This window comes from Paraburkholderia tropica (genome assembly GCF_900109265.1).
Lineage (GTDB): Bacteria > Pseudomonadota > Gammaproteobacteria > Burkholderiales > Burkholderiaceae > Paraburkholderia > Paraburkholderia tropica.
Genome location: NZ_FNZM01000023.1, coordinates 57,672 through 113,886, shown reverse-complemented (window position 1 = coordinate 113,886; position 56,215 = coordinate 57,672). Strand labels below are relative to the sequence as shown.

Here is a 56,215-nt window from a genome sequence, read left to right as displayed (position 1 = left end):
TCGGGGCTGGTGAAGTCCGAGCGGCGGCACGTGAAATACGGCACGTTGCGCGGCGCGAGCGCATTCCGGATCCTGCATCGGCGCTCGATCTCCTCGCCGATTCTCTCGAACGACTCGCCGGCGGCCAGCAGGGTGTCGTAGAGCTTGACGGCGGCCTCGTTCTTGCGGGCGGCCGACGTCAGCACCTTGATGCCGGGGCGGATGCGGCCGATCACGGGGGGACGTGGCGCGCGTTCCTCGACGATGCTGCGCACGGCGGTGCCGTGAGCACTGATGACAGCGTTCATGATGGTTTCCTCGCAAGAATGAAGATCGCCGAGGTGCACATCTCGCTGGCCGACTGCGCCAGGTTCGATGCCGCCGCCTCTCCGCGGTGTGTGGCGATATGAGAAAGAACAACGCGGCGCTCGCTGTCGGCGAGCATCGCGATCTGGGCCGTTTCACAACGCGCGCGCCAGGCGGGTGACGTCGTGTCGGCAGTGGTGCGCTCGCCATCGATCGTGCTGCTGATCGCGTCGGCTATGCGCTGGTCAATAGAGTTGGGAAGAAGCATGGGAGCGTCTCCGGGCAGGGAATGGAAAAACACAGGACGAAAAAAACGCGCTCCCCTGGCAAGAGGAACGCGTTCTGGATTCGGATGGAGATGACCCGCGCGTCACGTCCCTTCCGGGGACGTGACGCACAGGGAGCCTCCCGGCTCATAGCAGGGAACGCAAAGTCGTTCCCGGCGCGACATGATCACGTCGCGCAGACAGCCCTTTTCCGAAAACGTTGAGTTTTCGCCGCAGGATCACGGGTCAGTCCACTTCGATCGTTCCGCCCAGACGGGGTCTGGAGAGAGAACACCCGAAAGTCCGGGCTCGAACGATGTCGCGGCGCAAATGAATGCGGCCGGCGACGAGTATTACGACTGACGGAAGGGGAGCGGATGGCGAAGCGCTCAGCACAAGAGAGATTCCACACCAGGGCCAGCTGGTCGGAGCATGCCGCAAGGGCACGGCTTGAGACAGAAGATGGACTCCGGGCTACGGAGTCGAGGTCGATGCGTCAGGAGACGCGAGCAATGAAGTCAGTATCAGGCAATTTGCGCGCCAGTACCCCGGAAATGGTGGCCTATATCGTGCAGCTTTTGCCCGATCTGGTCTGAGGAATCGGACAGACAATGGCAGTCGAGAGAGACCACACCCGAAAAACACCATGGCAGCCGTACTTGAAGCGGGGCCGCTCCCGGACGAACCGACCGGCGACGCGGCAACCAGCGGGACGCCAAGCGCCCCCGCCACGCTCACCCCCGTCCCATCAGGCACCGGGCTCAAGCCCATCGAGCGCCTGACGAGCGACACGCGCTACGCGAAGATCATCCCCGATTCGCAGCAGCTCACCGCGCTGCAATACAGCTCGCTTTTCACGCGCACATTCGTGCGCTCGGACTTTAACTTCTGTGCGACGAAGATCTCGGTCGCGCGCGGTGGCAAGCTGCGCGCACTCGACAAGACGCTGCGCGAGACGTCCGACTGGTTCACCAAGGCGCTCGCGTGGGTGGAGCAGCACCGCGCGCGCAACCTGCCGTGGCCATGCGAGACGATTGAGCTTGAAGTGAAGCGACCGCTTACGGGTCAGCTCGTGCGGTGCCTGTCACAGTACGAGCGTCTTTTCAAACGGGCGATCGAAACCCGCAACGAGCAGAAGCTCGGCGACGAGCGATGCTCGGCAATGATCGCGAATGCCGAAAAGAAGCTCAAGCACATCGTTCAGGTGTGCATCCCCGACAACGACCAGTACGACGCCGACGGCAACCGCCGCGAATCCTGATCGCGCCCACGCATTTGCCGATCCAGCTTGACTTCCTCGCTGGCCGGATACGCTCGTCCGTACACCCTTTATGGAGGACCGCATGGAGATTGACCTTCGAGAAATACAGGCGCTGCACGCACGGTACGCGCGCGAGCCTGTCGTCATCGACCTGGAGGCACAGGTGCGCGCGCGCCCCGCCCCGCTGCTGCTCGCGCACGATCCCGCCGTAAGCACGTCTTCGCTACGCCGCATGTGGAAAGCGCGTGCGAGCGTTGGGCGCGGCGCGCTCATGACGGTGGGCGGCACTTTCATCTGCGCGGCGATCGGCATGGGCGCAGCGAAGCTCTATGGCTCGATCGGCCACCCGACGGGCGCTGCCGCGCAGACACAGACGACGGTGGCAGCGACCGCAACCTCCCCCGCGTCGTATTCGGCCGCCAGCACCAACGGATCTGCCTCTGCGCTCACCGCCAGCGATTTCGACCAGTCAGCGGGCCGCTCCGGCGCACTAACGTCTGTCGATCCGGCCGCCTTGATGCGGCAATCACCGCCCGCGGCGGCAACGAGCCAGATCGCTGCCCCTGCTGCTCCGGACAACTACGCGCAGCGCGCCGCAGCCTCGCCCATCAGGCAGGCACGCGTACAGCAGGCGGACGTGCCGGACCCGCATGCGCCTTCGGATCAGCCCGCTCCGGCAGCCGTGCGCGAGGAGCAACAGCCGGCGAAGCCTCAACCGCCGACCCAGACGGCGGTCACCGTGAACCAGGCGACGTCGCAGCCCGAAGCGTCTGCGCCTATGACAGCCGCAGCGCACGCCTCCCGGCACGCACCGCGTCGTCGCCTCGCGCCGACTCATGAAGCACCGCCCGCGAACGCGGACGCGAAACCTGCCGAAGCGAAACCGGCGGCGCGCGGCGGCGACGTTCAACTTTTTTGAGGCCATCTGTCATGAAGAACCAGCTCAACGTCTCACTGCTCGCGCCCGGGGCCACGATTGAGGGCGATCTCATCCTCGATCACGGGTTGAGCCTGTTTGGCATCGTGGGCGGCAACCTGATCGCAAACGAGGGTCTCCTGCACATCGGTTTGGGCGGCCTGGTGAAAGGCATGGTCGACGGCGAGCACGTGCGCGTCGACGGTACGGTCGAAGGCGATATCCGCGCACGGGGATCGCTGGAGATCAATGGCCGCGTGAAGGGCAATATTTACTATTGCGGCACGATCCGACTGGGTCCCGCCGCCTCGCTTGAAGGGCAGCTCAAGCGCGTGTCGCGCGAACTGGTCATCGAGAATGGTGTGACGGAAGTGTCCGAAGCACCCAACGTGCAGTCTATTCAGCGCACTGCAAATGCGGCTGCGTAACAGAGCTCATCAAATACCCAAAAGTGGAGAAACAACCAGCATGAAAAAGCACCTCGCAACCATCGCCGCCGCCCTGACCCTCTCCGGTGCAGCCCAGGCCGCTACGGGTTCGCCTGACTACGTTCTCACGGTCGGCCTCGCGCATGACGGAACGCCGTTGGCAACTTCGACCTCCATCATTCGCGATAGCCTCGGCGCGGTCTCGCCGTTGCTCTTCGAGTCGGGCCAGAGCATTGGCTACGGTGTGTGCACGAAGCTTGCCAATGGCATCAAACTGGACTCGCACCAGAAGTTCGTCGGACGCCGCCTGCTGGTCGATACGAAGAATTCCGTTGGCGGATCGTTTGATCTGGTCGTCTCGGCGGCCGACACGAGCCTGTCCGGCGTCACGAAGACGGGACCAGCGGATTGCGTGAGCGAGGTGGTCAACACGACTGGCCTCGACGTGCACGATGTTGCTGTGCATCTGAATGCTGGCGAATCGACCACCGTGCGGTTGGGCGATCCGCATTACACGCTCATGCTGAAGCTCGTTGCTGAGTAATAGCAACAGCCGGTAACCGCAAAGGCAAAGGCCGCATCTCTTCGAGAATGCGGCCTTTTTGTTGTTGGATCGACGGGGGTGGGCGGAACGTGCGCCGAACTCAACCGGGTGCGGTGGGCATGTCCTCGAAGTCCAGCAGGCTGATGCAGGAGTCGATATCGCTGAACCAGGCGTCGACGATGGACGCGTCAAACTTGTCCGACGCAAATACCCGGCCGTCGCGGGCGCGCAGCAGAAATATAGCCTCGAATGCGGTCTCGCCAATGAGACACACGCCCTTCTCATGCAGGTCGCGCTCCTCGGTCGCGTCGATGATCGCATCGGCCTTCCACAGCGTTCCGGCATTCGACCAGAGCCCGTTTGGATGCTCCGCGAGATATTGCGCGAAGGCGTCGGGCACGGGTTTGCCAAACTTCGATGAGAACCAGCTCGCAAACCAATCAGGCATTTGCCCTGTCTTTTCTACACTCATCGTGTCTCTCCGCTCTCTTCCTGTGCGGCCCGACCGCTTGCCTTCCGAAACTGCAAATGGGCGTGGACCAGCGGTCCGACGATAGCGAGGACGCCAACAAGAACACCCGCCACTACGCTGAAACGCGAGACAGCGGTGGCCGCGAGCAAGCCAAGGCTCATCGAGAGTGCCGGTCCGCAATGGGAGGTTAGGTGGCCCGTCTGAGCGTCATAGCGCCATATGCTCATGAAAACTCCGCTGTAAATTGGGCGCGCAATCACACCTCTGGAATCTGGGATTCGTGAATGAACCGCGTAGGCGGGTTCTTGCGGATCGACGTGACCGTGAGGGTCTCCCGCGCGCGCGTCATTGCGACGTAAAACAGACGCCGCTCCTCCGACTCTGGGCTTTTCGTATCGGGCACGATGTTCTCTTCGGAACGTGTGATCCACACGTGGTCCCATTCGAGACCCTTTGAACTGTGCATCGTCGTGAGCACCAGCGCGTCTTCGGCGGGCTCGTTGTTCGCCCGCTTCAGGAACTCGATTCGCTCGCTGAACGTCCCGTTCAGGCGAGAGATCACGTCGTAGGTCGCCTGCACAGCGCGCTCAGCCGCTTCCTTGCGCACGTAAGTCATCATCCATTCGCGCACGCCCTCGAGCGCCAGCGAGTAGAACGCACGCTCGCATAGAGACTGCCATTCGGCCAGGCGCTTCATGAAATTGCGATAGGCCGTCGCCGTATCTTCACTCAGCCCCACGGCAACCAGATCTTTCTTCTGCCGTTGAACCAGCGTCGCGCCCATTGCGTTGTGCAGCGCGGTGAGGTCGCGCGTGCTCATGCCTGCGTAGCCCAGCACGGCGTCGAGGCCGTTGAGCTTCACGCGCTGCACGATCTGCAGGAGATTGCACATCAGCGCGCCTTCGGGCTGGTCCAGCACGGAGCGGCCGGAGGCGCGGTAATACTTCACCCCATATGAGCGGCACACTGACTCAATCGCGTCCAGCACGCGGTTGGTGCGCGCGAGGATCGCGCAGGTCTGGCCATTGCGCAGACGCGGCGCCAGCGCTTCGACTGCGGCGGCCGCGTCGTCGTATTCGTCGTCGAAACGGCGCGCCACGATCGTGCCGCCCGCGCCCTTCTCCGCATGCAGTACCTTCGCGATACGGTCGGTGTTGTGCTGGATGAGCCGGTCGGCCGCGGCCAGGATCTCGGAGCGGCAACGGTAGTTGCTGCCGAGCACCACGCGCTGCGCGTCGAACTTCCTCGCGAAGCCCTCCATCCCGCGATAGCCCATCGCGGCCCGAAAGCCGTAGATGCTCTGGTCGTCGTCGCCCACCACGGTCACGCACGCGCCGGCCGCCGCATGCAGTTCCACCCAGCGGTATTGCAGCGGGTCCGTGTCCTGAAACTCGTCAACGAGCAGATGGGTGAACGCGTAGGGCTCGATGTCGCCCGACTCCATGCCCGAGATCGACAGGCGAAGCATGTCCTGGAAGTCGATTTTGTCGTTGCGCGCGAGCGCGTCCTCGTACGCGGCGTAGAGGATCGCCTCGGGCGAGCCGTCGATCGGATGTGTAATGCCGGTCTTGATCTGCTCAATCACTGGCACCGCCTCCTCGACTTTCCAGTTCAACCCGGTTTCCGCAAGCGCGCGGATCAGCAAGCCGATGCGATCGCCGTCCGATGCGATATCACGACGTTTGCCCGGCCCCGTGATCTGCCGGAAACCGAGCGAATGGAACGTCCCCGCGATCAGGCGCTGCTTCGCGCCCGCGCCGGCGAGTTTGAGAATGCGCTCGCGCAGCTCGAGCGCGGCGTCCTTGCTGAAGGTCACCGCGCCCACGCGCGCGCCGCGTTCGACGAGAAGCGCGGCCGCCTTCGACGCAATGGTTTTTGTCTTGCCCGCGCCCGGACAGGCCACCGCAAGACAATGACGCCGCGCCTGGGCGACTTCGAGCTGCTGCGGGTTCAGGCCGTCGAGCATGGCAGTTCCCTCAGAGGCCGCGAACCGCCGTCATCAGGCGCAGATGGGTCATGTACCCGCGCACGCCGACCGGATGGAACTTGCGCAGGAAACGCGACACTTCTTCATCGACGTCGCTCTGGTCGCGAACGCCGTTCCACACGAGGAAGTCGAAATTGTCCATGACCTTGTCGAAGCGGGTGATCACGGACAGCAGACGCATGGAGAAGCGCGAATACGCTTCGACTTCGAGCGTGAGGGACGGCTTGGTGACCGTCGGCTGGAACACGACGTCGCCCCGCGCCATCATCTCGCGCTCGGTGCGGGCGCGGAAGCCCTCCGCGACTTCGAACTGCTCGTTGACGTACGCTTCCAGAGCGTCGAGCTGCTTGTCGAAGAAGCCATTCACCGTGGCCATATCCTGCTCGCCGAACGTGGAGCGGCCAAAACGCTGCATGTTGATGCTCATGCGGTTCAGGTACGGCCACCACTGCTCGAAGAGCGGCTTGAGGCGCGTGTGGTTCAGACGCACAGCGGCTGGCACGATTGCTGCGCCCGAAAGCTGACGGTCGAGCAACTGGCGCCCGATCTCGCGGCGCCGGCGGATGATCGCGGCGCGTTCCGACGGCGGCAGATCGCGAAAGAGCTTGCGCGTGCGCGCGACCTGTTCGCGCTTCTCGTCCGCCTCGCTCTGACTGATCATGCCCTCACGCTGGAGCGTCGCGGCGTCGTTCTCCATGCGCTGGAGTTCGTCTTCGAGCTCGTGGTCGTCTGCCCCGTCGGTGACCGGGCGTGAGTCCGCCGGATCGTTGGTAGCGGCTGCGGCGGCCGTCAGCGCGCCCGGCGTTGCGTTCTCGTCGGTGCCGGCCGCGGCGCCGTCGATCTTCGTCAGTTCTTCGTTGATGGTGCTCATGTCGTCGATCCTGGGAAATTGCACGCGCACCAGCGCGCGGCATCCTCATATTGTTGCGATCGAGGCGATCACCGGAGAGGCGAAACACGTGCAAATGACGCGGCTTTTCGGATCTATCCGCACGGGCCGCCGCTCACAGCCCCGCACCACAATTCCGCACCATAACCCCGCAGGCTGCAGGCGCCTGTCGGCCAAAACGCAGAAAGCCCACAGGAAACTGTGAGCTTTCTGGTTCAACGAGCGGCGAAGTCCGGGTTCAGGTCGACGAGTTTGCTATCCACAGGAGCAGCGGCAGCGCGACCGCCGGTGCCGTCCAGCAGTTGGCGACCAGCGGCACCGGGAGCAGCAACACGACGAATGCACTGCCTGTGGTCATCAGCAGGGCGTGAATCGCAAGGTGGAACTTCAGCGGGCTTGCGAAGCCCGCGGCGGCCGCCCGAATCTTGCGCCGCATCGTCCCGTCCACCGTGGCCGCAAGGCACAGCAAGCTGATTCCGAGCAGCCAGGTTTTCATGACGACGGACCGGTAGACCGCGCGATACACAAGCATCCAGAACTGCTTTGCCCAGTTCTGCGCGAAAGCGTGCATGCCGTCAGCATCGAAATCGTCTTCGCCACCCGCATCAAGCGTCGCCTGCACCGCGCCAGAATCAACAAAGAGGGCCCGGAACAATGCGTTCGTTGTGTCGACGGCTGCCGCCGCGCGATCATCACCGAGGGTGCGCGCGACCGACTGCGACTCCACGTCGGTGACTTCGAAGAGCTGCCGGTTGGGGATCGCAGGCAACACCACCGCGGCGATCAATGGCAGCACAAAGAACCACCACTTCACGTGGCGCACGAACCGACTGCTGCTAGCCATGGAGCCACGCTCCGATTTCGCACAGGAGATAGACCGGAAAGGCGATGAGTCCGCTCATGCCGACCCAGAACCGCACAGGGTTTCGTGACATCACGACAGCAAGCGCCCAGGCGCGGGCCGGGCGGCCGCGGCGGAACTCTGCGGGCGGCGGCGCCTGCAGATCGTCCTGCGCGCGCACGGACAGCAGCACGCGCGCGGCGTACGCCTCGTCAATCCCCGACAGCTTCGCGATCAGCGTAGTCGTGAGCGACATCGTAGTCCTCGAAATAAAGACGGAAGGTTTCGCCGTTAAGCGCGCGTGCCGCCAGCTGGAAGGCCGCTGTCTTCTGCGTGATCCGCTCCGGGCAGGCTTCGTTCACCATCTCGGTGACGCCTGCGGCGAAGCGCGCTTCGAATTCCGTCACCGCTTCGAACATCGGCGACCAGACGTGCTCGCGCTCGCCTTCGCGCGCGACGTAGCGGCGCGCATACAGCAGATGCGCGCGCTGGAAAAGCCCGTGCATGAAGGCAACGTGCGGCTCCCCCGTTTTGCGCACGCGCTTGTACGAAGCGAGTCCGTCCTCGAGCATCTCGCGAACGAGGGGCTCGCACTCGCCGATAAACCGCTCGCCGATGAAATCGGCCAGACGCGAACACGCGAGCTCAAGCTCGGGTGCGATCGTGAAAACGGGCACGAGACGCGAGGAAAGACGGTTCTCGCGGATGATTTTCTTGAACACGGTGGAGTTCATGCGTTGTCTAGTTTTAGCCTTGGAGAATTGGAATACGTCCCTGATGCACTGAGCCGCCGGAAATGCGCAAGAAGTACTGCAGATTGGGCAACTTCTGGATCAGGACCGTCGGTATGAGCGGCACCTTTTCCAGTTGAAGCGAGCGCGTGACACCGCCATTGAATTCGCCGATGTGGCCTTCACTGCCACGGCTCGTGGAACCGGATATCTGCACATTGCGGATCGCGGTCTCCCCGACCTTGTCGGAGAACCATTGGGCCGTGTCGCTGTCTTCCAATCTTAGGACGATCTGGTTGTTCAGATTGCCCAAAACCTGCAGCATCTTCGCGGCATTTCCGAGGCGGGCCTCAAGGTCCGCGCGCGTCTGGAATGCCACGAACGCCTTGAAGCCTGCGCCGCGCCCCTTGTTGAGAATCTGGATCACCTGCTCGTTGATCGCCTCCGCGATTTCGTCGATGATCAGGACGATCTCGGGCCGCGTGGTGTAGAAGTTGTAGATCGCGCCACACACCGCCGCCACGTCAGCGAGCGCGAGCGAGGCGATCGCCTGCTGCACGATGTTGTTCGACAGCGAGTCCAGCTCCATGTAGAGGACCGCTTTCTGTCGGATGACCTTGTCGATATCCCAGATCTCGCGCTCATCCTCGAAGTCGTCGACCTTCGGAGCGAGCAGGAGGCCCGTTTCGCCGGTCGCGAGCATCTGGAGCAACGGCAACGCGGACGCGATGATCTTCATATAGTGCTCGCGATCATGCGTATGCGTCGCGATCAACCCGTCGATGGCCTCGTGTCCACGATCGTGCTTCGCGAAGCGCTCGTTGTAGATCATCACCATCGCGTCGACCTTCAGCGCAGCGGGGCCCCTGGTTATCTGTACCCTCGTTGTCGCAATCAGCTCTTCCCAGTTGTCGAGTTTCGCTTCGCGGAAAAACCGCTCCAGCGCGCGCTCCAGCAGATGCGTCACCCCGGACTGCGCGTACTTGAGGATGGAACGCAGATTGGGCTTGTCGCCGACGTAGAGTTCGCCTTTGACCGAGCGGTCGATGAACAGAAACGCAAACTGGCGAAACTGGCCCTCCTCCATCAACTGCGCGATGCGGCTGGGGATTTCGGACGGCTGGGACCAGCTTTCGAGCGGATTCAGGCGGATGGATTCGGACGGCTTCGCCTGGTTGAAGTAGAGAAATTTGCGGTTCGCGCGCTTGCATTCGCGCTCTACACGGCGCTTCCAGTCTTCATCGCGTTTCGGGTTGACGATGATCAGCACGTCGCCCAGGTGGATGACCTGCGTGGAGATGACCTCGTAGGTTCGGGTTTTGCCCGCGCCTGTCGTGCCGCCGACCAGCGTGTGGCCGCCGAGCGCCTTGTAGTGCAGCGGCACATAGCCCTTTTTCGGCTCCATGCCGTGAATCCACGATGCGCCTTGCGGCATGAGGTCCCGCACGCTGTCGGCGGGTGCGAACACTCTTTCGATCGCTGCCTCGATCTGCCGCCCACGCTTCGTTTTCCCGAGCCATTTCGGCAAGCCCGGAATATCCGTGGTCGGCATGCGAAGAATGTCGTGCGCGATCTGGCAATGCTTCTGTGTCCACTCGAAGCCGAGACCCAGGTACATCGAATCGACTTCGCTCCTCATGCGCTTCTGGATGGTCAGCAGACGCGGCACGTCCAGCGTCGTAAGCCACTTCGTCGAGATGGCCAGACGAAAGCGCAGCGCCTTCCAGATCTGTCGCCCACGGATCAGCACCGCCGCGAGCGCGAGCAGTTCGAACGCCCACCAGTACGGCATGCCGGAGAATGGCAGGGCCAGCAATGCAACCAGCCAGAAGACCCAGGCACGAAATTCGTAGATCGGCCGGAAATGGTCGATGTAGCTTGTGGCGCCGTTCATGCTTCGCGCTCCAGGATGAGTTCGCCCGCCCGCACTGCCAGCACGACCTCTGCCTGCACGTTAGAAACCAGCAGACCGCGGCGGCGCAGGTGTTCTACGAGGGTGTCGCTCGCCACACCGAAGCTGCCGACCAGGCGCTTCGGGATGGCGAGACCCTTGTCGGTCCACGCGACCTTTGCAGTTCCCGCCGCCACGTCCTCGCGCAGCGCGCGGAAGAATTCGCGGATCATGTTCGGCATCCCGTCGAGAACCTGATCGAAGTTGGGCGGCTGCGCGCTCGCATCGGCGCGAGCCGCGGGCGCGCGCATCGCTGAAGGATCGACCGCAACCGGTGCGGGCGTCTCGCCAGCGAACGGAAGGCCCATCTGCTGGTCGGGCTTCGTCGAGACAGCGTGTTTTGGCGAGCTGTCTGCGTTGGTCGCCCCAGTGGGACCGGGCGACGCGGGGGCGGGAGACTGAGTCGGGGCCACAGGCGTGGCAGCCGCCGTTGCATTCGGAGCCGAGGCCGTCGAAGACGGCGCGGTGGGCACGGTGACGGTCGGCGCGGCCTGAGCGTCGGTTGGCGGGGCGCCAGCCGGTGGTATGGCTGCCGTGCCGCTCGCCGCTGCTCCCGCTGCTCCCGCTGCCGCTGGCGTAGATGCGGGCGAAGGAGCAGGGGTGACAGCGGGCTGCACAGCCGCGGCGACGTGGATGGCGGCCGGCACCGGGTATTGGACCGGTTCATACACGCCCTGCTGCGCCTTGCGGTCGAAGTCCGCTGCGACCGCCACAGCCTGCCGGAGTACCTTGTGCACCAGCGATTCGTTAGCGTGCGGCCTGTCGATGGGGTTGATCGCCCCGAATAGCTCCGCGAGTACAGACGCTTCATATCCCGCAAGCAGCGAGTGGCCAATCAGGTTCTGCGCAAGAAGTGCGGTACGCATGCGCTCAACCGGCAGCGCTTGCGCGCGACGGTGCAACGCATATGCACTTCCAGCGAGCCACGGACCGAGCGCGCCGTGACCGGCTGGATTCCATTCCGTCCGGTCGCTCTCGCGCACCACCGTGAAATGGCGATACGGCTCGTCAAGCCCGGAGCAGACTGCGGCCAGGAACACCGCGTGGTTGTATTGCGGCTCGATTCGACGTCGCTGTTCCGACGGGAGGTTGGTGCCAAACTTCTGGCCGCCGGCGAGGCGCATTGCGTAGAACGCAGTCTCGACCGTGCACCGGAACGCACCGCCCGGTTCGCGGTAGAGCATCGGGGAGTACGGCAGGCTCGAGAACCAGTCGGCGCAGCGCGCGAGAACATCCCCCCACCGCGCCTGGTAGTCGGCGTCTCTCGCCTCGTTTGCCGCCTGCCGGATGAGCGCGACGCGACGATCGTGCAGACGCATCAGTTCGTCGCTCGCGCCAGGCTTGTGTGAAGTGGTCATGCTCATAGAAACGCCGCGGCCTTCGCGGCCGTCTGGGCCGCCTGTTTGAACATTCCGCCTGAAGCATTCGCGCCACCACCGAACATGGCCGCCATTTTCGGGATCTCGAATGAGAGAAGGAAAACGAAGAACGCGAGATCGAGGCAATACGTTGCGCCTTCCGACGTTACAAGGCCATTGGCCGCCGCCACGCTGATCGCAGAGCCAAGTGACGCAAATACGAGCTTCGAGAGGATCGCGGAAATCACGCAATACATCCCGGCGTGAATCATGTAATCAAGCCACGCCTTGAAAAACCCCCGCGTGAAACTTGAAAAGCCGAGTGCGAAAGCGATCTGCCCCATCACGATCCCGACAGCGGCCTGGATCAGACCTACGTTATTCATGTAGGCGAACACCAGACACGTAATCAGCAGGATGATGTACGCGACCAGCATCGGTATCATCGAGATGGTGATCGCGATGAAGTTAAGGGGATTCGCTCCCTTGAAGGCGGTCACTACTGCCTCATATGCTGAGCCGCTCGCCGCCGCCATTGAGGCGAATACCCCCTGGCCAGCCCCAGTCTGGATAAGATCGGCCAGCTTCTGGAACCACCCGAAAAAACCGGGCGCGAAGGTCTGATAGCCGATATACAGCGACGCGAAGATCCCCAGTATCGCCAGCTCTTCGAACAGGTCAGTCCACGCCTGGATTGGGTCGCGGGTCGCCGCGAACCGCACGAACGCGAGGATCATCGTGATCAGACCCAGGCCGCCCGCGAACTTGTCGGCCTCGCTCTTGACGCTCTGGCTGACGGTGACGGCGGCGGGAATGATCGCGGAGAAGAAACTTTGTATCTTGGTCAACGCGTCGTTCGCGCCTTTGGCGACCTCGCCTGCCTGTACCGTTACGCCGAACGTATTGTTACCACTCGATGCGGGACTGATTGTGGTGCCGGCCGCGACGGCGGTTGTATCGTCCGCCAGCGCGAGGGGACTGGCGACGCAGACAGCGGCCACAAGCATCGCGCTGAGCGCCCTGAGCAGGATCGGTAGCATCGTGTCGAACCTCATTGCGCCTGGAGCGAGCCGAGATGCGCGCGCTCCGCGTCCTGTCGCGCCGTAAATTCTGCAGCCGCCGCCGCACGATCTTTGGCCGCCTGATTGTCGGATGCCTCCTGTTGCGCCTCGCCTTGCGTCTTCGCGGCGGTCATGTTGAGCAGGTCCGACATCTGGCTCGACACAATGTCGAGGTAATGTGTGGTCAGTTGGGCCGTCGCCTCCTGCGTCGGACTGAGCGACAGTTGCGACTGGAGTTCGGCGCGCCGCTGCGCGAGCGTCTGCGTGTGCGACGACACATCGTTGCCCATCTGGAACAGCTTGGTCGCCGTGGCGTCGCCCTGCTTGTAGAGCTCGTTCATGTCCGACAGCCACTGGGACGGCGATTTGCCCGACGACGAGATCAGGTTCTGAACGTGCGAGATGTACTGGCTACCTTGCTGGAGATTGCCGTACAGATCGGTCAGGTTTGTCACGTATTTGTTGATACTCGTGAGGTCCCCGCTGATCTGGTCGTACTGTGCCTTCATCGCCGTCGGATTCAGGTTTGTCGCCTGGAGGAGCTGGTTCGCCATCATCTGGTACTGGTAGGCGATGTTGGTGTCCTGATAAATCTCGCCCTTCACGGCCTTGGCCGCCGTGATGAAGTTCTGCGCGAAGTTCGTCGGATCGAAGACGACCCATTGGGCCTGTGCAGCCGAGGACATGGCGAGGAGCATTGCCGCTGCAACCGCGGCGCGGAGATTGAGCTTTTTCACGGTTTCACCTGTCATTCGAGAGTGAGCATTTCCTGCATATAGTTTCGCGCCAGTGCTCGGCGCCCGACGTGAAGTGCTTGTCGAGGATGTTCTGGGCACGCCCGTCGGCGCGCATTGCGGCGAGGGTCTCCTTGTCGAAGCTGGTTTGCAGCATGCGCGAGGTCGTGGGCGTCACCCACAGGTAGTCGCGGTTGGGCACCGCATCAGCGATCTGGTCGATCTGGCCGTCCGAAAGGCCAAAAATGTCCGAGTACAGACTCCGGTTGCTGCGTGCGTCCGGATTGGCCAGATAGACGATGTTCTGCAACTGCTCTTTCAGGATCTCGAAGTTCGGCACGCGCTCAAGCTGCTTGAGCGACTGCGTGGCGAGCGCGAGCATGGCGTTCAGACGCCGGATCGTCACTGCCCACAATTCGAGGCGGGCGTAGAAGCGCGGATACATGAAGAAGAAGCCGCACTCTTCGACTTCGATCACCGTGAAGCGCTTTCCGTCGAGCCACTGCGAGATGCGGTAGAACGCGTAGTCCATGAAGAGGATCGCGGCCTCCGGATTGTTCTGGAAGAGGTCGCCACACTCGATAGACAGGTTCTCGGAAAGCGAAAACGCGTCGTCCCTGTGGTCGAAGTACTGCCCGTTCTTTTCTCCGGCCGTCCAGATGCGGAGCCGGTCGCGCAGTTCCGCCGACAGCGTGGCCGTCAGGTACGAGAGCGTCCAGAATTCGGGCTCGTAACCCTCGCCGAGCATCATCACCTTCTCGAAGATCTCGCGCTCCTGCTGCGGCGTGCACCTGAAATCCTCGTCCTCGATCGCCATCTGCACCCACGTGGACACGTATTCGTAGTGACGGCGGTCGAACAGCAACGAGAGCGGATTCACGCTCGTTGCTGCCTGATAGCGGCCGGTCACGTCGATGAAGTGCCCGCCGGAGAGCACAGTGGGAATGCGCGTGGAGCGCTCTTTATCGAAGCGGATGCGGCGTGCGTCGTGCCGCGCCATCTGCGACAGCAGATAGTTCAGGATGATGGTCTTGCCCGCGCCGTTCGGACCGACCACCAGCAGGTGCGCGCGGCCGCTCGGATGGTGCAGCACGACGCGCTGGAGTGTGCGGTGCCGCGTCGGCAGCAGCGTAACCGGCCCGGTCTTGCGGCCGAACTGCTGGGTCAGCCATTCGTTGACCTCTGGGCCTTCATGCACACCACGCAGCGGCGCAACGTCCGACACCGCGGCGGTCTCGACGAACTGGAGACGCTTTTGCTGATCCCATCGGCCGGGCAAGGTCGATGCCCACGCCGCGCCGAGATTGCGCTCCTCGAGCACCACGCCAAAGCCGGCGTTGCTGATCCGCCCGACCACGTCAGCCGTTGCCTGATCGCATTCGTCGACGGTCTCGCCGTAGACGATGATCGAGATGTTCGCGAAGCCAAACTGCTGGCCGTCGGCGGTCAGCCGCGAGAGTGCATCCTCCGCCTCGGTGGCGAGCGTCTCGCGCCCCTTGTCGTTCTTTTCCTGCTCCTTCGTGATGTACTGCTTGATCATCGCCCAGGGATTAATCGCAGCGACCTTGTAGAACTTGCGCATCGCCTTGATGAACGCCTCGGCGCGGCTCGTATTGAGGAAGCGGAACATCACGCAGATGTCGAGTTCCGCGTCGACGTCGCCCAGCACGTCGAGCGCCGCTTCCTGAAACCCGAGCCACTCCTTGACTGCGATGATCTTTGCGAACCGCTTGCCGTGCGCGGACTCGAAAAGCAGATGCTCCGCGCCATAGGTCACGTGTGATTCGGTGAGATGCGTGTCGAGCATCGTCACCGGATAACGGACGCGCCGCGGCGGCACCGACGGGTTCGCCGTCTGATGCAGGTACGCGAGCGCATTCTGCAATTCGAGGCGCTTCATCTTGAGCCGCCCCACCCCGCCGCGCCACGCGTCGAGCACGCCCTCGAACCGTTTGATATCGGCGGTGAGCTGGTCGATGTCGAACGCGAACGCGTTGCGCGTGAGCAGCTGATCCCGGATCGACTCGAAGATCGCCAGCGGCAGCGACTTGCCGCCCACCTTGAGGTGATAGCCGACCTTCTCGAAGAACTTGTTGATGCCGCTCTCGGGCGTGAAGGCAAGCGACACCGAATGGGTATTGAGGAAGTACTGACCGCTCGTCGCCGCTTTCTGGTTGATCTCGTCGATGCGCGCGTCCATCGGCGACGCGAAACCGCCCTCGATCGTGCTCCTGACGCGCCGCTTCGAGCGTCGCCACCACGCGGTAACACGATGGTCGAAGTTCTTGCAGGCGTGATCGAGATTGTTTCGCGCAGCGGCGATATCGCCCACGTTCGGCGTATCGGCGTCGATACCCTCAAACGTGAACGACGTCAGCAGCGAGCCGTCCTTGTCGAGCACAAGCTGGGGCGTCACCATGGTCGCCCACGGCGCGATCTCGTGAACGGGGCTGCGCTTGAGCGACCCGCGCTTTGCGGCTTTCAGCATGGAAGATCCTGATCGAATCCGTAGGGGCGACGAAAGCGCGCCGAGGTCTTGTGCATCGGCGACGCCTCGTGCACGTCCGGGTAGCGGTTGTAGATGATCAGCACGACGCGCCACCACGGGTCCCGCGCACTCATCCAGCGCAGGAAGATGTGCACGCCAATGCCCAGACCAACGAAGGCCGGGATCATGACGAGGTCGAAGCCGCACGAATAACAGAGCAGCACCGTGATCAGACCGTTGCCGAGCGCGAGAACGCGATCAGCGCCGCCAATCTGCCGGGGCAGCGAGAGCGCGCGGCTGACCTTGATGCGCTTACGTGCAGACATAACTGATCTTGAAGTGGTTTTTCAGGATCGGCAGCGCACAGGCGGCGAGACCGATGCCCAGCACGCAGCCCGAGAGGATCTTGGCGATCGTGCCTTCGGACGACGCGATGGCGATGAAGCCGAAAATCAGGAGGACGAGGCCAATACCAAAGAGCCACGGGCCGCTGATCCAGCCGGAGATAAGACAGATGACGTCCGTGGCGGACGACAGATCTGACAGGTCAGTTGCCGACGCGAGGGGCGCAATCGCGCTCAGCGCCGCAGCGATGAGTGTCGTGCGCAGTTCGCGTCGGCCGAACAGCCACGCGCCCGCTGCCCGGGTTTGGCGGGCGGCACGTTTGAGGTTAGACAGCAGTTGCTTCATCATGGATTGGTCCACTCCTGTGGATTAGAAAACGCGTTTGAGGATGTAGTCGCCGTTGTCGGCACCGCGGATTTCGAGAATTTCGGAGACGTGGCGCAGCTCGCCGGTGCGCTTCATGTGCACGACGTAGTGAAAGCAACTGGCGATGTTTTCCCGCAGGTCGGATATGTCCCAGCGCGTGCCGGACGGCACGCCGAGCATCGCGAGACTTTCGAGCCGCCGCAGGCCCCCGCGGGCGTCGCTTGAGTGGACCGACGCCATGCCGCCGTCGTGGCCAGTGCTCAGTGCCTGGATGAGGTCGTACGCTTCGCCTGCACGCACTTCGCCGACGACGATCCGGTCCGGACGAAAGCGCAGGCAGAGCGCGACCAGCATCTGCGTGCTCACGCCAGTGTCGGTGTTCGAGAGCAGTCGCAGCAGGTTCGGCACGGTGAGCTTCAGCTCCGCCGTGTCCTCGATCGTGATGACCCGATCTGTGTCGGGAATTTCTGCGCCGATCGCATTGAGCAGCGTCGTCTTGCCCGAAGATGTCCCGCCCGCGACGAGGATGTTCTTGCGCGCGAGCACGATTTCGCGCAGCGCCTGCTGCAACGCTTCGTTCTCAGCGCCGGGCGGGAAAAAGTCGTGCTCGTGGTCGTCGCGCGCCCGCGCGCGCGAAAACGCGCCCGCTCGCACGTAATCGCCAAGCGACAGGTTCTGGTCGCGATGCTTGCGGATCGCGAACGCGTCGCCGTTGATCGCGGTCGGTCGCATGACGGCAGCGATACGCAGATTGCCGTGGCCGGCGTTCAGAATGCCCTGGCCGGTCCCTGCTCTCGCCGACTTTTCGACGGACGATGCGAGCGCGTGAATCGCGCCGTTCACCATCGCCGGATGGATTTCGAGATCAAGGCGACTGAGCACGCCACGGCGTTCGATCCAGATATCGCTCGGATGGTTGACCATCACCTCGGCAACGTCGGGCGCTGCAAAATATTCCTGTAGCGGACGCAGCGATGCGAAGAACAGTTCGACCGCGCTCTTTTCGAGGCGGTTAAAACGCAGGAGGGGGGTATCGGCAGCTTCGGACATGCTGGTATTTTTCCGGCGCGCCGTCGCCGCGATGGAGCGAAAGGGCCGCTATATTCGGCAGCTTTGTCGTGACGTCTTCGCTGGCCTTCGAGGAGCCCATCGCGCGCTGGTTCGTCGATTCGGAGGTGACAGGCGCCTGTCGGCCTCTTTGCAGAAAGCTCCACTTTTTGTGAAGCTTTTGATCGGCCTGGCCGAACACGAATCGCGTAGCTGATGGCTGATTTCGTTGTGCTGCGGACAAAAAAAAGCCCGACTCAAAAGCCGGGCGGGTTGCAGGGGACAGCCTCGACCAGACCTCGGTCAGGCATCGACATAAACCACTTCGCCGAAGGGGGGCTTCGGCGCGCGGCGCAACGGGGTCGTGGATGCCCAGAAAACCGGGTACGTCACGTCGAAGTCTGGAAAGCGCCCGAGCATGTCCGACAGATACGCGAGCGCGTCAGGCGTGATGCCCATCTCCTCAAGGACCCTGAACGGGTCGATGAACACGGAACCTCCGCCGCCCTTGACCGGCTTTATCTCGATCGGGTCGCCCTCCTCGAATATCTGGATTTGGGTGACCAGGGTATCGCAGTCCATCACGATCAGACGTTTCGGACGCAGCTCTTCCGCAATCTGCCGGATTTCCGCCGCGAACTGCTTCTGCGTCTCATCGAAGACCGAACCACTGGAATCCCGGACAACGACGATCGTGCCCAACGAGCGGGAGTAGCGCGCTGGCAGGTAGAAGCCGAGATGCAGATAACGGCGATTCGGCATGGCAAAGCTGCAATCGTCCGTAGTCGGATGCTGGAAAAAGCGCATCAGGAGCGGTCGCCAGTCCACCGCCGCCTCACCCGCTTCATCTACGACCGTAGTGAGCCCTCCGGGCAGTTTGCCGCGCATCTGGGCTGCTTTCGCAGCCTGAAGCGTGGCCACCTGCCATTCGGCTTCCTTTACCGCCTTGTCGCTGGCCTTCGGGTAAGGGCGGACCTCGCCGCAGGACGGTGCGGAAGATTGATCGGGAGCCGCTGACGGTGTGTTCGCGCCGTTCGCGGGTGCCTGTTGCCCACCAGGCGCGTTCGCCCCCGGTTTGCCGCCAGACTTCTCCTGTTCCTTCTGCCTCGCCTCCTGCGTGAGGACCGCGTAAATCTCCTCTGCCGATTTGCCGTGAAAGCGCGGACCGTCGAGGCAACCTGGCGGCAATGCCATGCCAGCCTGCCTGACAATGGGGTTGATCGCGTAATCGCACGCGTCGTTCCAGCGCTCAGCGTCGCGCGGGCCCTGCCGGAAACAGTGCCCGCCCGCCACATGTAGGATCTCATGCGCGAGAACGCCACGACACTCATGATCGTTGAGGGTAGCGAGGTATGCCGGGTTGTACCCCAGCGATTCCCCATCCACCCAGAACGTCTTGCATGTCGCATCCTCGACCACCTCCAGGCGAAGCGCCAGCACGCCGAAAAACGGTTGGTCCATCACCAGCGCCGTGCGCTGCTTCGAGATGCGGGGATCCATCCTCACCTCACGCTGCGATGCGCAGTTGCGGCGCGTGGCCCGGCTTCGGCATGGCCACCTGCGGCTTGCCGCCCATGAAGGCCTCCATGAGTTCCTCGATCTCGCTGGCCTTCGCGGCCACCTGCGAGCGAAGCACGTCGGATTCCTTCAGGTCGTTGCCCGTGTGCACGGCCAGATGACGCTTGGCCTGTTCGAGAATATGGACGAGCTGCGGATCGTTGCTGAAATTTAGCTTCGGCAGCAGCCCGCACAGCTCGCGCACATTGACGGCCACATCCATACGCACGTTGTTGCTCGCGTACAGGCGGTTTGCCATCGCCGACACCGCGTCGTAGAGGCGGTGCACGATGTCCTGACTGGCGTTGTTGATCGAGCGCATCACGTGCTGATCGATTTCGCCACGCAGGCTCGTGAGCACGTCTTCGGGCAGATCGACACCGAACTGGCTGGCGTCAGGAAACGGCAGCACCGACATGCGAACACCGAACTTCTCGCCAAGCTGCGCGAGCGTCGGATAGTCCGCCTCGTTGAAAAGGCCGTTCATCTCGGCGCGAGCGAGTTCCTTGAGGTCGAGGTAGTCGGTCAGGAAAACCTGCACGGCCAGATCGAACTCATCCTTCATGCGGCGCATCTGCTCCGCGAACTCCATGTAGATCTGGGTCGGCAGCAGACGCACGGAGAGCTGGTTGTATTCCAGCGTGTGGTCATAGAAGTGGCGGCGGATGCGACCGCCCAGCGACAGCACTTCCTTGAAGCTCGGCGCGTGCTCGGGCAGCAGTCGCTTGTTGAAGCGGCCGATGCCCTTGGTGGCGTGGTTCTTCTCCACCTCCTCGGTGACTTTCTCATCGAAGCGGCGGGCCGCCCACGACGAGATGGTGACCGAGCACAGCATGACGCGAGATTGGATATCGGTGATGTTCATGGAAATAGCTCCAGAAATAATTGGATGAATGAGGCAGGAAAGGGCGAAAGCGATGCGGGCTACCCTTGCGGTGGCCGAACAACGAAGGAAAGCGGGGTCCAGTACCGGTTGCCCGGGAAGGACGACAGATCACGACACCTGCGGTCCAGAATCGATTCGCTCGATATGTCGGTGGATGAAAGAGATGCGCGTCGGGAGACGGCGAAGAAAGGACTGCTGCAGTTAGCCGGAAAGAGTGATGCCCGGCAGGGTCGATGCGTCAAAAGACGCGAGATGCAGGCCCATCGTAACCATGCGCCGCGCCGTCGTCGGAACGAATCATGATCAGAAATGGCCAGCTTTCACCGCGGCGGCGCTGGAATAGAAAAGGGGGGCGCCGGAATTCCCGTCGCCCCCCTTTTTTCAACACCTCGTCACGCTTGCGAGGACTGGATCGGACGTGAGAGCAGCGTCGTAACCGCTCCACTCACCGACCACCCTGAGAAGGTGTTCTCGTGCGACTCATGCACCAGGCGATCAAGACAAAGCACCTCGGTCCCCTCGCGCTCGACGCGCCCGAGGATCGCAGCGACAGTCGCAGCGCTTGATCCTTCACGCTTGACGGTTACCACACCGTCGCCTACCAGAACGGTCACCGGCCGGTCGTGCCTCATGCAGCCTCCTTTAGCAGCTTGCGCATATCAATTTTCTTCTCCCCATGTAGCAAGGCAACATCTTCAACGAACTGGTCGAGCAGCGTATCCATATGCAGAAACGCTTCGTCTTCCATCTCTGGCGTGGCCCAGTCGAGTCCCGCCTGCATCGCATCGCGCTTGTGCGCAACCATCTGGTCCTGGTAGAGATCGATGCTACCAGGCAGGTGGAAGTACTCCACCTGCAACGTTCCCTTCCGGTTCCAGCGAAGCGCGCGGCGCATCGCCTGATACTCGGCACGCCACGTCCACGAACGGTCATAAAACAGCACGTAGTCGGCGTTCGGCAAGTTATAGCCTGCGCGACCGGACTCTTTTGTGGACAACAGCGCCGTCGCAAGTCCGGTGATAAAGCGCGAGTCCTTTGCTTTCACGCGCTTTGCGATCGGGATGCCTCCGTGGAACAGCACCGACTCCACCTTGCTCGCCTGAAGCTCCTGAGCGATCCGGTCGAGCACACCGGGATTCTCGGCAAAGAGAATCGCCTGTTTGCCCTCGGCGGCAATCTCGCGCATGCGCTCAACGACCGCGCGCTGCTTGCTGGTCAGCCCACGCACAGTGCCAACCCCTTCCATCCCATACGGCGGGAAGTTGGCTGCGAAGTGCACGGCACGGATGCGGGCCAGCACCGTGACGAGATTGCATCGACCGCCGTCCTTGCGTCTGTCGCGGTACCAATCCGCAAATTCATCGGCCGCCTTCAGATACACCGCCAGATGATCCCGATCCCAATCAATCTCGTGTACACGGGTAGCGGGCGGATCGACACGAATGTACTTCGCAACGTCGGGCTCGCACACAAGACGGCGCTTCAGATGCGGAGCAAGCATCGCGCGATACTGCGGCAGGTTCCCAATCTTCGGTACCTCGCGTTTCGCACCGTCCTGCAGGCTTTCCGCAAATTGCCAGGTGACCCACTCCGTGACCACGAAGTCATCCCGGAAGCGGTCGATGCCACGCTGCGCATACTCCACGGACGTCAGCCAGCACGGCTCAAGAAAGCCGCGCCGGTATCCGTACGGTTGTGCGGCCGTCCCATCGCCTCCAGAGAAGGCGATCAGGCCGAACGCATCGCGGGGATAGTTGGGGATCGGGCTGCCGGTGAGCACATAGCGGCGGCGCGCTGATAACCTCCACAGCGCCCGGCTCTGCTCACTGGTGGGGTTTGCGAGCCGCTCGCCCTCGTCAGCCACCAGCAGCCCGATACGCCGACGCAACCGATGTGCGTAGGTCGCACGACGCGACTTCGAAGCGTCGACTACCATGCGCAACCGCTCGTACGAGATCAGGTTGAAGCGTCGCAGATCATCGAGGTCCGCAGCTGACTCGATGACCTTCACCTCCGCCGGATCGATCGGGGTGAGTGCCGCTTCAGCCAGCATTTCCGCGATCAACCGCGACTCGACAACGATCAGGCCATGCTTGACGCCAGCAGCGAGAATCATCGCGAGCGCAAGCCGCGACTTCCCGCAGCCCTGCTCCCACGCGATCACGCAACCGGTCGGCTTCATCAGTGTCTCGATCAGGTCATCCACCTGGAAATCCCAGTCAAGCCACGCCGGGATTCCGAGGGACTCAACACGGCGACGCAACGCGGCGGCATGAGCGGGGAAACGACCGGCCAGCCCCTTATGGACAATCTCCCAGCCCTGGACGACGTTCTCCACGGCAAAGCGCGCGTTGAGCTCGTCGGCCGCAAGCCAGTAGTTGCCCCCGTTGCACACATATCGATAGCGTCCGTCGCCATCACGCTCGAACGTCATGGACTCACCCGCCTTGATGAGCGGGCTCGCCCATCGCTGCTCATCCACCTTGTGGGTGACTCGCGAGGTTCCGGTTACGAAGTTCGCCGACCCCGCACCGGCCGTATAAACCTCGTGGCGCAACGGCGTACCCTGTCGTTGCGAACGACGCCGCCGCCGCTGAAGGTGCTCGCGCAGCCCCGCCGCGACGAGAGGATTCCCGCCAGCGTCACGGATGCACGCGAGCAGTTGGTCGAACGCCGCACCAGGATCGTCCTGCACGAGATACGCCTCGAGATCCAGCCTTCCTTGTCCGGCGAATCGAAACCCTGTCGGCAAGCGATGTCCATCCGAGGAGAAAATCCGGTGATCGAAAATAGCGTTGAGCACCATCGCCTCGGTGAACCCACACCCGAAGCCGAGCCGAATGCGACGACCGTCATGCGCTACGCGCACGCGGCAGTCGCCCGTGACCGGCCGGGTGATCGCGGGAACCGAGTCGTCCAGCGTCTGCAGATTCAGGCGCGGGCGGTCGAAGAACCCCTCCTCCCAGTGCAACCCAAGTGCGGGGGCCGGCGCGTTAAGCACCGCTGACGCACGGACGAAATCGCCCCGTCTTACCCGATAGCGATCGAAAACAAGCACCGCTGTTCTGACCGTCGCGCCCTCCTCCCTGAACGCATCGTCTGGCAGCTCGAAGTAGCCTGCCAGACGCGCAGCCGCTCGGTAATAGAAGGCATTGCCCGCCTGGGTCGCGCCCGCGATAGCTTCTGCCATGGTGGCAGGTAGAAGCGCGACAACGATGTTTGCGCCCTCAAGCGCCTGAGCAAGTGCGTAGTCATGTGAGAGCGCACTGGTGTTCGGCCCATACCGGCCCGCGCTTGTGCATCCGAGAGGTTGGAGGTGCGGCGATTCGAGATGCACGGAAAAAGGCGGGTTGATGATCGCGATGTCGTACCGCGAAGGCCGGATATCTTCCATCCCGGCGCGCCTGATCGTGACAGAAAACCCGGCAGCCTCGAACGCGGCCTGACACGCCACAACGACAGGTTCGTGGACGTCAACGCCCGCGATCGTATGCCGCTCCGGATCGGCGTACTGAAGCAACCGACCAGATCCAATGGAATTATCGAGTACATAGACCTTGCGCTTCGGGCAAAACCGCTCGACGAAACCCCACATGTAGCGCGCGACCAACTCCGGCGTGAAGAACTGGCCAAGATGTCGACGCCGTGCCGCGGCCAGTTCTCCCTGATGCGCAACGCCTTGATCGAGCGCGCCAAGACTCTGGATCCGTCGTAGCGGCGCATACCAGTCCCTGGCCTCAAAATCGAAACCGAATTGCATAAAATCTCCGTAGAAATGAAGAACGGCCCGCCGAAGCGAGCCGATGATGTAGAGAAGCGCGGTCAGATCAACCGCGCGTCGAGAGGTAGGCTGCGCCGAACTCACTGATAAACAGCGACAGCGCATCGCCCACAGCGAAGGAGAACCGGCACTGCCACTTGTCGTTGAACCGTGTCACGTCGAGCCCGCTGAAGGACAACTTCGCGCGCGAGCTGTATTCCTCCCCCAAAAACCGCCCGTCGGCGAGTTGCGAAGCCAGCTCGTCGAAGCTTGCCTTTCGCGCCACGGTAGCGAGACCACGAAAACATGCACTTACACGATCTCGCGCATACACACTCAGGGTCCGCTGTCCTTTTCGGTTCCAGCATTCTTCGCTCTGGGCTGACATGTCGATCACGACGCCGCTGCTCGTTCGCTTCATCTCCGAGCTTGGCTTGAGATAGAACCCGTCGATGATCGAGCGCGCTGCCTGCTCGTAGGCGAGCGTTGCGCCGCCCTCGCCCGAGAACTTACGTTCCAGATGGCGCCACAGCGCGTCAAGATCAGGGACTTCCCCTTTTTCCAGCGCCTCATGCAGGTCGATCCCGCACTCTTCGAGTTCGTCCTCGCGGGCGATACTCAAACTGCCTCCCGGCGGCGCGAAGTTTCTGCATGCTCGCCGCACGATCGCAGCAGCAAGATCTCTGCAAAAGCTTGAAAGCTCACGCTCGGTCTTGTAACTCGATCGCGTCTTCGTTGCATGCAGATAGGACTCGACGTTGGGAAACAGAAGCCTCTCAGCGCGAGACACGGCATGGTACGCATCGGCAGCAGCAACCTGCGCGGCCTTGAACTGTTCGATGAGTTCGTTAAACACATTGCACTCCTGGCGGAAATGGATGGAGGAGCGCGCCCCAGCAGGGGCGTGCTCCTGCGAGGGGAAATAAGCGTTGGCTAAGAGGTTCTCCGGCGGCGAGTCGCCGCCGGAATTGGTGCATCAAACGCCGTAATGACGTCGCACAAGGCGACGACGTTGGGCGAAGGGCAAACCGAGCGTGACGGAAATCGGCGAGCACGCAACGAGGTGTCGAAGCGCTGCAGCGCGATACGAGGGGGAGTGAAGGTCACTAGCTTTCACGATAGTGACCAGAACAGACTCTGGCAGACCGTGGGTCGCATTCACGAGACGCGCGAACTTCCCAATCCGGTGATTGAACATAGCCATATCCTGCTTGCACCGGTCAGCCGTGGATGAGCTTGCCGATACTACTCTCAGCGCCAGTGCACTCACGAATGAAATCGTGCGTACTCGCGAGCGCTGGCGTCTTGCGTACGGCATCCGTCACCAGCAGGGCGGCGAACTCCGCACAGCCCGCGTCGATGAGACGGTTCACATAGACCAGCACGCGGGCGAGATTGCTCTCTTTCGCGTACATCGCCAGCGCCGCGCTGATCGCGTAAAGCGCCGACGGAGCGGTTGGAATCGCGGCTGCATCGGGCGCAGCGAGAATCGCGTCGGGGGACGGCAACTCGCGATAGATGCCGATGAAAGCCATCAGCTCTTTCGCAGCGCCCTCGCCCACCGAACCCGCGTAGGAGATCAGTTCCAGATCCTTCGGGACCACGCCCATCGTTCTGGCCACGAAGTTCCAGCTGCGGGGACTCGGCGACTTTGAGATGTCGCCCGCGGCCTTCTGCGCGGAGAGCAGGTCCGGCCGGAAGCGCAGGAACGCGACCAGCTCGGCGGGCACGCCATGGGCGAGTGCCCACGACGTCCACTCCTGGATGTCCGCGACCAGCTCCACGTGCGTGGCAAAGCGGTCCATCAGTGGATCGAGAATGCCGCTCACGCCCGCGTTGTCCTTGCGCCGGTTGGTGGCCGCGAGGAACGTGACGTTGTCCGGCAGCGTGTGTTCGCCGATGCGACGCGAGAGCAGCAACTGCATCTTCGCGGCCTGGACTGCCGGGGAAGCCTGCCCGAGATCGTCGAGGAACCAGATCAACGGGCGCTTGCGCACCTCCAGCGCGCGCGCCAGGTCGCCGAACGGCAGGAAGCGCGCCGACTTGCCGTCGGGTGCCGCGAACGGCAGCCCCTTCGAGTCGGTCGGATCTTCAACGACCGGATGGCTGATCAGCAGATCGTGATCGAGTTCGTTCGCGACCTGCTCGACGATTTCGCTCTTGCCGACGCCCGGGCGACCACTGACGATGACCGGCAGTCGCTGGGGCACGTAGGCGAGAAGGAGAGATTTCAACTGGGAAGCGTTGACTTGCATAGTGAGGTTTCCTGTGCAGAAAACCCGCGCGAGTCACGTCCCCGGCGGGCGCGTGTCCCGGCGGGATGTATGAGATGCCGCGAACGCGGCGACTCGATAAGGTGAAACGTGCGCCGTGAAGCGCGTGGCGAGGACTACAGGGCGGCGGCCGCGAGCGCGGCGTGCTGCTGTTCGGTGAGCGTTGAGCGCTCGACGCTCTGCTCCCCGCGGAAGATCATCAGGCCGTACACGTCGGCGAGTGCGCGTGCTTCTGCGCACAGCACCGGATGTTCGGCATCGGCAGGCGGACGGCGCTCGCGCCAGTGGTTGATCGCGCCTTCTATCTGCGCGAGCGACACGGTGCCGGTTTGCTGGTTCATGGAGCCTCCATCTGGAGAAGGCCTGAAAGCGCCGCGCCCATTTGGGGACGTGGTCCCTTGCAGGCGGGGTGTATGCCGGACTGGCCGGCGTGGTCGATGCGTCATGGACGCGGGTGATAGATGCCAGTTTAGGCGTGCGTACGCTGCGGCCCCGGCGCAATCGTGGCGATTTTCATACCGCTTTCGCCACAAACGACCGGCGCACGGCCGAAAAAAAACCGGCGCACGAGGCGCCGGTTCGATGCAGATTGTTATCGCGACAACAACGAGGCTTGTGCCGTCTCACGCTCGCGGATTCGCGCCATCATGGCCGCTTCCTGCTCGCGATGAGCCTGCGACTTTCTTTCGCCGACCCCGTTGTGCTTCTCGACGAGATAGGTGAAGTACACGGGTCTGAGCGGCCCACGCCAGTGGTTCCACTCACCCATGATCGCCGCGCGCATCGCGGGCGGACACGCGAAATACTCGCGCCGTGACCCGCGCCACTGTTCGGCCATCAAATCGCGCCAGCGCTGCTCGCTCTCCATGAGCTGCTGCTCACGGCGCTTTCGCTCTTCTTCAACAGGCACGGTCGGCCGAGGCTGGAACTCACCGACGAACAGAGGGTAGTCGCGCGCAATCTTTTCCACCTCCCGCGCCTCACGGCGCAGATGGAGAGCTTCCTTGCGTGCAGTCCACTGATACCCTTCCGGGCGTGGTTGGCGATCGAAACGCATGTCCGTCTCCTCAGGCAGCGCGCTGTTCGAGCACTGCGCGCGCGTAGGCGAGCGTGCCGTCTTGTGCACTCAGCCGACGCCCTTCGCGCTCGGTTCCACGCACCAGCGCGTAGACGCGCGCCGCACCGCGACGAAAGCTCTCGATCTTCGAATAGCCGTCGTTGATCGCACGATCCACGTGCTCGGCACCCGAGATCTCGCCACACATCGCACCGACATAACGCGCGCGCCCGGCGATCTCTCGTGCATCCGCCAGATCGCGCTGCGCGTCGCGCTCAGCCTTGCGCTGAACCGCATCACGCTCCCACGCGGCCTGCTCCTCTTCGGTGTGGCCGCACAACGAGAAAATTGCACGACGACGCTGGGCGGCGCGAACGCCGATCAGCTTCACGCCGAACGTGTCGTAAAACGCCTGCTTGCTTCCGCGATTGTGCTCGTCAGCGCGATCCAGCGTTTCCAGGAGCGTGCCAACATCGCGGTTCGCGAGCGCGCGCGCGAGCCGGTTGCCCTGCTCGAACGAATGGCGGCCATGCTGCAAGCGTGCCACGTCACAGCGCTCGCGATGCGCACGGCGGCTGATGTGACCCGCCTTCAACTCGCCGTCGGCATGCGCGATCGAGCGATCACGGATGAGCGTGGCCACCCGTTCACGTACGCGCTCCGCCAGAGGCGTCACGGGCTCGCCGATGTCGACCGGCGTACCGAATGAGTCCGGCAGCGCCAGATCGTCGATCAGCCCGTGCGAATGAAGCAGATCGTCGACCTGCGGGTACGTCGGCTGAGCCGGCAGCAGCCGGGCGAGCATGGTCAGGACGTCGGCGTTGTTCGCGTCGACTGCCTTGCCCTCGCCTCGCATAACCCCGAGGATCGGCCGAAGCTTCTCCACGGGTATCGCGCCACGCAACTCGGGCAACTGAATCAGCGTCCCGGCCCATTCGAGGCCGTACCTGAAGGCTTCGCTGTCTTCGCGGTACGCGTCGAGCACACGGTCCGGCACCGGCAGATTCTGCGCGAGCGCATATGCCACCTGCACTTCGTGACGGCTGTTCGTCTCCCGCGTGCCCGGGATAGCCGGGCCACAGGCGGCAAAACCGAACGTGGTCAGGAGTGCTTCGGCACTCAGGTCCGAGAGGAAGAAGCGTGTACCGCGCGAGCGCGCGCTGGCGTCTTCTGTTTCGATCTGATCGGACGACAGGAGCAACTGCGGCTGTCGGCAGACGTCGTGGAACGCGAAAAGGCCGTCCCACGCGGCGGGTACGACCTGCCAGGACTGGCGCTGAGCGCCATCGGGCTCGACAAACTCGGCGTCGCGGTGCTCTGCGAACATGGCGGCGAGAATCTGCCCGGCAGTGCCCGGCTGGCGTAGCGCGAGGACGCCGTTATAGCGCGTCACGCTCACGCCCGCCGGCGCGCCGCCGAGTTCGATCTGCGCGGTAGCGGTTGCACGCACGCGCTCGTCACGAAACAGCGTGAACAGCCCTACGAGCGAAGACGTGGACAGCGTGGTACCGGGAATGGAAAGCGTATACATGGATGATGGCTCCGTAATCGCGAGACACCACCCATCCGGGGCGATGCCCCGCAAGGGAAAAAAGAGAAAGAGGAAACTGCGTCAGTCGATATCGAGCATGCGCGACACGGCGGCCGCGACGGCCCACGCGTGCGAGCGCGTCAGCGTCTTGATGCGCACGAGCGGCAAGCTGCTCCAGTGGCCGCCATCGCCAGCGGCATGCAGGCGAACGTGATCGATCTGGACCAGCCAGCCCTCGGAGGGGCCGATGGCGACCGACAGACAAAGACGGTCGCGATCAGCGCGCTCGGGCCATGCGGCTTCAGCCTTGAGCCCGGCCATCGAGTCGCTCGCGTTCGGCACCCAGTTGGCGGCGACAGCCCACTCCGGTTCCAGCTCAGCCTTGCGAAGTCGGGTGGCGATGAGGTTGACAACCGCGCCAACCGTTTTGCCAACGGTGTCGAACGGCGCGGCCGCGAGCGCGACCGGCAGATCCAGTTCAGTGGTGTTCATGTGGATGGTCCAGAAATAGAAAAGGGCCGCACCGTGAGGTGCAGCCCTTTGAGTGATGATTGCCAGCTACAAGCTGGCGCTCAAGCGTTTTATGCGTCAGTGCCCGCGGCGTTCGCGGTCAGCCTTGCGTCCGTTGTGGTTCATAACCATTGCGACACCGCTGAACACAGCCGTGACAGCCAATACGAAGAGACCAAAGCCCATCGTTATTCTCCGTCCATGGAAACAATCCCGAAGTAAAAGAGTATCACAGCCGCTATGCAAAGACTCCAAACCGAGAAGTCGTTCGCCAGACTCCATTGCGTGGTCGAATGCCAGAAACCAATGGCACCGATCGTCGCGCCGGCTGAGAGCGTATGAAGGAACCGACCGATCTGCTGTCTTTGATCCTTCGACGGCTGCATCGCGATCTGCCGAAACTGCGCGAGGACGCCTTTCGGAAGATGCCGAATGATTAGCCCAGATTTGAAGCGAAAATCCCCACTAGATGTGGGCTCCAAAGCAACGGATTGTCCGCGACACGTCGCCGTTACCGCAGGCGGCGCTTCCGTGGTATCCAGCTCCCGCAACGCCTGTTTGAGGCGCTCGGAAACATAGACCAGTCCATCCTTTTCACGCCAGGTCGCGCTGTCGGTGATGGTCAGCCCACCGGGGAACGCGATCTTGATCTCGATGATTTCCACGCTCCCCCTCCTAGCGGCGTTCGCTGTCCAGGCCATTGGCCAGACGCAGCGCACTGATCAGCGATTCGTATCCCTCGCGGGTGCCGAGCTGCTCAGCGCTCACCGCGTTGTCACCGCCACCGGACAGGTCCGAGCGGCCACGACGCGTGCGAAACGACATGGCGACGGTGCCGCGCGAGGGGGAATCCGTCACCTCCAGAATGAGGCGATCGGTGTTGAGCGAGACCCGGCAGCCGTTGCCACGGCGGCAGGGCTCAGCCTTGATTTCGTGCTCGCCCGCGCGCAGACGAAGGTCCCCGGCGACGCGATGCAGAAAGCCGCGCGCGCGGCGCGTGAAGCGCGCATCGCGCTCGGCGCCCGCACTGCGGCGATCGGCGTGCATGACGCAATTCGTGTGGTTCATTCAAACCTCGAAATAAAAAAGGCGGGGCGCTTCACAAGGAAGGGCCCCGCCATGCAGGAAGAAAGCCGGCTCGCGCCGGCAAGTGGAGTGAGTCAGTGCGTGACGCGGATACCGGAATTCGTGTCCATCAGGAGGACGCGGTCACCGGGAGAAAACAGCTGGTCATCGGGCTGCGTGATGACGCGCAGCGAGCCGTCGGCTTTGCGCACGACGATTTCGAGACCAGCGGTACGGGAGAGCGCGGCGCCGACGTGCTGCGCGATGAAGCCGGATGCGGCGCCGGAGATGGCACCGGAGATATAGCGGCCACGGCCGTTACCGATCACCTGGGAACCCAGGAAAGCGCTGACGCCCGAGACGACGAGGTTCTCAAACCCCGAGCCGCCGGACGAAGCCTGGATGGTGACGCGGCGCACGCGCATAACCACAGCGGGTTCGAGCGTGCCGGCGCGCTGGACGTCCGAGCGCTGATAGACGCTCGGCGAGCCGAAGTCGGTCAGGTTGGCGCAGCCAGTAAGTGCAGAGACAGCCACTGCGAAAACGAGGCTGAGAACGATGCGGATCATGGTGCAGCTCCTGGAATAAAAAAGGGAGCCGCGTCCCCGTTGGGAGTTGGCTCCCAACGGGGTAGAAATAGCGGGCGAAGGGCCCGTTGGCCTGGACGGCCTCAAGAAAATGCCCGCGACAGCATGCTGCTGCGGGTAGGTCGATGCGCCAGTGGCGCGGGGAATAGGGACAGTATGTGGTAGTGGCGCGCGCGCGGCGGCCCGAATGCTCGCCGAATCGCTATGTGTTTCGTCGGCGGCCGGATTCGCACAGCCGGAAACACCCTGCGCGCGGCGACGTGGCACGATCCGCGCAGAGAAGCGCATTCATCGCAATCTACAAACGTTCAGAAGGAATTGCAATTTAATTCCACGTCGTGGCCGCGTCCGAACTCAATTTGAAAATTCCCATCTATGCGATCACTATTTTCTAACAAATTTTATGAATTCCAGCAAATCACCCTCCGTCTTAAGCGCGCCAGGATCGAAGTGCAACGTGAATTTATGTTGATCGATATCCCTACACTCCTCCAACCACAATTGCACTCTAATGAATTCAAATGAGTCAAAATCAAGATCATTTTGCGGCAAAAAAACAGCCTCGCATCCTCGCAGATCAACAATGAGCCGTCTCATTATATTGATTTCTGAATCCATATATTTTTAATTAATTTAAAAAAACATCTAATCAATAGATTTCAATATTTGAAAGATGGATTCCAACGCCACTTCGTCCTCAAAAGCCGAATTCTTTTCGACATCTATCTTTACATATTCAATCGAACCAAATATTGCGGCATCGAACTGCCTCCTCATCATATAAAAATCCTCATCCGGCAAATCACGCGGAATAATTATTCTGACATCACATTTGACGCGTTTTAAAGTGTGCGATTTCATCGCCCGCGCATGAACCGCATAAACATCTCTCAATCGGTCGAAAAAAGCCAAAGCACTGAAACGCCGATTTTCAGGAAGCCGATCGATCGCCCTACGAGCAGATTCGAGACTAAAAAACTCTTGCTCGTCGCAAGTCATGAAGGATCGCCCCAAAGACGGAAAAATCAGAACCAACGGCGGAAGCAAAATTCCATTCATTTGATAGATCGCGGCCAACTCGAGAGCCACGAGACACCCAAAACAAAATCCACCCAATACGAATTTATCACCAATCGGAGATCGCCTAATATCGGCGTGATAACGCAACGCCATTTCTTGGACCGAACAAAGAGGCGTCTCACCTATTCGCAATCCACTCGCCTCAATTGCGAAAAGGGCGCGCTGCCCCACCAACTTCTTCGCCAATGACCGATAGAACATTATCGATCCGGCGAGTGCATGCACCAAAACTACTGGGCAGCCATCTCCGTCTGGAGACATTGCGACAACCGAATTTCTATTCATATTGCCTCTATTGTGGGACACCGCATCGTAGAAATGCGGTGTCGCCAGGTCACATCGGATTTACTCGGATTTGCTTAGCGGTACCTCACTCATCAATAGCGTTCCGATAGCCAACATGTCAATTTCCTCCTCCGTCAAATCAGTAACTTGATTTTCGGAGAGATTCCCAACCATCTTATTCCGATCTTTCATATCAACTCCTTTGAAATTAAACAACGCTCGACAAGCTACGTGAGCACCATCAATTTGGCCCGAAGATTCTGTCGACGCCAATTTGATTCTGGAAAACAAAAATCAAATCATGATTTCTTCGATCGAGCGTGCAGCAGTTACAATCGCCCTCCTCTTAATTTTCTCCGACGGCGTTACCACTCCCTCTACACTACGAAAATCACCCATCAATTTGAACGAAATAATTTTCTCGTAATCCCGCAATCGACCGTTAATTTTTCCAATCGAATCTCTGATAATGTGCGAATCAATTGATTCGCCGTCGATCTCCAAAATGACCTTTAAATACATATCGTCATCAGAGTAAATAATTGCGTCACTAACACCTGCAACACTGCGGATTCTCCCCTCAATCTCGACGGGAATAATATTTTTTCCAGTTGATAGAACAATAATATCGTCCTTTCTACCCTCTACAAAAAGATAACCATCCTGATCGAGATACCCCAAATCTCCGGTATGAACATATCCCTCAGAATCTATCAATAAATTGCTCGCATCTCGCATGCTCTCTGACCATTTCACCAATATCTCTCCCGATTCTGATATTTTAATTTTCTGCGTAGGACGACCAACACTGCCTAATCTGAATGACTCTCTACGATCAGTAGAAATCGGCCCAAGTTCACTTAATGCATAGCCGCCATATACTTGAAGCCCAATCCGATCAAGGGTTCTTAGTGCCTCCTCCTTGACACACGATCCACTCCAAATAAATTGCTCCGGGCGCCCACCGTAAAGCTTAGTCAAGTTTTTCAGATAAACAAAATCAAACAGTCTCCTCACCGGGTTTTTATAATGAAATCTATTGATTTTTAAGAAATTAAAAACGTTGAGGGCAAACCTAGCATCTGCCCTAAGCCCCGAAATTTTTCTTTCTGCCGCCCACGCAATCATTTCATAGAGAATCGCCGCCGATGCCATGACAGTTGGTCTCTCTCGCATGATATTTACCACGGCATCTTTATTTTTGGAAATAATTAAATCAAATCCTAAAAAAAGCGCCTGCAAAGAAAACCAACGCTGAAGATAATGGGAAAATGACATCCAAATGAAGATGCTGTCGGGCTCACTGCGTGAGTCCCTTCCCTTATCTCGCCCAAGTTTTCCTCTGCTGAGCTCAAGATCTGGATATGGTAGTTTTAAAAGTTTCTGTCGCCCCTGAGTGCCGGATGAGAATGCATAACTGTAATGTGGCCCCTGAACTGCCCTAGGTTCTGGGGCAATCGATTGTGGAACGTGAAGAAGATGATTACTTTTCAGATCCGATGAAAAATCCCCAAAAAATACTACCTTCCGAGAGATATTAATACGCCTACTGCACTCCACATGAACAAACTCCAGATCAATTTCTTGCCCCGTCAGGAGATCTTCATACTCAATCGTCGATACACTTTCCGGTATAGCGTGAACCATTAATCCGCAGTAGATGCATGCAACATCAATTAAAAACCACTCATAGCACGTCGGCCCAATGATAGAGATCCTCTTAACATCATTCGCATTCGTCAAGGTATTTATCTTTTCTAAAATCACTTGCAAATCGCTTCGAAATTCACTAAAACTCCTTTCGCTTCTCGAATTTCGATCCCAGAAGATAATCCTATTTTTATGATTTTCATACAATCCATCAATGCAGCTAGCAATAATACGATGCCTTGCTTCTAAAATCTCTGAATTCATATTGGCTCACCTGAAGAATGCGTCTCGCCTTTCCGTACGACACTAACCCCGGCTCCTGCGGAATATTAAATTCAAAAAAATTCAACCTCGAACCCCCACAAACTGCGAGATAGAATTGCAAATACCGAAAATCAATCGCTCAAATCGTTCAAATTGAGAACGTTCTGCCTGAGGATATATAAGCCAGCGTGAATTTATCTCGCATTGCAACGACGGTATTCTGCGCTCAAATCCCCAGCGAGTGATGGTCCATGGCCCAGTAGCGGGATACTTATTTTCAGTTATGGGGTTCAGTCCACTCGAACGAAAGTGTGATTTAAGCGATTCAGCGAAAAAACTACTTTCAAGAAGAGATTTTCCATGCATTGATCCCAGATCACAGTCTATCGATCGAAGAGAATGGAGCGCATGAATATCAATCAAAAGCAACGGAGGATTGATCTCGACAAGCCCAGTTAGCGCATCCTTGAAACCGCAGTGAGGAACTGAGGCTGGGTCCAGCTTGCCCATGCCCGTCGTGTAAATCACGGAAGCGCCGAGAATCGCGTTGAGCATGAGCGCGACACTTGCCGTCCCCACCTCGGGTGACTTTGCCTGACCATTTCTGATCATCCCGCCACAGTGCGGCGCAGATATGATGATGGGCAGACTTCCGCGTATGACATTAAAGCTTTGCTCATTATCGAAATATAATTGCGCAGAGCTATTCAAGATCCCGGTTTCAACGTCGGTGATTAGAGGCAAATACTGGGATAGATCTGTTATCACACTTTCCCCAAATTAGTATTGCGCGTAAATTTAAATCTCTTGCTCACGTACTCACCGGAATTTAAGCACCTGCTCATCTATGACGCCGATCAACGTTTTCACCTCCAAGTCTGCCACACGGCGATGAAGGCTTACCGGCGTATCCTTCATATCAATTGGGATAGCCACTTGAGCTAAAATGTCACCAACATCATATTGTTCCGAAACCAAATGGACGGAGCATCCGGTCTTACGTTCCCCCGCCTGGAGTATTGCCTCTTGCAGACGGACACCGTATTGGCCCTTTCCTCCGTACGCCGGAAGCAAAGAGCCGTGTACATTTATAATTCTGCCGCGATATTCGAGCGGCGGGTGTACCAAAAATAGATAGCGCACAAGGACAACCAAGTCGGGCCGCACAGTGGAGATGCTTTCAAACAACTCGGCACTACGCTCATCAACACCAAACGCGTTTGAACTCCTCCTTAGAGGAAACCGCGGGACCGGAATATCTATATTAGAAAACGATGGACTAGATTCCGGAAACCAAACTCCCGATATCTCCCAGCCCCTACTGCAAGACCGTGAAGCATTGAAGAAATTTCTCACAATCTCGACGTATGAAGAGCTAACAACTGCGACTTTTCCTTTAGCCTCTCTCAACACTCGCGCCTCTAGCTTGAAAAAAGCGAACCGGCGAACACCTAAACGCAGTACGCGTGCGCCCTTGCTGGACCGCGTAAAGCCGCCGACAAACATCCTCGTAGTGACGGGCTTTCACGCTCGTCACTACGAACGCCTCTATGCTGCTAAGCGATACTTCGTGTCAGCCGCGCGTCGACAAAGAAGAATCTTGTCGACCAGCTTGATATCACTCCAACTTCTTTGACTTTCTGTCTTCCGAAGCACCGGAATGATGTCTTGGTGCGCTTTGACGAACGATAGAAATCCTTCCACAAACGCGCCGTATGCGTTAACTCCGCCAGCATCCTCCACCGCGACCCCAAGTCCACGACCAATCCAACGATCTTGGACGATGAATGCTTGTGGGCGCAGTAGATGTAAGAATTTCGTTAGGCACCGAGTTTGTGCAACATTACCCTGCTTACGTAGATCGCCAAAACAATCGAAGTGAATCGCGCGTGGTGATTCGTACTGCCAATCAATCATGCCGAATGAATATTCAGTCGCACCATTCAGCAGGGTATGCCAAGCGTCTCTCTGGCTGACAATTTTTTCAGAAATCGAATCTGACAGTCCATTGATCCGATGGTCTGCTAAACCACCATATTCATACAGGACAAAGTCCACCTGTCGTGCGATCTCGACAGCGTCAACGCCAAGTCCACCGCTGAACAATGCAGTCGCCCGAGCGTCTAATTTTAGAACCTCTTCTCGGTTGTACCGCTCCAGAGCACACTGAGCTTCATGCATATTGAATGTTCTCAATCTTGACTCCTAATTTGTGTTGGCATAGCGTTGATGGAACAGCGTAAAACACAGATTTCACCACTGGTGACTGGCGAAGAAACCCTAACATAGTTCAAAATTAATGTGAATGCGAGTTCCTAAAGACAAAAGAATGCACGACATTACAAAATCCGTTAAGGATTTTTACGATTTGATTGGATGGCAACGCGATGCGAAAGGAGAATCGTTAGATAAGTCATTCTGGGAAGACCAGAGGTCGGTTAGCAAGCTCTATCAAGCTCGATGCAGAGCAGCGTTGCGGCGTCATTTTTTCAACTTTAGCGACACCCTCCTCGATGCTGGTGCAGGCGCTCTGCAGCACGCAGAGTACGAATCTCTGTACCTGACGTTCAAAAAGATATTTCTTCTCGACCTATCGTACGTCGCGATGCAGCGCATCAATGCTTCCAATCAGCGCTTTAGGCTTGTCGGATCCGTCGACGCTATACCGTTACGCGCCGCAAGCATCGACTGCATTCTTTCCGTCAATGTCATAAATCATGTTCCCTCCCAAAATCAAGAGCTCGCAATTCGAGACATGCTGCGCGTTCTGCGACCCGGCGGTAGACTTGTCGTAGTTACATACAATCCTCATCGAGTTAACTTAAGCAAGATCCTGAAGAAATTTCGCATTCGACGGGGGAAAAATTTGCCATCGACTAGCGACAGAAATCTCGGAAAGCTCCGGAATGAGTCTCTTTATTGGTCCGCGGTTACTCCGGAATGGTGGAAAAAATTCGAGGAAGATGGAATATTGAGTTTTTACCCTTATCGATTTCTCTTCATCACAGATCTAGAGAATTTAATTCCTGACAATCTATTAGGCCGCGCAGCGCTTGAAATTTTATATTTTCTTCAATTAATTTTCAGAAAAGCAGGCGTTCGATGGGGGGCATATTACACAGTCGTCATCGACCGGAGGGAAATTTGATGTCGTTTATATTAGATACCCGAGAAGCGAAAAGAATAGCGACCGATGGCTACGCCGTCTTTAAGCAGGCGTTGACCAAAGAGAATTTAACTCAATTGCAAACGGCGACAAAAGCCTGCTTACCGGCAAGCGACTTCCGAGGGGGAAATGTTGTTCAGTGGTCGCCACTTTTTTCTGCGGATCATAATGCCGCGAAATTGCTATTTATGGACCCTGATCTTCGCTTACTCGCCGAACGCGCCGTAGGAAGTGAAGTATGTTGCGTAATGGTCGACGTCAACCGTGCAAAGGGACCGACTGATTGCCACAGCGACGCACAAGACTGGGAGCTCAAAGGGATAAGATTTAATATTTATCTCCAGCCTCTGACTCCCGGCTCTGGCGCTTTGCGCATTTTTCCCGCGTCGCACAAGCGAGAAATCTGGGAGCGCCTAGTCAAATCCCCGGCCCTAACAAGCGAACTTGATTCAGTATGCCAACCGGTCTCTCCGGGCGACATTTTAGCGATGGACTTGAGGCTTTGGCATGATGTCGAGTCCGACCAGACAACACCGCGGGAATTCGCATCAGTCTTTTTTTACGCTCTCCCAGAGACTCCAACGGAGGTGGAAGCGATACGTCGAAGTGCGCGTCGCAATAGGAGGGCGCTCAGCATCTTCAAGGCCTCCGATCTGGAGTTTTCGAACTTTGCCACATCTGGCGCACTGCCCAGAAGTTGGGAAAATTTTTTGGTCGAATACGGATTTCTCGAAAGACGAAAATTCGAGAGCTCGATTACCTCTGCCTCATCGCCGATCGTCAAAACAAACGTAACGTAACGAGCGCTCAAATTGACCTGCACCACCGAACTCGCTGATCGCCTAAGAACAAGCTGTCGACGCCTGTTCTTAAGAAATTTTCGACCTATAAACACCATCGGTCTAAAAGAATTCAATGGGATCCGGGTCAACGCCGAGATTTACGTTGACGTCGAAGACTCGCCAAGTAAAAATGATCTTCTCTCGGATGTTATTGATTACAATGTAATGCGGGATACTATCATCCTATATCTCGACCGTGGAATAGAAAATTTCGCGGAAGCTGCAGTTGACCATCTTTTATCGAATTGGTCTATCCGCGCAGCCGAAATCAAAGTCAGCCGTGACAACATTTTTTGTTACAGTATTTTTAAAGATAAACTTATTCGATAATTGCCGTGAATTGCTCACAGCCAATCCAAATTATTGATAATATATTTAACCAGTCTATTTAAAATTGGATAAAATCATGACCGACCCTCTGGAATTAATCGCAAAATCAATTAAACCAATTAAATTGATTGTAGCAATGGACGAAAACCGCGTAATAGGCGATGCGAACGACATCCCGTGGCGCATAAAGGGAGAGCAGCGTCGATTCAAAGAACTTACAATTGGAAAATCCGTTATTATGGGTAGAAAGACGTTCGAATCCATACCCAACGGACTACCTGGCCGCAATGTCATTGTTTTGACTAGATCAAAGCTGCATTCGTCTTTCGATGCCACCCAAGTTTCAAACCCTATCGACGCTTTGCGGATAGCCGACAAAATGACCGACGATGCAATTTTCATTGGCGGCGGAGAAGAGATTTACCGGATTTTCCTTCCCTTTGCAAAGGTAATTTATCTAACTAAAATACACGCCAGTTTCGGTGGGTCTAGACATTTTCCAAGCTTTGATGAGAGCTTGTTTGAGATTATAGAAAGCGAGACTATCTCCGGCAATACACCATTCACCTATCTAACTTATGTACGCAAGTAATACCACCGAACTTAAACCCATCGACCGGGGAGGGGTCATGATTACTATCAACGTCAAAATGCCCTTTCAATCCGACGCAGATAAAAACACCGAGCGGACATCTGGAGCTTCTACTCCAGCCTTGAAGATTTCCAATCTCTCGAAGTGCTACGTAGCTGGATCGAAAGCACTTGATAATATTAATTTAAGTATTCCCTCCGGTGAAATATTCGCCCTACTCGGTCAGAACGGTGCTGGCAAAACGACATTAATTAACACGATCTGCGGGATAGTCAAACCAACTGAAGGACGAATTTGCATAGCAGGTCACGACTTACAGAACCAATACCGTGCTGCACGTTCGCTCATCGGTCTCGTTCCGCAGGAATTTGGTGTAGACGCCTTCATGACAGTGAGCGCTACGGTCGCGCTCAGCCGTGGATTATTTGGCAAGGCCCCAAATCGGCCACACATCGAGCGAGTCCTTCGATCTCTATCTTTGTGGGAAAAACGCGATGCCAAAATAATGACATTATCCGGTGGAATGAAACGTCGAGTAATGATCGCCAAGGCCTTGGCCCATGAGCCGCGTCTCTTGTTCCTCGACGAGCCGACTGCCGGCGTCGACGTCGCATTACGCGACGACACTTGGCGCTTAGTCAGTTCACTTCGTGACCAGGGGGTAACAATACTCCTTACGACACACTATCTCGACGAAGCGGAGAGGATTGCCGATCGTATCGGGATCATTCAGCGTGGTAAATTTCTGCTTACCGCAGACAAAAATGTGCTGATGCGTCGATTCGGAAAGAAAAAGCTTACCATCCAACTTGAGCAACAAATTTCTGAAATTCCGTCACAGCTCACGAAATTCTCTTTACAAATCGATTCTCTCGGATGGGCGCTTGTCTATACTTACGATGAATCGAATGAAGATAACCGATTTTTCGATTTGATGGACATGCTGCGTATGAGCCGAATTGGCGTTAAAGATTTTAGTACGTCACAAAGTTCTCTGGAAGACATATTTCTGAGCCTAACGTCCCGCCCCTCAAACTCTTCGATTTCCGTATGTTAACCGTAAACATTTACGCTATTCGGGCGTTGTATAGTACCGAAATGGCTCGCACTTGGCGAACCGCAATGCAAAATGTTCTCGCCCCCGTAATATCCACCACGCTTTATTTTGTAGTTTTTGGCTCCGCCATCGGCTCGAAAATTAGCACCATAAACGGAATCTCCTACGGCAATTTTATCGTACCTGGGCTCGTGATGTTGTGCCTACAGACACAAAGCGTCTCAAACGCATCTTATGCAATTTATTTTCCAAAATTCACCGGCGCGGTTTTTGAACTGTTGTCTGCGCCTATCTCACACTGGGAAGTAGCAACAGCATATGTTGCAGCATCATCCACCAAATCAATAATTGTCTCGATAATTATTTTACTTACCGCAATCCCATTTGTTAACCTCCACATACTACATCCGCTCTGGTTGCTCGTCTTTCTGCTGACTATTTCAGTTAACTTCAGTTTACTCGGACTTCTAATTGGAATTCTGGCAAACAGTTTTGAGAAACTCCAGCTAATCCCATTGTTGATCCTCACCCCACTTACGTTCTTGGGTGGTAGTTTTTATTCGGTGAACATGCTGCCCTCGGCGTGGAAATTCGCGACAATGTTTAACCCTATTGTCTACTTGGTAAGCGGACTCCGTTGGTGTTTTTACGGATTCGGAGACACACAGCTGATAAACAGCCTTGCGGTGATCGCATCACTATTTTCCGTATTGTTAGCAATTGTCGCGTGGATTTTTAGATCTGGATACCGGCTGAAGCGGTGAACCAACTCTCTATTGCAGCAAATACTTCCCAAGATATTCAGTTTACCAAGTTAGTCATTTCAACCACCCACGACTCGGTTTTCGCCGTTTCATTGTAGTTCGAATTACTAGTTGCAAATGCAACCAATGACAACTCAATCATTCATTGCTGACGATCCAGCACTATGTGCGAGGTTTAGTTGAGCTTCTGCTACAACTTCCGATGAAGCGATGTCCGGGCGGACCGAATTCTGAGCAAAGATATAGGCCCGCGCCGCGTCGTTGGGATGCGGATGTATCTATATAAGCAGTTGCGGTTGTCGCTTCGATCGGATCACTTATACTTTGTTGGATTCCTAATCAATATAGTTTTCATTGTTGAAGTAAGCTCGGTTACAAATTCGCAGAACCTTGCTCAATGAAATTTATCGAGTCAGGCGAAAGGCAAAGCTGACAGTAGCTCGCTTTACAAACTCGATCGGGGTACCGGCCGTACATCTTGTGAGGAAAATGAACTAGCCGCGACGGCACGGCCCCCCATCGCGCGGCAACACCGTCAACGATCTTGAATCCCCCGACTATTGCCCGCGTCAGTTGAACAATATTGCGATGGATGTGGGTCGCCGCTGCGGCAAGTTAAGTCTCCTTCAGACACTGCTGCCCGCTACAGCGGCCAGCAGTGTCTCAGAGCATCAGTGCGCGCCGTCATGCAGCCTTACGGCCGCGCGCAGGATTTCTCCCGGTCTCAGCTGCGGGAGGTGCCTCATAGCCAAACCGCGCCCACGCTGCGGGATCGATCGGCAAAGGGTTCGTGCGCCCCGCTGCGAGGTTGACGAACACAGCCGAAAACTTCAGCCCACCATCGCGAAACAACGACCACAGCAGGTTGAACGCCTGCACCGCGATCGCCAGATTGATGACGAGCGACTGCTTACGCAGCGCGTCCGCCATCGAGCACGAAGGCGTATTGTCGCCGCTGTCGTTCTTTGCGTTCAGCATATCCGGGAACAGATCGCCCACATGGGGCAACCTGTCGGGCCGGCCCTTGCCGAGCTCGCCGAGAATGACCTGGCCACGATCCCTCTCGTTTCCGCAGTCTAGGTAGTAGCGACACCCACCTCGCCTCGCGGACTGGACAATCGCGTGACGCGCTGCGCGCGAATCAACGCAGCCGATCACGATATCGGCGCGCAGCGCTGTCGACGAATCAACCCTCCGCGAGACAGCCCGCCAGCTCGTGCCCATCAGCAGGTTCAGACGATTCACCAGCAACGATGCCTTGTACTGCCCGACGTCGTTGGGATAGAACCCCTGCCGACCTACATTGAATTCGCTGACCGTGTCGTCGTCGTAGACCTCGCATTCAATGCCGCCCGGATGGCCAAGCGCAAGCATTGCATGATGCAAACGTGCGAGCGAAGGCAATAACGCGCTGCCCGTGCCGCCCGCACCAACGACAACGACCTTCCACGCCCTCGAGAGCATTTCGGGCGGCGCAATGTGCCTGATGGATCCGTTCATGCGCCCTCCTCTGCCAGTGCCGCCAGCCAATGCTCCGGCGCAGCTCCCGCCGTCTCAAAGCGACCTTTCGCACACAATCGCAGCGCCACCGACGGCGTGCGATCACAATTGCCCAGCACAAGCGCGAACTTCACGTCATGCTGGTCATCGCGATCATCCGTTGACGAAAAGTAAGCACGACTGCGACCGTGCGAATGGCAATCGACGACGAGGCTCTCGCCCTCATGCAACAAGGGACGGTCGTAGTGGAGGTGAGCAGGTCCATGAGAGAGCGATGGAAGCCCAACGAGCCGAAACGCCCCTGTGACGGCGCTCCACACGATCCATGCGCCAATCTCATTCGGTAGCGCCGCCCGCGCCATGCTTGCGAACTGCGCAACGAGAGCGGGTGGCACAGAACCGCATAGCAGATCGGTTCGCTCGAACGCCTTGCCATAAGGGACCGGTGTCCGCCAGTCAAACGACGACAGGCGGCGAACCAGATGCACCCACGGACGGTTGATTTCGAGAAAGACCCCGTTGGACGCGATAAGCAGGCGCTCACCGGACGCACTCATCGGTGCGACCGGCTCACGCGTGGGGACCATCACTGACGGGAACGAACCCTGAAGTGCGATATCGACTGGATTCATGCATCGCCTCGCGCATTGATCAGCTTCAGCACCGTTCCGTTGGTCGGCACCAGCGCATCGAGAGGAAACGCTTCGAACTTGCCGTCGAGCATGTCGCGCCAGAAGGCAAACTCGCCCGTCTCGTACGCGATACGCTTGCCTCCGTGATTCGGATGGGTGAACTCGGACTCGAAGAAGCCCGACTCCCAACCGGAGATCGAGTCCACGTCGATGTGCGAGGGCACGCGTGCCGAACCAATGCAGACCAGACCGTCGTTCCACGTGTTGAAGTACGGCGGCTCGAACAGTGGGGTATCGGGCCCCGGGCGATCGCAGTTCTTGACCGAGAACACGCGGAAGCCGTTAATCGAGGCCTGAAAAACCAAACCCGGATGCGGCACAACGGCTGTGCGCGTCCCTAGCTCTTCGCACCTGAAAAACACGCGCCGCGGCGCGGGCGCACACCACCAGGTGACAGCTTGACTCGTAAGGCCAAGCACCGTCGATGGAAGAAACGCCGCTTTCGCGGCGGCGTTTTCGTCGAGCGCGCGCAGCGCCTTGAGGAGCGCCTCGCGCGAGACCGGCCGACCGGCGCCGATAACAGCGCGCCCGCTACGTTCCGGAACCTCGACCGGATGAACGGTTGCGAAACACGCACCTTTCGGCGATTCATACAGCAGAATTGCGGAGGTCAGGCTAACAGTGCTGCCGAGCCTGCCGGTAACGACATCTTTCATGGAAAGCTCCTAGGAGGTCACCAGCGACAGAAGCCTGTCGAGGTGGGTCATGATCTGGAAAGCGAGCGACCAGTCCGCGTACTGCCTGCGGATGTCGGCTGCCTTCATGGAGAGGGGAGAAAACGCGGTAAATTCGCAATGGTCACCACCCTGGTAGGCGGATTCGATCGTGCCGTCCAGGATCTGACCGACGTATGTCTGGTCGCCGGACAGCACAAACGAGACTGCAGAGAACAACGGCATGATTGAGGGCTCGCCACGCAGCAGATCGTTGGTGCGGCTCTTGCGCATCAACGAATTCAGCGCGAGCAGCTCGGTGCAGACCTTGCGCGCCTTGCCGCGAAGCCGTGGCCGAAGCGCTCTGATCTGCGTGGGCGAAAGCGTCGCGCGCTCGCGCCATTTGCGATCGCGCCAGCTAACCGTCATCGCGTCGTCCGGGCAGAGCAGCGGCCTGGCCGTTGACGGCAGATACGCAGCGATGTCCGAATCGCCAGCGCCGAAGCGCTCCTTGAGCTCCTCCAAAGCGTCCTCGTCGGAGGCTTCGGGATCGCCGTCCCAGAACCACGCGGCGAACTCGCCGAGAAACCACTGGGGCGATCGGATCATCACGGTGCGATACGAGGCCATGTCGATCGCCTTGAGCACCGTGCGCAGCAAAAGCGGATGCGCACTGCGCAGCGCGTCGACATGCGCCGCCATCTCGAAGAGGTTTTCGTCAGGCAGGCAAAAGCCCAGATACAGCGGCGAAGCAGCCTCGAAGTCCTTGTCCAGACAGACGTGCTCAAGCGCGGTGTCGACCGCGTTCGCATCCAGCAACATCGGCCGAACCGTCAACCGCGAAAACTCGCCCTTCTGCCGCTCCACCCAGGCGAAGAACGCCTGGGCAAACGCGTTGAGCTCGTCTGACGGTTCGTGCACGTCCGCAGCCCGCAAGGGGCCGTAGCGAAAGTGGGCGAGAATCCGCGCGGACATCTCCCCGCTGACCTTCCACTTCATGGTGGCCGATGATGGCACCTGCTCCGAGACCGACGGCAGGCTCAGAAAATCATCGGCAGCTCGATATCGGGCAGCGGCAGCGCGTGGCGGTTGCCAGCACGCGACGGTGCCGCCCTCGACGTCTTGATCAGTTCTCGAAGGGTCGAAGAACATAGTGCTGATTCCTCGTCGGAAAGAAAAACCGCCCTTTCGGGCGGTTCCTGTGCAGTAGAAAGGCTCCCCTCGCGGAGAGCACGCATGAGCGCGTCCTTACGCATGGGTGCCCTTGGCACCCGCCGCGCGGACAAACTTGTAAGAGGCGACTTCGCCAGCGATTTCCGGCCCGTCGACCGAGGCGGTCGTGAGCTCGGGATACTGCGCCGAGAAGAGATCGCGAACATCGGTCGGGCTGAACGCCGGGCCGGGATCTGCGAACTTCATGCCGTTGTAGGTGAACTCGCGGATGAGCTTTGCAATGCTGATCGTCATGACAGGTCTCCTCCGAGAAGCGCAAAGAGATCGGTCTTGCCGTCGCCGCCAGCCTTGGCAGCCGGGTCGGCTGGTGCACCGCCCGCCGGGACGTCGCCGCTTTCGCTTGCGTCGTCTGCGGCTTCTGCGTCATCGCCCTCGCCGTCGGGCTTCGAAGCCGGCGCCGGGAGCGCCGCCTTCGAGCCCTTCGACAGAGCCTTGTGCGCCTTGCCCGCCTGCGACTTTTCGGCCGCCTGCAGGATCTCGGTTGTCGCGCTCACCTGCTCCGCGAGTGAACGGTGCGCGCCTTCGAACGATTGCAGCGCCTGCACGAAACCCTCATCGAGTTCCGCCGGCGTCGCCGTGAGCACCAGCGGCTGACGCAGCGCGGCCTCTTTCGAGTCGCCGCACGGCACCACCACAACCGACATCTGTTCACCCGCCATCTTGATGGTGAGCGTGAGCTTGCCGGTCTCGCGCACGAACGGTTCGAGTTGCTGGAACATGAAAAACCTCTCAAAAGAAAAAGCGCCGCTCAGTCGCAGGACTGGCGGCGCAACAGGGGAAAAGCCACGGCGTCGCCGCGGCGTGCATCAGAATTTCAGGACCTTCAGGACCTTGCCCGTGTAGTCGAAACCGTCGACCGACAGCAACGCAGCGATGACTTCAGACTTCGATTTCGCAAACACCTTCCTGAAATCGTCGCCCATCGCCTTGCGCAGCCCGAGTTCGTCGGCCACCACTTTCATTTCCGATTTCGTGACCAGCTCCAGAAACTCCTTGTCGAGCTTCCAGTGCTTCGTGAGATCGAGCTTGTGGTGGCGGCACATGGACGTCAGATACGGCACGTCGACGCCCTGAATGGCCGACATCGTGACCGCGATCATCAGCCTGGCTTCGTTGTCGGCGTCCAGCGCGGCGGCCGCTCCCGCGGCTTTGCCGAAGTCGCCGACGGGCGGCTTGCCGTCGATGAGGCGCTCCCAGATCGTGTTCAGCGGACCGGCCTCAATGCTGCGGGCCTGGCCAGTTGCCACGATCGCGAGCAGATAGCGACGCGCGAGCGCCGGGTCCTGACTCACCTCGCGACGCAGCGCCTTGCGCCAGAGCGCAACGCGGTACGTCTTGACGCGGTCGGACTCGGCCACCGCCGTCGCTTCAGGCGCGGCCGCGCTGGGCTTATCGCCCGCGGCGGCCGACGAGGCCTTCGACGAGCCGCTTGACGCCGCAGCTTTCGCAGCGGGCGTCTCCGGCTTCTCGCTCTTGATGCGCGCGGCCACCTTCTTCATGTTGCAGACGGTGTCGAAGCACTGGCCCTTGTAGACCTTTCCGAGCGAGTCGGGCAGACCGCTCACCGCGGCGCCGAAGCTCTGGCATCCGTAGCACGCCTTCGCCTGTTCGACGCCGACGCCCTTCGCGCCATCCGCCACGAGCTGGATGCGCGTGTGGTTGTCGCCGGGGCGCACGATCCGCACGGTCTGAAACTCGTCGCGCAGGCCTGCGGCCGTCGCGTCGAGCTGTTTCTCCGTCTTCTCGTTGTAGCAGTTGCGGTTCGTGCAGTTGCCGGTGCCGATGGATTCGCCAAACATTTCGGCCTGAGCGGCCGAGTTGTGCTGGCAGCCAGCACAGTCCGACTTGTCGAAGATCGCCGCATTGAGCGAGCACGCGGCTCGCTCCAGCACGCTCTTCAGATCGGCGACCGTATGCCCCTCTTTCACAACGACCGGCAGGATCTTGTCCTGCTGCTCCTTTGTGAAGGCCGCGAACAGTTCGGCGTGGCCGAGCTTGATCGTGCGGGTATTGAGCGCCTCCAGAACAGACGCACTGCAGTTCATGAGCGCGAGACGTGAGTCGAGCATTGATCGGCTCCAGCCAATCTGGCGCGCCGCCTCGTCACGATCGCCTTGACACAGTCCGACGATCTCTGCGCCCGCCACCGCCTCTTCAGACGGGGCCATGTCGTCGCGCTGGATGTTCTCGACCAGCGCGAGCGAACGCGCAGTGAATTCATCCATTGGGCGGATGACAACGGGCATCGCGTAGTCATCGCCGTGAGCCTGGCGTGCAGCGCGAACGCGGCGTTCGCCTGCGACGAGTTCATGGCTTCCGTCTTCGAGCGGTCGCACGAGCACGGGCTGAATGATGCCCTGCGTACGCACGGACTCGATCATCTCCGCCATCTTCGACGGATCGAAATACTTGCGCGGGTTACGACCGGGTCGAATGTCGCCGAGGCGAAGGGTAACGGGTTGTTGCATTGCAGGTCTCCTGAGAGGGAACCCGCTCCCGACGGGAAGAGGATTCCCGAAGGGTGAAGAAAATAGGCCACGTGGGCCTGAGTCGATGCGCGAAAAGCGCGGTAGGTGAGTGAACGATATCGCGCCAATGAACGCCGCGCGCCGGAAAAGATCAGATTTCCGATACGGCTTTTAAAGAACAAAAGCCCGGGATTTGGTCCCGGGCTTTCCTTCAGAACAGCGCAAGCTGGTCGACAATCTCGAAAAAGTCTTTCGCGCCCGGCTGCACGCCAACGGCCTCCTCGAACATGTCGGCAAGGCCGCCGGTATCAACGGCTTCGATCGGCCGCTCTAGCACCGCAATGTCGGCATGATCGTCCAACGGCGCCGGTGCCGGCGCGGTTTCACGAACCTCCGCGACGACCGCGGGCGGTGGCAGAACGCCGTTGTCGGCCTCCGATTCATCAGCCTCGCCACCGCTGAGCAGACCACGCAACGCATCCCACGCGCGGCGCATCTTCAGCTTCTGGCTCCAGCCGCCAAGCACGTGCGCAGGCGTGTACCAATGGCCCCACACCTGCATGCTGAGCGTGTTGCCGTGCACGACTATCGCCGGGACGTGCAGCAACGATAGCTGCACGTAGGCCATGTGGACACAGCACACGTCGATATCAACGCAGGTCGCGTGAAGCGCCTGCTGATAGTTGACGCCTGCTCCGTGGAAGGCTTCCGCCGTCGCGATGATCATCCCGCCCGCACCGCACGCCGGTTCCTGCACGCGCGCAAAACCTTGTGCATCGGCGCGCGCAGCGACATCGCCGCCGAGCATGCCAGCCATCAGCTTCGAGACCGCGTACGGAGTGAAAAACTGGCCGCTGCGATCGTTGCTGATGCCGAGCATCATGTACGTCTCGCCGAGCACATCCGTGAGGCCGACACCACTGCCGTCCAGCATGCCCTGCGTACGCGCCTCGAACGACCCGGTGAGCGCCGCGAACATTTCGGGGAAACGCTTCACTTCCTCTGGCTTGTATTTTCCAACGATCTCCATATAGCGCTTCTCGCGCGCTTCGTACTGCGTGCGATCCACGCGATTGCTGATCGCAAGCGCGGCCATCTCGACGAAGTCGCGAAACACTGTGTCGAGGTGGTGACCATAGGAAAACTGTTCGAGCAACGAGACCAGCGTGCACTGGTATTCGTCGGCCGTCTGATTAAATTTGCGCTCGGCGCTCTTGCGGCTCATGCCCGCTCCGTCGAAGAAGAAGGCATGGCCCCAGACGGGGCAGACATGCCCCATAGGGAAGAAAACACGCTGGCTAACGCCAGCAGCTCAGTGCGCGATCAGCGCGGATATATCGAAACCAAGTGTCTGTGCGACGCCCAGTGCAATCACGCCGAAACCGGTAGCAAGCACCGAAATCATGGCGATGGAAAAGAGATTGTTGTGCACCCACCGGACTGCTTTCAAAACAGCCTCCGTGACAAGATTAATGAGGAGTGTCCAGCAGCGGCTGGAAGGTCGATGCGTCGATGACGCGAAAGCAGCACTGATCGTACGCGCCCCGCTCCGCCTGCGACATCGCGAAAGGGCGAGAAGTGCGCATCGCTTTCGCCGAGACCGGCTTATCCACAGATTCCGTTTATAACTCTGTGGATAAAGCCGGTCCGCACACGCTGCAGGCGAGTATGGCCGCGGCATTGCCGCTCTTTGCGGGCACTACGTGCCGCGCGCTCACCGGAGAATGGTTTCGCGCGGCAATGGTGCCAGCGCAGATACAGGAGAATTCGCATGCCCGATCTAAACCGGCAGCGTGCGTGGTAGGTCGATGAATTGACGGCCGACAGGCGCCTGTCGGCTTTAACGCGGAAAGCTCCACTTTTAGTAGAGCTTTCCGGGAATAAGCGCATCTCTCGCAAAGCAGCGCGAAATCTGTTGCCTTTCGGCTCCCAGACCACGGTTACCCGCCGCCATCATGCAACGATGGCCGCTACTCCCTCCACTCCCCCGCCCGGAACCACGCCGCTGCGCCTGCGGCGCGTCCTGTACCAAACCGGTTCGACCGACTGGGGCAAAGGCATTGTCACCGAACACGACCAGGATAGCGGCATGGTGACCGTGCTCGACACCGAGGACGGTTCGTTCTGGCGTGGCCCCGAATGTCAACTCGAAATCCTTGCCTGACCCGCCATGTACTCGCTACTCGAATGCGTACCCATCATCGTCGTGCCGTCCCTGATCGCATGGATCGCCATCCGCCTCGCAAGCGCCTTTCACGTTACATGGATTGCATACGTGGCCTTTGGCGCGGTGATTTTTATGTGTGTCGCGTTCGCGCTGCTGGATAGATGGCGAAAGCGGCGAGCAGCGCAGCGCGTGATCACCGAACCCGAGACGGCGGCCGAATACCGCCGAGCTAAAGAGCGAGGAAGCGATGCCTGATGTGACATTCTCAGGAGTCCGGGTCGCGCTGACCGAGGTGCAAGAGCATCCCGCCCGGTACGCCAGATCGCTCGAACGCGCGAAGGTCACGCCCGGTTATGCCCTCTGCCACTGCCGGACCGATCAGCCCCGACAGCTCGTGATCCGCCGCTACGGCTCACTGTTCCACCTCGCTGGCTGGCCAGACGACGGGGTCCATCACGCGCCGGGGTGCGACTTCCAGAAAGACCCGGGGCGTGAGCGGCCCGCGGCCGGCGGGGATTCAACGGCCGCGATCATCGACGGACAGGATGGTCTGAACGTTCGTCTCGACGCCTCCCTCATCCAGCGTGACGTCGTACCCGGCCCACGTACACCGAAAACGGGAACAGCGCCTCGCACGACGCGCCGCCGCGCACCGCTTCTCGCGTTTCTTCAGGCACTTTGGCAGAGCGCGGGGCTGACGTCGTGGCCCGGCACGTCGATGGCGCGCGGCTGGGGCGCAGTCAATGCCATGCTGCTCGCGGGACTCGGCGCGCAAGCGAAGATCAACGGCGCGCCTGCCGAGGAGGTCCTCTACGTGATGCGGAGGTACGAGGAAAGTGAGCGCGAAACGATCAACGCGGAGTTCGATGCGTTCCTGAGCCGGATCAGCAACGACGGGGCGGTCTCACAGCGGGCGCTGGTCCTCGGTGAGCTGGGAGAGGTCGCCGACACACCCTACGGAAAATCCATCACGCTTCGCCAGCGACGCCAGAAGTACTTCTCGACGACGGCACTCGTCGACCACGCTGCAAAGACCTACGCGCACGCGTGGCGCGCCGTCGGCGACGGCAGCGCACGCGTCATTGCCATCCTGCTGGTCGAACGTACTGCAAAGGGACACCTGCGCGTCGTAGACCTCGCCGCCATGCTGTGTTCCTCGACATTTCTTCCGTGCGACTCAATCCACGAAGTCGCCATGGCCAATCGACTCGTTTCCGCACGGCGAATCTTCGAGAAGCCGATTCGCATGAGCGCGGCGGACGACATGCTTCCCGATTTCGTGCTCCTCGATACACGCCCTGCGACGCACGTCGAGGTCTACGGCATGAACGGTCTCGCCAGCTACGAGCGGCGCAAGGCCGAGAAGCGGGCGTTGCGCGCCGAGCGCGGCATCCCCGCCGTTGAATGGAACGTGGACCGCGAACCGCTCGAACACATCGCGCTGCCGCCCGCGTCCGCCAGAGCTTGACTTTGTGCTGCGAGCCGTAGGCTGAAAGAGCACCTCACTTTTTCATCCTACGGAACGCACAACATGTCTCAGACCACGGCACACGCCGCCAGCAACTCCGAACCCGAAGCCAGCCACCGCCTTCTCTTTCCCGGCTGCCCAACCGATACCGTTTCTGTCGCCGACGTCCAGCGCTGGCTCGATTCGCTGCCCCCGCTCTACCGCAATCCGATGGAAGCGAACGGAGCCGGACCGGTCGCCGCATTCCTCTATTCCCGCGCGATCGGGCGCGTTCAAACCGGCCTTCAATCGCTCGACAACCAGAACTGGACCACGGCACGGCTGCTGTGCGGTGCCGGCGATGCGCTGCTAGCAATCGAAGACGAGACAGAAACGGCGTGCGACACCCGCCACGGATCAGCGCCAAAGCCGCCGCGCGAGCGCGCCGCACGCCTGTTCGCCACGCTCGCCCGCGCACGCATGGATCTGCTCGCGCTGCCCGACGGGATTGCACGCACCGGCGTATCGAACGCACTCGACGATGCCGAGCTGCTCGCGCGCGACGTCATCGACCACCCGATTCCCGCGAACGTCCTCGCGGCCCTCGATCGTATGTGCACGCCGCTCGACGAATCGGTCCTCGGGGGAGCGACCGCGCGCGCTGACGCCCACTCGATGCAGACGATCCGGCAATACGTCCTCGGCGTCTGCAGCAATGAGACGTCCGGGGCTTGAGCATGGCAGAGAACACCAGAATCGAATGGGCCGATCACTCGTTCAACGCCTGGATCGGCTGCACCAAGGTCTCTGCGGGCTGCGACAACTGTTACGCGGAGCGCGAGCGCGCGACGCGCATCCTCGACGTCAGGTGGGGCGCCGGACAGCCGCGCCACCGAACCGCCGTTTCCACGTGGGAGATCCCCAAACGCTGGAATGCTGCGCACGCAACGTTCTTCGCCACCCACGGCCGGCGGCAGCGTGTCTTCTGCTCTTCTCTATCCGACGTGTTCGACAACGAAGTGCCGCCCGCCTGGCGCGCCGATCTGCTCCGTCTCATCGCACAGACACCCGACCTGGACTGGCTGATCCTCACGAAGCGAATCGGCAACGCGCGGGCCATGCTCAACGAGGCGGTTCTGGAAATGTCGTCCGGTGCCCGGACGTGGGACGCGGGCGCCTGGCCGAACCTCTGGCTCGGCGCGACGATCGTCAACGAGATCGAGGCGGAGCGCGACATCCCGAAGCTGCTTGAAACACCGGCCGCGGTGAAGTTCCTGAGCATGGAGCCGTTGCTCGGACCGGTCGATATCAGCGATTTCCTCACCCCGGGCTGGCCGCGATGCGAAACGGGCTTTGTCCAGGCTGCGAGATACGAGCATGGCTATTGCGCTACGTGCGCTGGCCACGTCACCGATCCTATTCACCAGAGTGGCATGCACGACGTCATCGACTGGGTGATTGCCGGCGGCGAGAGCGGCGCGGGGGCGCGGCCCATGCACACGCACTGGGCCCGATCACTTCGTGACCAGTGCGCAAACGCGGCCGTTCCGTTCCTGTTCAAGCAATGGGGCGAATGGTTGCCGGCCGATCAGGCGGACACGATCCAGCGCGACGCGGCGAGCGCGGCAGCATCGCTTTCAGTCTCCGGTGAATTGCGGCTCGACCGCGACGCCGAGATTTTCCAGAAGGACGACGCATACGTGCTCAGAGTCGGCAAGAAGGTCGCCGGTCGGTTACTGGACGGGCGTGTGCATGACGGCTTTCCCGTGCACAAGGAACGTTGCCACCGCCGCGCGGTTGAAGCGACTGCTCGCGCCTGAGGTGAAGCATCAGGCGATGCGTCCCCGATGATTCCGGCGAGTTGCGGCCAATCCGCTACGCACCTTGCAGAATTGAATTCACGGGGACGTTGGATAATGGCGGCCTATTCCAACCACCCGACTCGCCATGTACGAGCAGCTCATACCTTGCGACCACTGCGGCGGCCGACCGACCGTCGGACGTTCGCAGCGAATCATCTCCGACTCGCCCGACCCGTGGTACGACCAGACAAGATGGGGGAGATTCGGCGGCCCGCCCGTTCTCGGCGACATGATGCATAGACCGCCCGAAGCCCCAAAAACCGAGGCTATCGTCTGCATCTACTGCGCCGGGTGCGGAATGCAGACCCCGTGGGTAGCGTGCGAGGAGGACGACACGGCCGCGCGCAATGCCGTCGGGGAAATCTGGAACGCCCGCCTGAACCGGCCCGAGGCGGACAAGACTGATCTTCAACGGCTTGTAGAGCGTGAAGTCGGTGTCTCCGATATCCCGGCTGTACTGGACCTGCTCTCGCGCACCAAAGCCGACTGGGAGGAAATGGGGCCGATATTCGCGATGCTCGCCCGTCGCCTCATCGACGCGACAGTCGTGACGTTCGACTCGTGGCCCATCGACCCGGTGCTCAACGACGCTGCGCGTTACCGCAAGCTCGTCCAGCTCACAAAATGGGTCGATATTGACGGCGAACGGTACGTACAGTTCCCAAAGGTCTACACCCATCCGGAAGATCAGGACCGCCTGTTCGAGGACGTCATCGCCTCGGCAGTCGATTCGTTGCCGGACCGGGATCGCTGGTGACCGTTGAACGCGGCATACCGACGAAAAAAAACCGGCCTATCTTTCGATAAAGGCCGGTCGAAGGATGATTCTGGCGAGTGCCGGGGATGCCAGAATCTGAGAGACCCAACAAGGTCATTGTGCCTCGCGCTTCGGTCCTCTCTTCCCCCGTTTCGTCGGTTCTTTCCCACCCATTTGCCACTCCCCGACCGGCGGCAACTGGACCGTGCATCTTGCCGCTCGCGGCCCGCGTGTTATGTGCGCGACCGCACACAATTTCGTCAGACGAATTCCGCTGACGCCGCATTCAGAAGCCGGTACAGCGCCTGTCTCGAAATACCCAGCGCGGCCGCTGCGTGCGACTTGTTCCCGGCCGCAGCCTCGAGCGCCGAGCGCACTTCGTCGATCGTCGGGTTCGTTTTCGCGAGCCGCTCCTGGCGCGCAAACGTCGAAATATAGGCGTTGGCCTTGGTCGGGCGACTGTGGCCCGCGGCTTGGACCACACGGCGAATAGCCTGCGCGTGAAGCTCAGGATCGGGGCGCTCGCCCGCGCGTTTCACTGGCGCCGCAACCCGCGCCCACCGCTCATACATCTCCTGCAGGAACTGATGGCGCAGCCCGTGGCTCGTCACGCCAAGGCCCGCTTTCGTGATGCCATGCCGTTCCAGCACGTAGTAGTACCAGTTGCGCCACTGCTTGAGCGTCCGATCGGCCGGTACGGTCGAACCAGTCATCGGATTCGCAAGGCGTGCCGCTTCCTCGAGCACATCGAACTTCGCATCGATCGGCACCTCGCGATCGCGCCCGCCCTTCGTGCCGCGGGTCACTTCGAGCAGTTCGAGATCTTTCACCGCGCGCGTTGGCTGGAGCATGAAGCTCTCCTCGATGCGCAGCCCGAACGCGACCTGAAGTTTTAACTGCACCGCGACACGCGGACACGTGAGTGCGATTTCCCCGATCTTGTCATGGGCACTCACGCCGTTCGCGTCCCACGAACGATCCACCTCTGCCACGTATGAGCGAACGAGGCCCTGTTCCTTGCGGTTCGCATAGTCGGCCAGCGTGCCGACCAACGTTTCCTTGTTCATCCACTCGCACAACGCGCGCAGGTACGTGAGCTTGTTTTCGATGGTGCCGCCGCTTTGCCCTGCCCCAATCCACTGCTGCACCAGCCATTCAATGTGCTTGCGCCGCAGGTTCCACGGTGTCGCGAGCGCGAACCCGCCTTCGCGCAGTTCAACCAGCGCCGCGCAGATCGCCCGCACACGGAACTCCTGCGTCTTGATCGATAGCGGCTTCGCGCTGATACGCGTACGGCTGTGGACCGACGACACGTGCTCGTCAAGCAGCAGGATGAGCGCCGCCGATACAGTGGGCGTCAGCCGGTAGCCGCGCACCACCGCGCGCACGTTGAGGATTGCCGCCATGGTTTCTCGCTTCCCTGTTATGTGCCCGCCAAACACGGGGACCGCTGTCCTCGCCCGGGGTACGCGTCGCGACGCCCCTGCCTGACGTCACGTCTGCTCTCACGCGGGCCTGAATCCTGTATTGCTCCTGCCGCTCACCATGCGGCTTCGCCGATGCCCCGGCGCGGGGGTACTGCCTTCCTGTCCTTTAGCGATTCCATCCGATCAGCCCGACGCACGGAAGAGATGCGTTCCGACTGTCCACCTTGCTGCGGCACGGGCCGGATTGCGCTTCGCGCAAACCTACTCCCGCGTTTACTGCCTGTGCTGCCTTGCCGCCTGCCGTGGCTACCCGACCGGCCACGCACGCATCGCTGCGTCGGGGCGTAACGAACAGCAACTCGCCGTTCGCCCGCCCTGGCCAACTGCCGGGCAATTCCTGTTGCGCGTTTCTGGTGACGGTTGCGCGGACCGTTATGTCTTCCGTACAGGGAGGCGCGAACACTGGCGTGGCCAGCGCGCAGGCTCTCCCCCGTTCCGAAGCACGTTCATCTCCGCCGCGGTGTATCGGGCTTCGTGAACGCACCCAGCACTCGGGCTGAAGGAACGTGTGCAGACGTTTGAGGCCGGGCGCGAACTGTCCAACTGTCCGCGTCCACATTTCCTCAATACGCCACATTGCGGCGGACACCCGCCAATCGTATGGATATCGCACTGTCCGGTGGTCCTCAATATGGATCACGGTGGACTTGATTTGACTGAAAAAAAATCCGCCTCACGGTGGAGAACGGACAGTTGGGGATTTCTGGCCCGTGCGGGCCGTGG

Annotated in this window: 58 protein-coding genes (1 of these 58 running past the window's edge); 16 read left to right on the top strand and 42 right to left on the bottom strand. The window is 59.9% G+C overall.

All coding sequences use genetic code 11. From position 1 onward, the window contains the following. Together BMY06_RS31800 and BMY06_RS31795 are read right to left on the bottom strand one after the other, a co-directional pair. On the bottom strand, positions 1 to 287 hold the 5' portion of the coding sequence (locus tag BMY06_RS31800; RefSeq protein WP_074987071.1) for a recombination directionality factor. 1,036 nt of this gene lie to the left of the window's left edge; the window shows 287 of its 1,323 coding nt (coding positions 1-287); it begins with the start codon at positions 285 to 287; the stop codon falls past the left edge of the window. After that, positions 284 to 553, bottom strand: a complete 270-nt coding sequence (locus tag BMY06_RS31795; protein ID WP_074987070.1) for a DUF7696 family protein — start codon at positions 551 to 553, stop codon at positions 284 to 286. The genes BMY06_RS31800 and BMY06_RS31795 overlap by 4 nt, the downstream gene beginning before the upstream one ends. 644 nt (positions 554 to 1,197) lie before the next feature. Between BMY06_RS31795 and BMY06_RS31790 the strand changes: the two genes are divergently transcribed. The 4 genes from BMY06_RS31790 to BMY06_RS31775 all read left to right on the top strand — a co-directional run bounded on the left by BMY06_RS31790 (position 1,198) and on the right by BMY06_RS31775 (position 3,700). Beyond that, positions 1,198 to 1,812, top strand: a complete 615-nt coding sequence (locus BMY06_RS31790) for a DUF1845 domain-containing protein (RefSeq protein WP_074987069.1) — start codon at positions 1,198 to 1,200, stop codon at positions 1,810 to 1,812. An 82-nt stretch (positions 1,813 to 1,894) separates the two neighbouring features. Continuing rightward, entirely contained in the window at positions 1,895 to 2,731 is an 837-nt protein-coding gene (locus BMY06_RS31785) for a hypothetical protein (protein ID WP_074987068.1), read from the top strand. An 11-nt stretch (positions 2,732 to 2,742) separates the two neighbouring features. Further along, on the top strand, positions 2,743 to 3,156 hold the full coding sequence (locus BMY06_RS31780; protein WP_074987067.1) for a bactofilin family protein: 414 nt from the start codon (positions 2,743 to 2,745) through the stop codon (positions 3,154 to 3,156). 40 nt (positions 3,157 to 3,196) lie between these two features. After that, a complete protein-coding gene (locus BMY06_RS31775) occupies positions 3,197 to 3,700 on the top strand; it encodes a hypothetical protein (RefSeq protein WP_074987066.1) in 504 nt (167 codons plus the stop codon). A 100-nt stretch (positions 3,701 to 3,800) separates the two neighbouring features. On the opposite strand, the gene BMY06_RS31770 is transcribed toward BMY06_RS31775, so the two are convergent. The 31 genes from BMY06_RS31770 to BMY06_RS39125 all read right to left on the bottom strand — a co-directional run bounded on the left by BMY06_RS31770 (position 3,801) and on the right by BMY06_RS39125 (position 36,671). Continuing rightward, the gene (locus tag BMY06_RS31770) at positions 3,801 to 4,172 is read right to left on the bottom strand and encodes a hypothetical protein (RefSeq protein ID WP_124263229.1); all 372 of its coding nucleotides are present in this window, start codon (positions 4,170 to 4,172) and stop codon (positions 3,801 to 3,803) included. A gap of 256 nt (positions 4,173 to 4,428) precedes the next feature. Next, positions 4,429 to 6,138 (bottom strand): ATP-dependent helicase, encoded by a 1,710-nt coding sequence (locus BMY06_RS31765; RefSeq protein ID WP_074987064.1) that lies wholly within the window; start codon positions 6,136 to 6,138, stop codon positions 4,429 to 4,431. A gap of 10 nt (positions 6,139 to 6,148) precedes the next feature. Then, positions 6,149 to 7,030: an ATPase gene (locus BMY06_RS31760; protein ID WP_074987063.1), complete on the bottom strand. Its 882-nt coding sequence runs from the start codon at positions 7,028 to 7,030 to the stop codon at positions 6,149 to 6,151. 256 nt (positions 7,031 to 7,286) lie between these two features. Next, positions 7,287 to 7,892, bottom strand: a complete 606-nt coding sequence (locus tag BMY06_RS31755) for an IncC plasmid conjugative DNA transfer DtrJ family protein (RefSeq protein ID WP_074987062.1) — start codon at positions 7,890 to 7,892, stop codon at positions 7,287 to 7,289. Continuing rightward, entirely contained in the window at positions 7,885 to 8,145 is a 261-nt protein-coding gene (locus tag BMY06_RS31750; RefSeq protein ID WP_074987061.1) for a hypothetical protein, read from the bottom strand. Before BMY06_RS31750 ends, BMY06_RS31755 begins: the two co-directional genes overlap by 8 nt. Then, a complete protein-coding gene (locus BMY06_RS31745) occupies positions 8,102 to 8,623 on the bottom strand; it encodes a hypothetical protein (RefSeq protein ID WP_074987060.1) in 522 nt (173 codons plus the stop codon). The genes BMY06_RS31750 and BMY06_RS31745 overlap by 44 nt, the downstream gene beginning before the upstream one ends. Before the next feature lie 13 nt (positions 8,624 to 8,636). Beyond that, entirely contained in the window at positions 8,637 to 10,514 is a 1,878-nt protein-coding gene (gene traD / locus BMY06_RS31740; protein ID WP_074987059.1) for a conjugative transfer system coupling protein TraD, read from the bottom strand. Further along, positions 10,511 to 11,935, bottom strand: a complete 1,425-nt coding sequence (locus tag BMY06_RS31735; RefSeq protein WP_080180113.1) for a TraI domain-containing protein — start codon at positions 11,933 to 11,935, stop codon at positions 10,511 to 10,513. The genes traD and BMY06_RS31735 overlap by 4 nt, the downstream gene beginning before the upstream one ends. After that, on the bottom strand, positions 11,932 to 12,969 hold the full coding sequence (locus tag BMY06_RS31730) for a type IV secretion system protein (RefSeq protein WP_161495524.1): 1,038 nt from the start codon (positions 12,967 to 12,969) through the stop codon (positions 11,932 to 11,934). Before BMY06_RS31730 ends, BMY06_RS31735 begins: the two co-directional genes overlap by 4 nt. Before the next feature lie 11 nt (positions 12,970 to 12,980). Next, complete coding sequence (locus BMY06_RS31725) at positions 12,981 to 13,688, bottom strand: DUF4141 domain-containing protein (RefSeq protein ID WP_260696525.1); 708 nt, start codon at positions 13,686 to 13,688, stop codon at positions 12,981 to 12,983. Positions 13,689 to 13,731: 43 nt separating this feature from the next. Further along, positions 13,732 to 16,212, bottom strand: a complete 2,481-nt coding sequence (locus tag BMY06_RS31720; RefSeq protein WP_074987057.1) for a VirB4 family type IV secretion system protein — start codon at positions 16,210 to 16,212, stop codon at positions 13,732 to 13,734. Next, entirely contained in the window at positions 16,206 to 16,538 is a 333-nt protein-coding gene (locus tag BMY06_RS31715) for a VirB3 family type IV secretion system protein (protein ID WP_074987056.1), read from the bottom strand. The genes BMY06_RS31720 and BMY06_RS31715 overlap by 7 nt, the downstream gene beginning before the upstream one ends. Beyond that, positions 16,525 to 16,905 carry a conjugal transfer protein TrbC gene (locus BMY06_RS31710; protein ID WP_244144422.1) on the bottom strand — a complete coding sequence of 127 codons (381 nt, stop codon included), beginning with the start codon at positions 16,903 to 16,905 and terminating at the stop codon, positions 16,525 to 16,527. Before BMY06_RS31710 ends, BMY06_RS31715 begins: the two co-directional genes overlap by 14 nt. Positions 16,906 to 16,926: 21 nt before the next feature. Next, on the bottom strand, positions 16,927 to 17,973 hold the full coding sequence (locus BMY06_RS31705) for a TadA family conjugal transfer-associated ATPase (protein WP_074987055.1): 1,047 nt from the start codon (positions 17,971 to 17,973) through the stop codon (positions 16,927 to 16,929). A gap of 300 nt (positions 17,974 to 18,273) precedes the next feature. Then, entirely contained in the window at positions 18,274 to 19,470 is a 1,197-nt protein-coding gene (locus BMY06_RS31700) for a vWA domain-containing protein (protein ID WP_074987114.1), read from the bottom strand. A 7-nt stretch (positions 19,471 to 19,477) separates the two neighbouring features. Continuing rightward, positions 19,478 to 20,392 (bottom strand): hypothetical protein, encoded by a 915-nt coding sequence (locus BMY06_RS31695; RefSeq protein ID WP_074987054.1) that lies wholly within the window; start codon positions 20,390 to 20,392, stop codon positions 19,478 to 19,480. A 649-nt stretch (positions 20,393 to 21,041) separates the two neighbouring features. After that, positions 21,042 to 24,173 carry a DEAD/DEAH box helicase gene (locus BMY06_RS31685; RefSeq protein WP_074987052.1) on the bottom strand — a complete coding sequence of 1,044 codons (3,132 nt, stop codon included), beginning with the start codon at positions 24,171 to 24,173 and terminating at the stop codon, positions 21,042 to 21,044. Between the two features lie 67 nt (positions 24,174 to 24,240). Continuing rightward, positions 24,241 to 25,029 carry a hypothetical protein gene (locus tag BMY06_RS31680; RefSeq protein WP_074987051.1) on the bottom strand — a complete coding sequence of 263 codons (789 nt, stop codon included), beginning with the start codon at positions 25,027 to 25,029 and terminating at the stop codon, positions 24,241 to 24,243. A 364-nt stretch (positions 25,030 to 25,393) separates the two neighbouring features. Continuing rightward, positions 25,394 to 26,428 carry an ATP-binding protein gene (locus BMY06_RS31675; protein WP_074987050.1) on the bottom strand — a complete coding sequence of 345 codons (1,035 nt, stop codon included), beginning with the start codon at positions 26,426 to 26,428 and terminating at the stop codon, positions 25,394 to 25,396. Positions 26,429 to 26,562: 134 nt separating this feature from the next. Further along, positions 26,563 to 26,787 (bottom strand): DUF3717 domain-containing protein, encoded by a 225-nt coding sequence (locus tag BMY06_RS31670; protein WP_074987049.1) that lies wholly within the window; start codon positions 26,785 to 26,787, stop codon positions 26,563 to 26,565. A gap of 251 nt (positions 26,788 to 27,038) precedes the next feature. After that, positions 27,039 to 27,503, bottom strand: a complete 465-nt coding sequence (locus BMY06_RS31665; RefSeq protein WP_074987048.1) for a hypothetical protein — start codon at positions 27,501 to 27,503, stop codon at positions 27,039 to 27,041. A 10-nt stretch (positions 27,504 to 27,513) separates the two neighbouring features. Next, positions 27,514 to 29,088, bottom strand: a complete 1,575-nt coding sequence (locus BMY06_RS31660; RefSeq protein ID WP_143064449.1) for a hypothetical protein — start codon at positions 29,086 to 29,088, stop codon at positions 27,514 to 27,516. Positions 29,089 to 29,115: 27 nt separating this feature from the next. Beyond that, positions 29,116 to 29,526: a hypothetical protein gene (locus BMY06_RS31655; protein ID WP_074987046.1), complete on the bottom strand. Its 411-nt coding sequence runs from the start codon at positions 29,524 to 29,526 to the stop codon at positions 29,116 to 29,118. A gap of 206 nt (positions 29,527 to 29,732) precedes the next feature. Continuing rightward, on the bottom strand, positions 29,733 to 30,209 hold the full coding sequence (locus BMY06_RS31650; RefSeq protein WP_074987113.1) for a hypothetical protein: 477 nt from the start codon (positions 30,207 to 30,209) through the stop codon (positions 29,733 to 29,735). 10 nt (positions 30,210 to 30,219) lie between these two features. After that, positions 30,220 to 30,612, bottom strand: a complete 393-nt coding sequence (locus BMY06_RS31645) for a hypothetical protein (RefSeq protein ID WP_074987045.1) — start codon at positions 30,610 to 30,612, stop codon at positions 30,220 to 30,222. A gap of 92 nt (positions 30,613 to 30,704) precedes the next feature. Then, positions 30,705 to 31,178, bottom strand: a complete 474-nt coding sequence (locus BMY06_RS31640; RefSeq protein ID WP_074987044.1) for an outer membrane lipoprotein — start codon at positions 31,176 to 31,178, stop codon at positions 30,705 to 30,707. Positions 31,179 to 31,841: 663 nt separating this feature from the next. After that, positions 31,842 to 32,561, bottom strand: coding sequence for a thioesterase domain-containing protein (locus BMY06_RS31635; RefSeq protein WP_080180115.1), 720 nt, complete (start codon positions 32,559 to 32,561; stop codon positions 31,842 to 31,844). A 294-nt stretch (positions 32,562 to 32,855) separates the two neighbouring features. Continuing rightward, complete coding sequence (locus BMY06_RS31630) at positions 32,856 to 34,475, bottom strand: AMP-binding protein (protein WP_080180116.1); 1,620 nt, start codon at positions 34,473 to 34,475, stop codon at positions 32,856 to 32,858. A gap of 81 nt (positions 34,476 to 34,556) precedes the next feature. Further along, on the bottom strand, positions 34,557 to 35,186 hold the full coding sequence (locus BMY06_RS39130; RefSeq protein WP_124263231.1) for an N-formylglutamate amidohydrolase: 630 nt from the start codon (positions 35,184 to 35,186) through the stop codon (positions 34,557 to 34,559). 108 nt (positions 35,187 to 35,294) lie between these two features. Continuing rightward, a complete protein-coding gene (locus tag BMY06_RS40530) occupies positions 35,295 to 35,981 on the bottom strand; it encodes a formyltransferase family protein (RefSeq protein ID WP_080180117.1) in 687 nt (228 codons plus the stop codon). A gap of 42 nt (positions 35,982 to 36,023) precedes the next feature. Then, positions 36,024 to 36,671: a hypothetical protein gene (locus BMY06_RS39125; protein WP_124263232.1), complete on the bottom strand. Its 648-nt coding sequence runs from the start codon at positions 36,669 to 36,671 to the stop codon at positions 36,024 to 36,026. 133 nt (positions 36,672 to 36,804) lie between these two features. On the opposite strand from BMY06_RS39125, the gene BMY06_RS31620 reads away from it, so the two are divergent. From BMY06_RS31620 to BMY06_RS31600, 6 genes are all read left to right on the top strand, one after another. Then, positions 36,805 to 37,623, top strand: coding sequence for a class I SAM-dependent methyltransferase (locus tag BMY06_RS31620; protein WP_074987040.1), 819 nt, complete (start codon positions 36,805 to 36,807; stop codon positions 37,621 to 37,623). Further along, the gene (locus BMY06_RS31615; protein WP_074987039.1) at positions 37,623 to 38,441 is read left to right on the top strand and encodes a phytanoyl-CoA dioxygenase family protein; all 819 of its coding nucleotides are present in this window, start codon (positions 37,623 to 37,625) and stop codon (positions 38,439 to 38,441) included. Before BMY06_RS31620 ends, BMY06_RS31615 begins: the two co-directional genes overlap by 1 nt. A 12-nt stretch (positions 38,442 to 38,453) precedes the next feature. Next, positions 38,454 to 38,813: a hypothetical protein gene (locus BMY06_RS39120; protein ID WP_124263233.1), complete on the top strand. Its 360-nt coding sequence runs from the start codon at positions 38,454 to 38,456 to the stop codon at positions 38,811 to 38,813. 76 nt (positions 38,814 to 38,889) lie between these two features. Beyond that, positions 38,890 to 39,405 carry a dihydrofolate reductase gene (locus tag BMY06_RS31610; protein ID WP_074987038.1) on the top strand — a complete coding sequence of 172 codons (516 nt, stop codon included), beginning with the start codon at positions 38,890 to 38,892 and terminating at the stop codon, positions 39,403 to 39,405. Between the two features lie 58 nt (positions 39,406 to 39,463). Continuing rightward, the gene (locus BMY06_RS31605; RefSeq protein ID WP_074987112.1) at positions 39,464 to 40,462 is read left to right on the top strand and encodes an ABC transporter ATP-binding protein; all 999 of its coding nucleotides are present in this window, start codon (positions 39,464 to 39,466) and stop codon (positions 40,460 to 40,462) included. Beyond that, the gene (locus BMY06_RS31600) at positions 40,456 to 41,226 is read left to right on the top strand and encodes an ABC transporter permease (protein WP_074987037.1); all 771 of its coding nucleotides are present in this window, start codon (positions 40,456 to 40,458) and stop codon (positions 41,224 to 41,226) included. The genes BMY06_RS31605 and BMY06_RS31600 overlap by 7 nt, the downstream gene beginning before the upstream one ends. Positions 41,227 to 41,910: 684 nt before the next feature. On the opposite strand, the gene BMY06_RS31595 is transcribed toward BMY06_RS31600, so the two are convergent. The 8 genes from BMY06_RS31595 to BMY06_RS31560 all read right to left on the bottom strand — a co-directional run bounded on the left by BMY06_RS31595 (position 41,911) and on the right by BMY06_RS31560 (position 48,997). Next, positions 41,911 to 42,726, bottom strand: a complete 816-nt coding sequence (locus BMY06_RS31595) for a PRTRC system ThiF family protein (RefSeq protein ID WP_074987036.1) — start codon at positions 42,724 to 42,726, stop codon at positions 41,911 to 41,913. Next, the gene (locus tag BMY06_RS31590; RefSeq protein WP_074987035.1) at positions 42,723 to 43,358 is read right to left on the bottom strand and encodes a PRTRC system protein A; all 636 of its coding nucleotides are present in this window, start codon (positions 43,356 to 43,358) and stop codon (positions 42,723 to 42,725) included. Before BMY06_RS31590 ends, BMY06_RS31595 begins: the two co-directional genes overlap by 4 nt. Continuing rightward, positions 43,355 to 44,074, bottom strand: a complete 720-nt coding sequence (locus tag BMY06_RS31585; protein WP_074987034.1) for a PRTRC system protein B — start codon at positions 44,072 to 44,074, stop codon at positions 43,355 to 43,357. Before BMY06_RS31585 ends, BMY06_RS31590 begins: the two co-directional genes overlap by 4 nt. Positions 44,075 to 44,083: 9 nt before the next feature. Continuing rightward, on the bottom strand, positions 44,084 to 45,223 hold the full coding sequence (locus tag BMY06_RS31580) for a PRTRC system protein F (protein WP_074987033.1): 1,140 nt from the start codon (positions 45,221 to 45,223) through the stop codon (positions 44,084 to 44,086). A gap of 96 nt (positions 45,224 to 45,319) precedes the next feature. Beyond that, positions 45,320 to 45,538 carry a PRTRC system protein C gene (locus BMY06_RS31575; protein WP_074987032.1) on the bottom strand — a complete coding sequence of 73 codons (219 nt, stop codon included), beginning with the start codon at positions 45,536 to 45,538 and terminating at the stop codon, positions 45,320 to 45,322. Continuing rightward, positions 45,535 to 46,023 (bottom strand): PRTRC system protein E, encoded by a 489-nt coding sequence (locus BMY06_RS31570; protein ID WP_074987031.1) that lies wholly within the window; start codon positions 46,021 to 46,023, stop codon positions 45,535 to 45,537. Before BMY06_RS31570 ends, BMY06_RS31575 begins: the two co-directional genes overlap by 4 nt. An 87-nt stretch (positions 46,024 to 46,110) precedes the next feature. Further along, entirely contained in the window at positions 46,111 to 47,772 is a 1,662-nt protein-coding gene (locus tag BMY06_RS31565; RefSeq protein WP_074987030.1) for a PRTRC system ParB family protein, read from the bottom strand. Positions 47,773 to 47,983: 211 nt separating this feature from the next. Continuing rightward, positions 47,984 to 48,997, bottom strand: coding sequence for an N-6 DNA methylase (locus tag BMY06_RS31560; RefSeq protein ID WP_074987029.1), 1,014 nt, complete (start codon positions 48,995 to 48,997; stop codon positions 47,984 to 47,986). A gap of 738 nt (positions 48,998 to 49,735) precedes the next feature. On the opposite strand from BMY06_RS31560, the gene BMY06_RS31555 reads away from it, so the two are divergent. The 6 genes from BMY06_RS31555 (at position 49,736) to BMY06_RS31530 (ending at position 54,005) form a co-directional block, all read left to right on the top strand. Continuing rightward, the gene (locus BMY06_RS31555; RefSeq protein ID WP_074987028.1) at positions 49,736 to 49,936 is read left to right on the top strand and encodes a hypothetical protein; all 201 of its coding nucleotides are present in this window, start codon (positions 49,736 to 49,738) and stop codon (positions 49,934 to 49,936) included. A 6-nt stretch (positions 49,937 to 49,942) separates the two neighbouring features. After that, on the top strand, positions 49,943 to 50,194 hold the full coding sequence (locus BMY06_RS31550; RefSeq protein ID WP_074987027.1) for a hypothetical protein: 252 nt from the start codon (positions 49,943 to 49,945) through the stop codon (positions 50,192 to 50,194). Further along, positions 50,187 to 51,407 (top strand): DUF1173 family protein, encoded by a 1,221-nt coding sequence (locus BMY06_RS31545; RefSeq protein ID WP_074987026.1) that lies wholly within the window; start codon positions 50,187 to 50,189, stop codon positions 51,405 to 51,407. Before BMY06_RS31550 ends, BMY06_RS31545 begins: the two co-directional genes overlap by 8 nt. Before the next feature lie 63 nt (positions 51,408 to 51,470). Beyond that, entirely contained in the window at positions 51,471 to 52,121 is a 651-nt protein-coding gene (locus tag BMY06_RS31540) for a hypothetical protein (protein WP_074987025.1), read from the top strand. Positions 52,122 to 52,123: 2 nt separating this feature from the next. Further along, complete coding sequence (locus BMY06_RS31535; RefSeq protein WP_074987024.1) at positions 52,124 to 53,206, top strand: phage Gp37/Gp68 family protein; 1,083 nt, start codon at positions 52,124 to 52,126, stop codon at positions 53,204 to 53,206. Positions 53,207 to 53,333: 127 nt separating this feature from the next. Next, a complete protein-coding gene (locus BMY06_RS31530; protein WP_074987023.1) occupies positions 53,334 to 54,005 on the top strand; it encodes a Lar family restriction alleviation protein in 672 nt (223 codons plus the stop codon). A 260-nt stretch (positions 54,006 to 54,265) separates the two neighbouring features. On the opposite strand, the gene BMY06_RS31525 is transcribed toward BMY06_RS31530, so the two are convergent. After that, complete coding sequence (locus BMY06_RS31525) at positions 54,266 to 55,411, bottom strand: integrase domain-containing protein (RefSeq protein WP_074987022.1); 1,146 nt, start codon at positions 55,409 to 55,411, stop codon at positions 54,266 to 54,268. Positions 55,412 to 56,215: the final 804 nt, after the last annotated feature.

Excerpts from the sequence above, each read along its gene's own strand:
- BMY06_RS31550 (WP_074987027.1), top strand. The coding sequence starts at position 49,943 with ATGTACTCGCTACTCGAATGCGTACCCATCATCGTCGTGCCGTCCCTG.
- BMY06_RS31535 (WP_074987024.1), top strand. The coding sequence starts at position 52,124 with ATGGCAGAGAACACCAGAATCGAATGGGCCGATCACTCGTTCAACGCC.
- BMY06_RS31790 (WP_074987069.1), top strand. The coding sequence starts at position 1,198 with ATGGCAGCCGTACTTGAAGCGGGGCCGCTCCCGGACGAACCGACCGGC.
- BMY06_RS31565 (WP_074987030.1), bottom strand. The coding sequence starts at position 47,772 with ATGCAACAACCCGTTACCCTTCGCCTCGGCGACATTCGACCCGGTCGT.
- BMY06_RS31630 (WP_080180116.1), bottom strand. The coding sequence starts at position 34,475 with ATGAATTCAGAGATTTTAGAAGCAAGGCATCGTATTATTGCTAGCTGC.
- BMY06_RS31715 (WP_074987056.1), bottom strand. The coding sequence starts at position 16,538 with ATGTCTGCACGTAAGCGCATCAAGGTCAGCCGCGCGCTCTCGCTGCCC.
- BMY06_RS31675 (WP_074987050.1), bottom strand. The coding sequence starts at position 26,428 with ATGCAAGTCAACGCTTCCCAGTTGAAATCTCTCCTTCTCGCCTACGTG.
- BMY06_RS31530 (WP_074987023.1), top strand. The coding sequence starts at position 53,334 with ATGTACGAGCAGCTCATACCTTGCGACCACTGCGGCGGCCGACCGACC.
- BMY06_RS31560 (WP_074987029.1), bottom strand. The coding sequence starts at position 48,997 with ATGAGCCGCAAGAGCGCCGAGCGCAAATTTAATCAGACGGCCGACGAA.
- BMY06_RS31745 (WP_074987060.1), bottom strand. The coding sequence starts at position 8,623 with ATGAACTCCACCGTGTTCAAGAAAATCATCCGCGAGAACCGTCTTTCC.
- BMY06_RS31645 (WP_074987045.1), bottom strand. The coding sequence starts at position 30,612 with ATGAACCACACGAATTGCGTCATGCACGCCGATCGCCGCAGTGCGGGC.
- BMY06_RS31795 (WP_074987070.1), bottom strand. The coding sequence starts at position 553 with ATGCTTCTTCCCAACTCTATTGACCAGCGCATAGCCGACGCGATCAGC.
- BMY06_RS31575 (WP_074987032.1), bottom strand. The coding sequence starts at position 45,538 with ATGACGATCAGCATTGCAAAGCTCATCCGCGAGTTCACCTACAACGGC.
- BMY06_RS31600 (WP_074987037.1), top strand. The coding sequence starts at position 40,456 with ATGTTAACCGTAAACATTTACGCTATTCGGGCGTTGTATAGTACCGAA.
- BMY06_RS31585 (WP_074987034.1), bottom strand. The coding sequence starts at position 44,074 with ATGAAAGATGTCGTTACCGGCAGGCTCGGCAGCACTGTTAGCCTGACC.
- traD (WP_074987059.1), bottom strand. The coding sequence starts at position 10,514 with ATGAACGGCGCCACAAGCTACATCGACCATTTCCGGCCGATCTACGAA.
- BMY06_RS31540 (WP_074987025.1), top strand. The coding sequence starts at position 51,471 with ATGTCTCAGACCACGGCACACGCCGCCAGCAACTCCGAACCCGAAGCC.
- BMY06_RS31615 (WP_074987039.1), top strand. The coding sequence starts at position 37,623 with ATGTCGTTTATATTAGATACCCGAGAAGCGAAAAGAATAGCGACCGAT.
- BMY06_RS31555 (WP_074987028.1), top strand. The coding sequence starts at position 49,736 with ATGGCCGCTACTCCCTCCACTCCCCCGCCCGGAACCACGCCGCTGCGC.
- BMY06_RS31665 (WP_074987048.1), bottom strand. The coding sequence starts at position 27,503 with ATGCGTTTCGATCGCCAACCACGCCCGGAAGGGTATCAGTGGACTGCA.
- BMY06_RS31725 (WP_260696525.1), bottom strand. The coding sequence starts at position 13,688 with ATGCTCCTCGCCATGTCCTCGGCTGCACAGGCCCAATGGGTCGTCTTC.
- BMY06_RS31695 (WP_074987054.1), bottom strand. The coding sequence starts at position 20,392 with ATGAACATCACCGATATCCAATCTCGCGTCATGCTGTGCTCGGTCACC.
- BMY06_RS31750 (WP_074987061.1), bottom strand. The coding sequence starts at position 8,145 with ATGTCGCTCACGACTACGCTGATCGCGAAGCTGTCGGGGATTGACGAG.
- BMY06_RS31580 (WP_074987033.1), bottom strand. The coding sequence starts at position 45,223 with ATGTTCTTCGACCCTTCGAGAACTGATCAAGACGTCGAGGGCGGCACC.
- BMY06_RS31760 (WP_074987063.1), bottom strand. The coding sequence starts at position 7,030 with ATGAGCACCATCAACGAAGAACTGACGAAGATCGACGGCGCCGCGGCC.
- BMY06_RS31605 (WP_074987112.1), top strand. The coding sequence starts at position 39,464 with ATGCCCTTTCAATCCGACGCAGATAAAAACACCGAGCGGACATCTGGA.
- BMY06_RS31685 (WP_074987052.1), bottom strand. The coding sequence starts at position 24,173 with ATGCAATTCGGTTTCGATTTTGAGGCCAGGGACTGGTATGCGCCGCTA.
- BMY06_RS31620 (WP_074987040.1), top strand. The coding sequence starts at position 36,805 with ATGCACGACATTACAAAATCCGTTAAGGATTTTTACGATTTGATTGGA.
- BMY06_RS31705 (WP_074987055.1), bottom strand. The coding sequence starts at position 17,973 with ATGTCCGAAGCTGCCGATACCCCCCTCCTGCGTTTTAACCGCCTCGAA.
- BMY06_RS31670 (WP_074987049.1), bottom strand. The coding sequence starts at position 26,787 with ATGAACCAGCAAACCGGCACCGTGTCGCTCGCGCAGATAGAAGGCGCG.
- BMY06_RS31595 (WP_074987036.1), bottom strand. The coding sequence starts at position 42,726 with ATGAACGGATCCATCAGGCACATTGCGCCGCCCGAAATGCTCTCGAGG.
- BMY06_RS31640 (WP_074987044.1), bottom strand. The coding sequence starts at position 31,178 with ATGATCCGCATCGTTCTCAGCCTCGTTTTCGCAGTGGCTGTCTCTGCA.
- BMY06_RS31700 (WP_074987114.1), bottom strand. The coding sequence starts at position 19,470 with ATGGATCCCCGCATCTCGAAGCAGCGCACGGCGCTGGTGATGGACCAA.
- BMY06_RS31785 (WP_074987068.1), top strand. The coding sequence starts at position 1,895 with ATGGAGATTGACCTTCGAGAAATACAGGCGCTGCACGCACGGTACGCG.
- BMY06_RS31765 (WP_074987064.1), bottom strand. The coding sequence starts at position 6,138 with ATGCTCGACGGCCTGAACCCGCAGCAGCTCGAAGTCGCCCAGGCGCGG.
- BMY06_RS31730 (WP_161495524.1), bottom strand. The coding sequence starts at position 12,969 with ATGCTACCGATCCTGCTCAGGGCGCTCAGCGCGATGCTTGTGGCCGCT.
- BMY06_RS31735 (WP_080180113.1), bottom strand. The coding sequence starts at position 11,935 with ATGAGCATGACCACTTCACACAAGCCTGGCGCGAGCGACGAACTGATG.
- BMY06_RS31590 (WP_074987035.1), bottom strand. The coding sequence starts at position 43,358 with ATGAATCCAGTCGATATCGCACTTCAGGGTTCGTTCCCGTCAGTGATG.
- BMY06_RS31775 (WP_074987066.1), top strand. The coding sequence starts at position 3,197 with ATGAAAAAGCACCTCGCAACCATCGCCGCCGCCCTGACCCTCTCCGGT.
- BMY06_RS31635 (WP_080180115.1), bottom strand. The coding sequence starts at position 32,561 with ATGAATAGAAATTCGGTTGTCGCAATGTCTCCAGACGGAGATGGCTGC.
- BMY06_RS31570 (WP_074987031.1), bottom strand. The coding sequence starts at position 46,023 with ATGTTCCAGCAACTCGAACCGTTCGTGCGCGAGACCGGCAAGCTCACG.
- BMY06_RS31780 (WP_074987067.1), top strand. The coding sequence starts at position 2,743 with ATGAAGAACCAGCTCAACGTCTCACTGCTCGCGCCCGGGGCCACGATT.
- BMY06_RS31770 (WP_124263229.1), bottom strand. The coding sequence starts at position 4,172 with ATGAGTGTAGAAAAGACAGGGCAAATGCCTGATTGGTTTGCGAGCTGG.
- BMY06_RS31755 (WP_074987062.1), bottom strand. The coding sequence starts at position 7,892 with ATGGCTAGCAGCAGTCGGTTCGTGCGCCACGTGAAGTGGTGGTTCTTT.
- BMY06_RS40530 (WP_080180117.1), bottom strand. The coding sequence starts at position 35,981 with ATGTTTGTCGGCGGCTTTACGCGGTCCAGCAAGGGCGCACGCGTACTG.
- BMY06_RS31545 (WP_074987026.1), top strand. The coding sequence starts at position 50,187 with ATGCCTGATGTGACATTCTCAGGAGTCCGGGTCGCGCTGACCGAGGTG.
- BMY06_RS31720 (WP_074987057.1), bottom strand. The coding sequence starts at position 16,212 with ATGCTGAAAGCCGCAAAGCGCGGGTCGCTCAAGCGCAGCCCCGTTCAC.
- BMY06_RS31610 (WP_074987038.1), top strand. The coding sequence starts at position 38,890 with ATGACCGACCCTCTGGAATTAATCGCAAAATCAATTAAACCAATTAAA.
- BMY06_RS31710 (WP_244144422.1), bottom strand. The coding sequence starts at position 16,905 with ATGATGAAGCAACTGCTGTCTAACCTCAAACGTGCCGCCCGCCAAACC.
- BMY06_RS31655 (WP_074987046.1), bottom strand. The coding sequence starts at position 29,526 with ATGAACACCACTGAACTGGATCTGCCGGTCGCGCTCGCGGCCGCGCCG.
- BMY06_RS31525 (WP_074987022.1), bottom strand. The coding sequence starts at position 55,411 with ATGGCGGCAATCCTCAACGTGCGCGCGGTGGTGCGCGGCTACCGGCTG.